The organism is Streptomyces specialis (assembly GCF_001493375.1).
GTDB lineage: Bacteria > Actinomycetota > Actinomycetes > Streptomycetales > Streptomycetaceae > Streptomyces > Streptomyces specialis.
In genome coordinates this window covers 698,637-754,891 of sequence record NZ_LN929896.1, presented here as the reverse complement: position 1 = coordinate 754,891, position 56,255 = coordinate 698,637, and the positions used below count along the sequence as shown (strand labels likewise).

At 72.8% G+C, this 56,255-nt stretch carries 53 protein-coding genes, 1 tRNA gene and 1 pseudogene (1 of these 55 only partly in view); 38 read left to right on the top strand and 17 right to left on the bottom strand.

Annotation, left to right across the window (positions count from 1 at the left end; genetic code table 11):
* Position 1: 1 nt before the first annotated feature.
* Positions 2-856, top strand: coding sequence for a tyrosine-type recombinase/integrase (locus BN2279_RS21580; protein ID WP_324612856.1), 855 nt, complete (start codon positions 2-4; stop codon positions 854-856).
* A 147-nt stretch (positions 857-1,003) separates the two neighbouring features.
* Here the strand turns inward: BN2279_RS21580 and BN2279_RS21575 are convergent.
* Positions 1,004-1,075: transfer RNA gene (locus BN2279_RS21575), tRNA-Arg, on the bottom strand.
* A 158-nt stretch (positions 1,076-1,233) separates the two neighbouring features.
* Here BN2279_RS21575 and BN2279_RS21570 point away from each other — a divergent pair.
* From BN2279_RS21570 to BN2279_RS21455, 24 genes are all read left to right on the top strand, one after another.
* Positions 1,234-1,656 (top strand): response regulator, encoded by a 423-nt coding sequence (locus BN2279_RS21570; protein ID WP_059012079.1) that lies wholly within the window; start codon positions 1,234-1,236, stop codon positions 1,654-1,656.
* On the top strand, positions 1,653-2,402 hold the full coding sequence (locus BN2279_RS21565) for a DALR anticodon-binding domain-containing protein (RefSeq protein WP_059012077.1): 750 nt from the start codon (positions 1,653-1,655) through the stop codon (positions 2,400-2,402). The genes BN2279_RS21570 and BN2279_RS21565 overlap by 4 nt, the downstream gene beginning before the upstream one ends.
* Before the next feature lie 72 nt (positions 2,403-2,474).
* The gene (lysA, locus tag BN2279_RS21560) at positions 2,475-3,866 is read left to right on the top strand and encodes a diaminopimelate decarboxylase (RefSeq protein ID WP_059012075.1); all 1,392 of its coding nucleotides are present in this window, start codon (positions 2,475-2,477) and stop codon (positions 3,864-3,866) included.
* A 93-nt stretch (positions 3,867-3,959) separates the two neighbouring features.
* On the top strand, positions 3,960-5,252 hold the full coding sequence (locus BN2279_RS21555) for a homoserine dehydrogenase (RefSeq protein WP_059012073.1): 1,293 nt from the start codon (positions 3,960-3,962) through the stop codon (positions 5,250-5,252).
* 11 nt (positions 5,253-5,263) lie between these two features.
* Positions 5,264-6,349 carry a threonine synthase gene (thrC, locus tag BN2279_RS21550; RefSeq protein ID WP_059012070.1) on the top strand — a complete coding sequence of 362 codons (1,086 nt, stop codon included), beginning with the start codon at positions 5,264-5,266 and terminating at the stop codon, positions 6,347-6,349.
* A 252-nt stretch (positions 6,350-6,601) separates the two neighbouring features.
* On the top strand, positions 6,602-7,528 hold the full coding sequence (gene thrB, locus BN2279_RS21545; protein ID WP_059012068.1) for a homoserine kinase: 927 nt from the start codon (positions 6,602-6,604) through the stop codon (positions 7,526-7,528).
* A 437-nt stretch (positions 7,529-7,965) separates the two neighbouring features.
* On the top strand, positions 7,966-10,050 hold the full coding sequence (gene rho, locus BN2279_RS21540) for a transcription termination factor Rho (RefSeq protein WP_059012066.1): 2,085 nt from the start codon (positions 7,966-7,968) through the stop codon (positions 10,048-10,050).
* A gap of 108 nt (positions 10,051-10,158) precedes the next feature.
* Complete coding sequence (locus BN2279_RS21535) at positions 10,159-11,247, top strand: LCP family protein (protein WP_059012064.1); 1,089 nt, start codon at positions 10,159-10,161, stop codon at positions 11,245-11,247.
* Positions 11,248-11,369: 122 nt separating this feature from the next.
* On the top strand, positions 11,370-11,594 hold the full coding sequence (rpmE, locus tag BN2279_RS21530; protein ID WP_059012062.1) for a 50S ribosomal protein L31: 225 nt from the start codon (positions 11,370-11,372) through the stop codon (positions 11,592-11,594).
* 103 nt (positions 11,595-11,697) lie between these two features.
* Positions 11,698-12,768, top strand: a complete 1,071-nt coding sequence (gene prfA, locus BN2279_RS21525) for a peptide chain release factor 1 (RefSeq protein ID WP_059012060.1) — start codon at positions 11,698-11,700, stop codon at positions 12,766-12,768.
* Between the two features lie 16 nt (positions 12,769-12,784).
* Complete coding sequence (gene prmC, locus BN2279_RS21520; protein ID WP_059012651.1) at positions 12,785-13,681, top strand: peptide chain release factor N(5)-glutamine methyltransferase; 897 nt, start codon at positions 12,785-12,787, stop codon at positions 13,679-13,681.
* Between the two features lie 17 nt (positions 13,682-13,698).
* A complete protein-coding gene (locus BN2279_RS21515; RefSeq protein ID WP_059012059.1) occupies positions 13,699-14,346 on the top strand; it encodes an L-threonylcarbamoyladenylate synthase in 648 nt (215 codons plus the stop codon).
* 38 nt (positions 14,347-14,384) lie between these two features.
* Positions 14,385-15,038: an arsenate reductase/protein-tyrosine-phosphatase family protein gene (locus BN2279_RS21510; RefSeq protein WP_059012057.1), complete on the top strand. Its 654-nt coding sequence runs from the start codon at positions 14,385-14,387 to the stop codon at positions 15,036-15,038.
* A gap of 92 nt (positions 15,039-15,130) precedes the next feature.
* Complete coding sequence (locus BN2279_RS21505) at positions 15,131-16,486, top strand: MraY family glycosyltransferase (RefSeq protein ID WP_059012055.1); 1,356 nt, start codon at positions 15,131-15,133, stop codon at positions 16,484-16,486.
* A 201-nt stretch (positions 16,487-16,687) separates the two neighbouring features.
* Positions 16,688-17,113: a Cg1360 family ATP-synthase-associated protein gene (locus BN2279_RS21500; protein WP_059012053.1), complete on the top strand. Its 426-nt coding sequence runs from the start codon at positions 16,688-16,690 to the stop codon at positions 17,111-17,113.
* Between the two features lie 225 nt (positions 17,114-17,338).
* Complete coding sequence (atpB, locus tag BN2279_RS21495) at positions 17,339-18,166, top strand: F0F1 ATP synthase subunit A (protein ID WP_059012051.1); 828 nt, start codon at positions 17,339-17,341, stop codon at positions 18,164-18,166.
* 88 nt (positions 18,167-18,254) lie between these two features.
* Positions 18,255-18,479, top strand: a complete 225-nt coding sequence (gene atpE / locus BN2279_RS21490) for an ATP synthase F0 subunit C (RefSeq protein ID WP_059012050.1) — start codon at positions 18,255-18,257, stop codon at positions 18,477-18,479.
* 38 nt (positions 18,480-18,517) lie between these two features.
* Positions 18,518-19,081: a F0F1 ATP synthase subunit B gene (locus BN2279_RS21485; protein ID WP_059012048.1), complete on the top strand. Its 564-nt coding sequence runs from the start codon at positions 18,518-18,520 to the stop codon at positions 19,079-19,081.
* Positions 19,082-19,124: 43 nt separating this feature from the next.
* Positions 19,125-19,949, top strand: coding sequence for a F0F1 ATP synthase subunit delta (locus BN2279_RS21480; protein ID WP_059012046.1), 825 nt, complete (start codon positions 19,125-19,127; stop codon positions 19,947-19,949).
* Between the two features lie 127 nt (positions 19,950-20,076).
* Positions 20,077-21,648, top strand: coding sequence for a F0F1 ATP synthase subunit alpha (atpA, locus tag BN2279_RS21475; RefSeq protein ID WP_059012043.1), 1,572 nt, complete (start codon positions 20,077-20,079; stop codon positions 21,646-21,648).
* Positions 21,649-21,650: 2 nt separating this feature from the next.
* Positions 21,651-22,580 (top strand): F0F1 ATP synthase subunit gamma, encoded by a 930-nt coding sequence (locus BN2279_RS21470; protein WP_059012038.1) that lies wholly within the window; start codon positions 21,651-21,653, stop codon positions 22,578-22,580.
* 2 nt (positions 22,581-22,582) lie between these two features.
* Entirely contained in the window at positions 22,583-24,037 is a 1,455-nt protein-coding gene (gene atpD / locus BN2279_RS21465; protein WP_059012036.1) for a F0F1 ATP synthase subunit beta, read from the top strand.
* Between the two features lie 114 nt (positions 24,038-24,151).
* Positions 24,152-24,541: a F0F1 ATP synthase subunit epsilon gene (locus BN2279_RS21460; protein WP_059012035.1), complete on the top strand. Its 390-nt coding sequence runs from the start codon at positions 24,152-24,154 to the stop codon at positions 24,539-24,541.
* A 70-nt stretch (positions 24,542-24,611) separates the two neighbouring features.
* Complete coding sequence (locus tag BN2279_RS21455; protein ID WP_059012034.1) at positions 24,612-25,061, top strand: DUF2550 domain-containing protein; 450 nt, start codon at positions 24,612-24,614, stop codon at positions 25,059-25,061.
* A 64-nt stretch (positions 25,062-25,125) separates the two neighbouring features.
* On the opposite strand, the gene BN2279_RS21450 is transcribed toward BN2279_RS21455, so the two are convergent.
* A complete protein-coding gene (locus BN2279_RS21450) occupies positions 25,126-25,794 on the bottom strand; it encodes a response regulator (protein WP_059012032.1) in 669 nt (222 codons plus the stop codon).
* Positions 25,791-26,993, bottom strand: a complete 1,203-nt coding sequence (locus BN2279_RS21445; RefSeq protein ID WP_059012030.1) for a sensor histidine kinase — start codon at positions 26,991-26,993, stop codon at positions 25,791-25,793. Before BN2279_RS21445 ends, BN2279_RS21450 begins: the two co-directional genes overlap by 4 nt.
* 255 nt (positions 26,994-27,248) lie before the next feature.
* Here BN2279_RS21445 and BN2279_RS21440 point away from each other — a divergent pair, with 255 nt between their 5' ends.
* Complete coding sequence (locus BN2279_RS21440) at positions 27,249-27,809, top strand: hypothetical protein (RefSeq protein ID WP_059012028.1); 561 nt, start codon at positions 27,249-27,251, stop codon at positions 27,807-27,809.
* 27 nt (positions 27,810-27,836) lie between these two features.
* On the opposite strand, the gene BN2279_RS21435 is transcribed toward BN2279_RS21440, so the two are convergent.
* From BN2279_RS21435 to BN2279_RS21415, 5 genes are all read right to left on the bottom strand, one after another.
* Positions 27,837-28,169 (bottom strand): DUF3140 domain-containing protein, encoded by a 333-nt coding sequence (locus tag BN2279_RS21435; protein WP_059012027.1) that lies wholly within the window; start codon positions 28,167-28,169, stop codon positions 27,837-27,839.
* The gene (locus tag BN2279_RS21430) at positions 28,166-28,396 is read right to left on the bottom strand and encodes a hypervirulence associated TUDOR domain-containing protein (protein ID WP_059012025.1); all 231 of its coding nucleotides are present in this window, start codon (positions 28,394-28,396) and stop codon (positions 28,166-28,168) included. Before BN2279_RS21430 ends, BN2279_RS21435 begins: the two co-directional genes overlap by 4 nt.
* 94 nt (positions 28,397-28,490) lie before the next feature.
* A complete protein-coding gene (locus tag BN2279_RS21425) occupies positions 28,491-29,063 on the bottom strand; it encodes a cob(I)yrinic acid a,c-diamide adenosyltransferase (protein WP_059012023.1) in 573 nt (190 codons plus the stop codon).
* Between the two features lie 23 nt (positions 29,064-29,086).
* On the bottom strand, positions 29,087-29,842 hold the full coding sequence (locus tag BN2279_RS21420; protein ID WP_059012021.1) for an ABC transporter permease: 756 nt from the start codon (positions 29,840-29,842) through the stop codon (positions 29,087-29,089).
* 51 nt (positions 29,843-29,893) lie between these two features.
* Positions 29,894-30,679 carry an ABC transporter ATP-binding protein gene (locus BN2279_RS21415; RefSeq protein WP_059012019.1) on the bottom strand — a complete coding sequence of 262 codons (786 nt, stop codon included), beginning with the start codon at positions 30,677-30,679 and terminating at the stop codon, positions 29,894-29,896.
* A gap of 80 nt (positions 30,680-30,759) precedes the next feature.
* Here BN2279_RS21415 and BN2279_RS21410 point away from each other — a divergent pair, with 80 nt between their 5' ends.
* The 4 genes from BN2279_RS21410 to BN2279_RS29555 all read left to right on the top strand — a co-directional run bounded on the left by BN2279_RS21410 (position 30,760) and on the right by BN2279_RS29555 (position 35,956).
* The gene (locus tag BN2279_RS21410; RefSeq protein ID WP_059012017.1) at positions 30,760-31,398 is read left to right on the top strand and encodes a TetR/AcrR family transcriptional regulator; all 639 of its coding nucleotides are present in this window, start codon (positions 30,760-30,762) and stop codon (positions 31,396-31,398) included.
* Positions 31,399-31,501: 103 nt separating this feature from the next.
* Positions 31,502-32,350: a 3-hydroxyacyl-CoA dehydrogenase family protein gene (locus BN2279_RS21405; RefSeq protein ID WP_059012015.1), complete on the top strand. Its 849-nt coding sequence runs from the start codon at positions 31,502-31,504 to the stop codon at positions 32,348-32,350.
* A gap of 183 nt (positions 32,351-32,533) precedes the next feature.
* Positions 32,534-32,827 (top strand): STAS domain-containing protein, encoded by a 294-nt coding sequence (locus BN2279_RS21400; protein ID WP_059012013.1) that lies wholly within the window; start codon positions 32,534-32,536, stop codon positions 32,825-32,827.
* Between the two features lie 114 nt (positions 32,828-32,941).
* Positions 32,942-35,956 (top strand): ATP-binding protein, encoded by a 3,015-nt coding sequence (locus BN2279_RS29555; RefSeq protein WP_159037302.1) that lies wholly within the window; start codon positions 32,942-32,944, stop codon positions 35,954-35,956.
* Here the strand turns inward: BN2279_RS29555 and nucS are convergent.
* Both nucS and BN2279_RS21375 read right to left on the bottom strand, forming a co-directional pair.
* Positions 35,850-36,521, bottom strand: a complete 672-nt coding sequence (gene nucS, locus BN2279_RS21380; protein ID WP_059012005.1) for an endonuclease NucS — start codon at positions 36,519-36,521, stop codon at positions 35,850-35,852. The genes BN2279_RS29555 and nucS overlap by 107 nt on opposite strands.
* Before the next feature lie 32 nt (positions 36,522-36,553).
* Positions 36,554-37,945, bottom strand: coding sequence for a cation:dicarboxylate symporter family transporter (locus BN2279_RS21375; protein ID WP_079032362.1), 1,392 nt, complete (start codon positions 37,943-37,945; stop codon positions 36,554-36,556).
* Positions 37,946-38,168: 223 nt separating this feature from the next.
* Between BN2279_RS21375 and BN2279_RS21370 the strand changes: the two genes are divergently transcribed.
* The 3 genes from BN2279_RS21370 to BN2279_RS21360 all read left to right on the top strand — a co-directional run bounded on the left by BN2279_RS21370 (position 38,169) and on the right by BN2279_RS21360 (position 41,139).
* Entirely contained in the window at positions 38,169-39,785 is a 1,617-nt protein-coding gene (locus BN2279_RS21370) for an ATP-binding protein (protein ID WP_059012003.1), read from the top strand.
* Entirely contained in the window at positions 39,782-40,510 is a 729-nt protein-coding gene (locus tag BN2279_RS21365) for a response regulator (RefSeq protein ID WP_059012000.1), read from the top strand. The genes BN2279_RS21370 and BN2279_RS21365 overlap by 4 nt, the downstream gene beginning before the upstream one ends.
* Positions 40,511-40,746: 236 nt before the next feature.
* Positions 40,747-41,139 (top strand): SCO5389 family protein, encoded by a 393-nt coding sequence (locus tag BN2279_RS21360; protein ID WP_059011998.1) that lies wholly within the window; start codon positions 40,747-40,749, stop codon positions 41,137-41,139.
* On the opposite strand, the gene BN2279_RS21355 is transcribed toward BN2279_RS21360, so the two are convergent.
* Complete coding sequence (locus BN2279_RS21355; RefSeq protein WP_059011997.1) at positions 41,108-42,220, bottom strand: LLM class flavin-dependent oxidoreductase; 1,113 nt, start codon at positions 42,218-42,220, stop codon at positions 41,108-41,110. The genes BN2279_RS21360 and BN2279_RS21355 overlap by 32 nt on opposite strands.
* A gap of 205 nt (positions 42,221-42,425) precedes the next feature.
* Between BN2279_RS21355 and BN2279_RS21350 the strand changes: the two genes are divergently transcribed.
* Positions 42,426-42,743 carry a hypothetical protein gene (locus BN2279_RS21350; protein ID WP_059011995.1) on the top strand — a complete coding sequence of 106 codons (318 nt, stop codon included), beginning with the start codon at positions 42,426-42,428 and terminating at the stop codon, positions 42,741-42,743.
* Between the two features lie 1,080 nt (positions 42,744-43,823).
* Here BN2279_RS21350 and BN2279_RS21345 read toward each other — a convergent pair.
* The 4 genes and pseudogenes from BN2279_RS21345 to mce all read right to left on the bottom strand — a co-directional run.
* Positions 43,824-44,765, bottom strand: a pseudogene (locus BN2279_RS21345) (ABC transporter ATP-binding protein); the annotation flags it as partial.
* 270 nt (positions 44,766-45,035) lie between these two features.
* On the bottom strand, positions 45,036-45,986 hold the full coding sequence (locus tag BN2279_RS21340; RefSeq protein WP_059011993.1) for a coiled-coil domain-containing protein: 951 nt from the start codon (positions 45,984-45,986) through the stop codon (positions 45,036-45,038).
* A gap of 232 nt (positions 45,987-46,218) precedes the next feature.
* On the bottom strand, positions 46,219-49,527 hold the full coding sequence (locus BN2279_RS21335) for a hypothetical protein (protein ID WP_059011991.1): 3,309 nt from the start codon (positions 49,525-49,527) through the stop codon (positions 46,219-46,221).
* Positions 49,528-49,656: 129 nt separating this feature from the next.
* A complete protein-coding gene (mce, locus tag BN2279_RS21330; RefSeq protein WP_059011989.1) occupies positions 49,657-50,109 on the bottom strand; it encodes a methylmalonyl-CoA epimerase in 453 nt (150 codons plus the stop codon).
* Positions 50,110-50,245: 136 nt separating this feature from the next.
* Between mce and BN2279_RS21325 the strand changes: the two genes are divergently transcribed.
* Entirely contained in the window at positions 50,246-51,448 is a 1,203-nt protein-coding gene (locus BN2279_RS21325; RefSeq protein WP_059011987.1) for an acetyl-CoA C-acetyltransferase, read from the top strand.
* 57 nt (positions 51,449-51,505) lie between these two features.
* Positions 51,506-52,492, top strand: coding sequence for a methylmalonyl Co-A mutase-associated GTPase MeaB (gene meaB / locus BN2279_RS21320; RefSeq protein WP_234348031.1), 987 nt, complete (start codon positions 51,506-51,508; stop codon positions 52,490-52,492).
* A 550-nt stretch (positions 52,493-53,042) separates the two neighbouring features.
* Here meaB and BN2279_RS21315 read toward each other — a convergent pair.
* The gene (locus BN2279_RS21315; RefSeq protein ID WP_059011984.1) at positions 53,043-53,789 is read right to left on the bottom strand and encodes a PepSY domain-containing protein; all 747 of its coding nucleotides are present in this window, start codon (positions 53,787-53,789) and stop codon (positions 53,043-53,045) included.
* 110 nt (positions 53,790-53,899) lie between these two features.
* Here BN2279_RS21315 and BN2279_RS21310 point away from each other — a divergent pair, with 110 nt between their 5' ends.
* Both BN2279_RS21310 and BN2279_RS21305 read left to right on the top strand, forming a co-directional pair.
* Positions 53,900-54,565 carry a response regulator transcription factor gene (locus tag BN2279_RS21310; RefSeq protein WP_059011982.1) on the top strand — a complete coding sequence of 222 codons (666 nt, stop codon included), beginning with the start codon at positions 53,900-53,902 and terminating at the stop codon, positions 54,563-54,565.
* On the top strand, positions 54,558-56,015 hold the full coding sequence (locus BN2279_RS21305; protein ID WP_059011979.1) for a sensor histidine kinase: 1,458 nt from the start codon (positions 54,558-54,560) through the stop codon (positions 56,013-56,015). The genes BN2279_RS21310 and BN2279_RS21305 overlap by 8 nt, the downstream gene beginning before the upstream one ends.
* A 27-nt stretch (positions 56,016-56,042) precedes the next feature.
* On the opposite strand, the gene BN2279_RS21300 is transcribed toward BN2279_RS21305, so the two are convergent.
* Positions 56,043-56,255, bottom strand: the final stretch of a protein-coding gene (locus BN2279_RS21300; protein ID WP_059011978.1) for a MarR family winged helix-turn-helix transcriptional regulator. The gene runs 264 nt beyond the window's last position; the window shows 213 of its 477 coding nt (coding positions 265-477); its start codon lies beyond the right edge, outside the window — the gene reads right to left on this strand; it ends in the stop codon at positions 56,043-56,045.

Sequence of the window (56,255 nt, the reverse complement as noted above, 5' to 3'; positions counted from 1 at the left end):
GTTGTCGTTCAAACTGGATGACGCGCCTGCCGCCGGAGACACATACAAGCGGCGGCGGCGCGGATTCAACACCGCTATGCAGTACGCCATTGAGGCCGGATATATCGAGGAAAACCCGCTCGCCAAGATCAAGCGAAACACAACCCAAGGCGACGACCGGGTGGACCCCCGAGTGCTCGTGAACGCAACGCAGGGCAGCAATCTCCTGACAGCCGTCTCGTACGTCGGGTCGATTCACCGCAACCGTGGGCGCCGTCTCGTCGCGTTCTTCGCGTGCCAGCTCTACGCCGGACTTCGGCCGGCGGAAGCGGTCGGGCTCCGGCGCGCTGACTGCTCCCTTCCCGCCAAGGGATGGGGCACGTTGACGCTGCGCGAGACCCGTCCAGTGTCCGGCCGGAGGTGGACCGACTCCGGGCAGCGGCACGATAAGCGCGGGCTCAAGTCCCGCGAGGTCGGTACCGACCGGCCCGTGCCGATCCCGCCGCTGCTGGTGACCCTGCTCCAAGCGCACATCGAGGAATTCGGAACGGCACCGGACGGCAGGCTTTTCCCCAACGAGCGGGGCGGCGTGCTGGGGACTTCGAGCTACTGGCGCGTGTGGCAGGAAGCGCGGCCGTTCGCCCTGCCGCCCGACAAGGTGGGCTCGCCGCTGGCCCGGCGGCCGTACGACCTGCGGCACACCTGCATAACCAACTGGCTCAACGCGGGCGTCCCCCCGGCCGAGGTTGCCCGCCGGGCCGGTAACTCCCCGGAGGTCATCCACCGGCGCTATGAGGGCTGCATCGACGGACACGAGGAGCTGAACAACAGGAGGATCGAGCAGGCCATGGGGTGGGCTGCCGACGCTCCCGAGTGAGCCCGGAACGGCCCCTGAGGCTCACGCGCCCCTCATGCGTGAGCGGTGAGCAACAGCGATGAAGGGCTGGACTCAGTGAGACTGAGTCCAGCCCTTCCGCACGACACTTGCGCAGGTCAACGGCACTGAGGCGGACGCTGCGGCGAGTGCCCCCGGCAGGATTCGAACCTGCGCACACGGCTCCGGAGGCCGTTGCTCTATCCCCTGAGCTACGGGGGCGGTTGTCGTCAGTGTGGTGGCGACGGGTAGAACCCTACCAGCTCGGGGGAGGTGCCCCGCACCTCGCTTTCCGCACGTGGGTGCGGGTGACGCTACGACCGGGTACTTCTTTGCGAAAGTGCCGGACGGGGGGCCCGGGGCATGCTTACTCTTGGTGGGTGCCAGGCGCTCCCGGCCGGGTCCTTGTCGTTGACGACAGCCAGGTCATCCGGCAGTTGATCAGAGTCAATCTCGAACTCGACGGCTTCGAGGTCGAGACCGCGTCCGATGGCGCCGAGTGTCTGGAGGCCGTGCTCCTCTTCCAGCCCGACGTGATCACGCTCGATCTCACCATGCCCCGCCTCGACGGCCTGCGGACCGTCGCCAGGCTGCGGCACGACGCCCGCACGGCGGACATTCCGCTCGTTCTCGTCAGTGCCAGCGTCCTCGTGCGGGACATGCCGTACGGGAACGGCGGCGTCGACGCCGTGCTCGCCAAGCCCTTCGAGCCGGCCGAGCTGGTCCGGCTCGTGCGGCGGTTCTGCGACGAGGGACGGCCGCCCGCCGCCTGCTGGGCGGAACCTCGTACGCTGGCTCCGTGACTCCCGCCCAGCTCTCCCGCGCCGTGCTGCGTTCCGCGCGTGAGCTGGGCGTGGCCGGCGCGTTGCCCGATCGTGTGCAGTTGCGACCGCGCGGGGACGGGATCTGGGGCACCGCGATCGCCCTGCGGCTGGCCGGGGCGGCGGGGATGCCGGCCGCCGGGCTGGCGCGCGGGCTGGCGGAGCGGCTCGCCGTTCTGCCGGGCGTCCGAGGCGTCGAGACGGACGACGGCGGGTTCCTGCGGATCGCCCTCGGCGACGGGCACCAGGCGGACCTGCTGCGCGAGATCATCGACGCGCCCGAGCCGGAGCGGCTGCCCGAGGACCCCGCCCGCGACGCGGAACGCTGGGCCGCCGCCACCGGCGGAACGCCGTCGCTCGTCCAGCGCGACGAGAACCCGCTCTTCCGCGTCCGCTACGCCCACGCCCGCGCCCGCGCGCTGCTGCGCGGCGGCCGGGCGCTCGGCCTCGCGCCCGAGCCGGGCGCCGCCGAGCTGACCCACCGGGCCGAACGGGCACTCCTGGCCGCCCTCGGCGAGCAGGTCACCGGCGGCGAGCGGACGGCCCGGCGGCTGCTCACCGTCGCCGACGCCTTCCTCGCCGCGGAACGGGAACGGTCCGCGCTGCCCGTCGGGGACGAGGAGCCCACCGAGGACCACCGGGCGCGGCTCGCCCTGGCGCTGGCCACGGCGGTCGTGCTCGCCCGCGGGCTCGCCGGGCTCGGCGTCAGCGCGCCCGACCACCTCTGACCCCTCCGTACGTCCCGCACCACGCGAGAAACGCAAGAAGCGCAAGAAACGCAAGAGAAGAGAAAGCAAGCCATGAGCCGTTCCGCCCACCCGGCCGGGCCCCGGCACGCCGACGTGCTGCCCGAGGGGCACTACGCCGCGCCGCCCGCCGATCCCAACGCGCTCGTGCCGAAGGTCTGGGCCCGCAACGTCGCCCGCGGCGCCGACGGGGCGCTCACCGTCGCCGGGGTCGGCGTGCGGGAGCTGGCCGAGGAGTTCGGGACGCCCGCCTTCGTGCTGGACGAGGACGACTTCCGCGCCCGCTGCCGCGCCTGGCGCGAGGCGTTCGGGGACGACGCCGACGTCTTCTACGCGGGCAAGGCGTTCCTGTCGCGGGCCGTCGTGCGCTGGGTGCGCGAGGAGGGGCTCCACCTCGACGTGTGCACCGGCGGCGAGCTGGCCACGGCCCTGGCGGGCGGCATGCCGGCCGGCCGCGTCGCCCTGCACGGCAACAACAAGTCCGCCGACGAGATCGACCGCGCCGTCCGCGCGGGCGTCGGACGGATCGTCGTCGACTCGTTCCAGGAGATCGACCGCGTCGCCGCCACCGCCCTGCGGCACGGCGTCCGGCAGCGGGTGCAGATCCGCGTCACGGTCGGCGTGGAGGCGCACACCCACGAGTTCATCGCCACCGCCCACGAGGACCAGAAGTTCGGGCTGGCCCTCGCCGACGGCACCGCCGCCGAGGCCGTCCGCCGGGTGCTGGCGCACGGGAGCCTGGACCTGTCGGGGCTGCACTCGCACATCGGCTCGCAGATCTTCGACACGGCCGGGTTCGAGGTCTCGGCCCGGCGCCTGGTGGCGCTGCTGGCGGCGGTCCGCGACGAGCACGGCGTCGAGCTGCCCGAGCTGGACCTCGGCGGCGGCCTCGGCATCGCCTACACGCCCGCCGACGACCCCGCCGAGCCGCGCGACATCGCCGCCTCGCTGCGCGACATCGTCGCCCGCGAGTGCGCCGCCGCCGGGCTCGGCGTGCCCAGGCTCTCCGTCGAGCCGGGCCGGGCCATCGCCGGGCCGACCGCGTTCACGCTGTACGAGGTGGGGACCGTCAAGCCGCTGCCCGGCCTGCGCACCTACGTCAGCGTCGACGGCGGCATGTCGGACAACATCAGGACGGCCCTGTACGACGCCGAGTACTCCGTGGTCCTGGCCTCGCGCGTCTCCGGCGCCGAGCCGATGCTCGTCCGGGTCGTCGGCAAGCACTGCGAGAGCGGCGACATCGTGGTCAAGGACGCCTGGCTGCCGGCCGACGTCGCCCCCGGCGACCTGCTCGCCGTCCCGGCCACCGGCGCCTACTGCCGGTCCATGGCCAGCAACTACAACCACACCCCCCGCCCGCCCGTGCTCGCCGTGGCCGGCGGCACGGCCCGGGTCGTGGTGCGCCGCGAGACCGAGGAGGATTTGCTGCGGCTGGACGTCGGCTGAGGAAGCCCGTCCGCATACTGAACGAGAGGCGGACGTTTCTTCGTATGTGCGTGAGACTGGTAGTCCCCGAGTGAACCGAGAAGGCGAGGTCGAATGGTGCGCACTCGTCCGTTGAAGGTGGCGCTGCTTGGCTGCGGAGTGGTCGGCTCGCAGGTGGCCCGCCTGATGACGACGCACGCCGACGACCTCGCGGCGCGGATCGGGGCGCCCGTCGAGCTGGCCGGGGTGGCCGTGCGGCGCCCGGGGAAGGCGCGCGGCACGGTCGCGGCCGAGCTGATCACCACGGACGCGGCCGGGCTGGTCGCGCGGGGCGACGTGGACGTCGTCGTGGAGCTGATCGGCGGCCTGGAGCCGGCCCGCGCGCTGATCAACTCCGCCTTCGAGAACGGCGCCAGCGTCGTCACGGCGAACAAGGCGCTGCTGGCCGAGGACGGGCCCGCGCTGCACGCCGCCGCCGAGAAGCACGGGGCCGATCTGTACTTCGAGGCGTCCGTCGCCGGCGCGATCCCGCTGCTGCGGCCCCTGCGCGAATCCCTGGCCGGGGACACCGTCAACCGCGTCCTCGGCATCGTCAACGGCACCACCAACTTCATCCTCGACCGCATGGAGAGCAGCGGCGCCGGATACGGCGAGGCGCTGGAGGAGGCCACCGCGCTCGGGTACGCGGAGGCCGATCCGACCGCCGACGTCGAGGGCTTCGACGCCGCCGCGAAGGCCGCGATCCTGGCCGGGATCGCGTTCCACACCCGGGTCCGGCTGGACGACGTGCACCGCGAGGGCATCACCGAGGTCACGGCCGCCGACATCGCCTCCGCCCGGCAGATGGGCTGTACGGTCAAGCTGCTGGCGATCTGCGAGCGCGCCGAGGACGGGCGCTCGGTGACCGCGCGGGTCCACCCGGCGATGATTCCGCTCAGCCATCCGCTGGCGTCGGTGCGCGAGGCGTACAACGCGGTCTTCGTCGAGGCCGACGCCGCCGGCCAGCTCATGTTCTACGGGCCGGGCGCGGGGGGCGCGCCCACCGCGTCCGCGGTGCTGGGCGATCTCGTGGCCGCCTGCCGCAACCGGCTCGGCGGGGGCCGGGGCCCGGGGGAGTCGGCGTACGCGCGGCTCCCGGTGAGCCCGATGGGCGAGGTCGTCACGCGGTACCACATCAGTCTGGACGTCGTGGACAAGCCGGGCGTGCTGGCACAGTGCGCCATGGTGTTCGCCGATCACGGCGTGTCCATCGACACGGTCCGGCAGACCGGGAAGGACGGCGAGGCCCAGCTCGTCGTCGTCACGCACCGGGCGCCCGACGCCGCGCTGAGCGCGACGGTCGACGCCCTGCGCGGACTGGATACCGTGCACGGTGTCGCCAGCACCATGCGGGTCGAAGGGGAATAGGGAGCACTGCCATGGAGGCACCCGTCATGTCCACCACCACCAGCCGACAGTGGCGCGGGATCATCGAGGAGTACCGCGACCGGCTGCCGGTCACGGCCGCGACGCCCGTCGTCTCGCTGCGCGAGGGTGGCACGCCGCTCGTGCCGGCCCAGGTGCTCTCGGAGCGCACGGGGTGTGACGTCCATCTCAAGGTCGAGGGTGCCAACCCGACCGGTTCGTTCAAGGACCGGGGCATGACGATGGCGATCTCGCGCGCCAAGGAGGAGGGGGCCCGCGCGGTGATCTGCGCCTCGACGGGCAACACCTCGGCCTCCGCCGCCGCCTACGCGGTGCGGGCCGGGATGGTCTGCGCCGTGCTCGTGCCGCAGGGCAAGATCGCGCTGGGCAAGATGGGCCAGGCGCTGGTCCACGGCTCGCGCATCCTCCAGGTCGACGGGAACTTCGACGACTGCCTGACGCTGGCCCGCGGCCTGGCCGACACGTACCCGGTGGCGCTGGTCAACTCGGTGAACCCGGTGCGGATCGAGGGCCAGAAGACGGCGGCGTTCGAGATCGTCGACATGCTCGGCGACGCCCCGGACATCCACGTGCTGCCGGTGGGCAACGCGGGGAACATCACGGCGTACTGGAAGGGTTACCGGGAGTACGCGGCCGACGGTCCGGCCTCGCGCGTGCCGCGGATGTGGGGGTACCAGGCGGCGGGTTCGGCGCCGATCGTGCGGGGCGAGCCGGTGAAGGACCCGGCCACGATCGCCACCGCCATCCGCATCGGCAACCCGGCGTCCTGGGCCGCGGCGGAAGCGGCGCGCGACGAGTCGGGCGGGCACATCGAGGCGGTGACCGACCGTCAGATCCTGGCTGCCTACCGTCTGTTGGCGGCCCAGGAGGGCGGGTTCGTGGAGCCGGCGGCGGCGGCGTCGGTGGCCGGCCTGTTGCGGGCGGCCGACGAGGGCAGGGTCGACCCGGGCCAGCGCATCGTGTGCACGGTGACCGGCAACGGCCTGAAGGACCCCGACTGGGCCGTCGCTGGGGCTCCCCGCCCCGAGGTGGTCCCGGTCGACGCGGCGGCGGCCGCGGCCCGGCTCGGCCTGATCTGAGACCCACCGGCCCGGCCCGCCCCCCGATCGCGGGGGCGGGCCGCACGCCGCCGCCCCGGGCACCGGCGCGGAGTGCGGAACGACACCGGTCCGCCCTGTATCGCGTGTGAACCTTCCTTCGATAGGCTGGTATTAGTCCCTCGCCGTGTTCTCCTCGCTGTCACCTCCGCGAGGCAGGGCGCACGCCGCTGTTGTCGCGTCCCGCGTCAGCGGGGACATGCCGCACATCTCACCAAGGAGAGTCATCGAGCGATGGCCCATCCCGCCTTCCGCGCCGCCGCCGTACGGGTGCGTACGCCCGCGACCAGCGCCAATCTCGGGCCCGGTTTCGACGCGCTCGGGCTGGCCCTCGGCCTCTACGACGACGTGGTCGTCCGGGTGGCGGAATCCGGCCTGCACGTGGACATCGCGGGCGAGGGCGCCGACACCCTGCCCCGCGACGAGCGGAACCTGCTGATCCGCACCCTCCGCACCGCCTTCGACGCCCTCGGCGGACAGCCGCGCGGCCTGGAGGTCGTCTGCGCGAACCGCATCCCGCACGGGCGCGGCCTGGGCTCGTCGTCGGCGGCGATCTGCGCCGGGCTGGTCGCGGCCAGGGCCGTCACCACGGGCGCGGAGAGCCGCCTCGACGACGCGGCGCTGCTGGAGCTGGCGGCGGAGATCGAGGGGCACCCGGACAACGTCGCCGCCTGTCTGCTCGGCGGTTTCACGCTGGCCTGGGGAGAGGGCACCGCGGTCCGGGCCCTGCGGATGGAGCCGGCGGCGACGATCGTTCCCGTCGTGTTCGTGCCCGCGCGCCCGCTGGCCACCGAGACCGCCCGCGGGCTGCTGCCGCAGTCGGTGCCGCACGTGGACGCGGCGGCGAACGCCGGCCGCGCCGCCCTGCTGGTCGAGGCGCTGACCCGGCGTCCCGAGCTGCTGTTCCCCGCCACCGAGGACCGTCTGCACCAGGACTACCGGGCGCCCGCGATGCCCGAGTCCATGGACCTCGTCAACCGGCTCCGCGCGGACGGCGTTCCCGCCGTCATCTCCGGCGCGGGCCCCACGGTGCTGGCGCTCGCCGAGGACGGCGAGGCCGACAAGATCGCCCGGCTCGCGGGCGACGGCTGGACGGCCAACCGGCTCGCCCTGGACACGGTGGGGACGTGCGTCCTGCCGTTGACCGGGGCCGGTCGGTGACGCGACCGCGGGAGCGCGACAGGGCGGTCGCGGAAGACGACGGAGAGGGGGAATGAAGGCGGGATCCGGTAGTGTTAACCTCAAGTCTGCACGTACCGCTCCGCTGAGCGCCGTGCGGAATTCCGGGGTCCCACCTCCTGGGACCACCTCTTCTTCCGGGAGCCTCCACTCATCTGCCTGAGCAGCCTGCCTGGTAGCGCCGAGCGCACGCTCCGGAACCGGTGTGACGGTTTCCGATTCCGAGATCCCGATCCCGAGGTCTCCGGGATTTCGGACTCCGAGAACCCTCCGCACCACCACGTTGAAACGATCCTCCGCCGCGCGACGAGCGGGCGGGATTACCGCACCGGCCGGCCCACCGCACGGAGCCGCAGCCGGACAGCACGACCGGTCGCCGAGCCAGACAGGCCGACGTCCGCTCCAGGGAAGGACCCTTCGTGAGCGACACCACCGATCTGATGGGCGTGAGTGCCGACACCGCCGACAAGACTGCCGGTGCTGCCACCGCGTCCGCCACGGACGCTCCTGCCGCCACCGCCGCGCCGCGGCGCCGGCGTTCGGGTACCGGCCTCGACGGCATGGTTCTCGCCGAGTTGCAGCAGGTCGCCGCCAGGCTGGGGATCAGGGGCACCGCGCGGATGCGCAAGAGCCAACTGATCGAGGTCATCAAGGAGAAGCAGGCCGCCGGGGGCGCGGGCGCCGCGCCGTCGGCGAACGGTGACGGCAAGCCGGCCGAGGCCGCGTCCGCCGACAAGCCGAAGCGCCGCGCCACCTCGCGGGCCCGTACCGGCGAGGAAGCCGCTCAGCAGCAGATCGAGATCCCGGTCCAGGCCGCGGAGACCAAGACCGCGGAGACCAAGACCGCGGAGACCAAGACCGCGGAGAGCAAGACGGCGGAGACCAGGACGGCGCCGGCCGAGGCCGGCGAGCGGGACAGGACCGACCGCGGCGAGCGGACCGACTCGGCGCAGGACGCCCAGGGCGGCGGCGACGCCAAGGGCGGCGAGGGCCAGTCCGACCGGCAGGGCAAGCGGGACCGCGACCGCCGGGGCGGCAAGAACGTCGGCGGCCAGGGCCAGAACCAGGGGGGCCAGGCGGGCAAGGGCGAGGGCCGCGGCGGCCGGGAGGGCCGTGACGGCCGTGACACGCGGGACAACCGCGACGGCGGCGGCCGTGAAGGCCGTGAGGGCCGGGGCGGACGCGACAACCGCGACAGCCGGGAATCCCGCGAGGGCCGGGACGGCCGCGACAACCGTGACAACCGCGACGACGGCCCGGACGACGACTTCGACGGTGGCCGCCGGGGCCGTCGCGGGCGCTACCGCGACCGCCGGGGCCGTCGCGGGCGCGACGAGATCAGCGAGCCGCAGGTCGCCGACGACGATGTCCTGATCCCGGTCGCCGGCATCCTCGACATCCTCGACAACTACGCGTTCGTCCGCACCTCCGGCTACCTGCCGGGCCCGAACGACGTGTACGTGTCGCTCGCCCAGGTCCGCAAGAACGGCCTGCGCAAGGGCGACCACGTCACCGGCGCGGTCCGCCAGCCCCGCGAGGGCGAGCGGCGCGAGAAGTTCAACGCGCTGGTCCGCCTCGACTCGGTGAACGGCATGGCCGCCGAATCCGGGCGCGGACGCCCCGAGTTCAACAAGCTGACGCCGCTTTACCCGCAGGAGCGGCTGCGCCTGGAGAACGACCCGGGCGCGCTGACGCCGCGGATCATCGACATGGTGTCGCCGATCGGCAAGGGCCAGCGCGGTCTGATCGTGGCCCCGCCGAAGACCGGCAAGACCATGATCATGCAGGCGGTGGCCAACGCCATCACCCGCAACAACCCCGAGTGCCACCTGATGGTCGTCCTCGTCGACGAGCGTCCGGAAGAGGTCACCGACATGCAGCGCTCGGTGAAGGGCGAGGTCATCTCCTCGACCTTCGACCGGCCGTCGGAGGACCACACCACGGTCGCGGAGCTGGCCATCGAGCGGGCCAAGCGGCTGGTGGAGCTGGGCCACGACGTGGTCGTCCTGCTGGACTCGATCACCCGTCTCGGCCGCGCGTACAACCTGGCCGCGCCGGCGTCGGGCCGCATCCTGTCCGGTGGTGTGGACTCCGCCGCGCTCTACCCGCCGAAGAAGTTCTTCGGCGCCGCCCGCAACATCGAGGACGGCGGCTCGCTGACCATCCTCGCCACCGCGCTGGTCGAGACCGGCTCGCGGATGGACGAGGTGATCTTCGAGGAGTTCAAGGGCACCGGCAACATGGAGCTCAAGCTCGACCGGAAGCTCGCCGACAAGCGGATCTTCCCGGCCGTGGACGTGGACGCCTCCGGCACCCGCAAGGAGGAGATCCTGATGGGCAGCGACGAGCTGGCCATCGTCTGGAAGCTCCGCCGGGTGCTGCACGCGCTGGACCAGCAGCAGGCGATCGAGCTGCTGCTGGACAAGATGAAGCAGACGAAGTCGAACGCCGAGTTCCTGCTCCAGATCCAGAAGTCCACGCCCGCCCCGGGCAACGGCGACTGATCACCCCCGGACGCCCCCTCGGCCCGTCGCTTCCCGCGACGGCCGAGGGGGCGTCCGGCTGAACGGGTAGAACAGGCAGAATCCGGCATACCGGGACACAATGGATGAATGGGCCCTCTGCCGGATGGTGAACGGGCGGCGCGGCCCCGTCGTTCGGGGCGGGCACGTCTGCTGCGGACCGCGGTCATCGCGCTGATCGCGGTGGTGGTGCTGACCGGGGCCGGGGCCGGGGCGCTCTACCTGAAGCTCGACGGCAACATCACCCACATCGACATCGACGCCGCGCTCGGCAGGGACCGCCCGGCCGACACCCCGGGCGACTCCCTCGACATCCTGGTCCTCGGCTCCGACTCCCGCTCCGGCGGGAACGGCGACTACGGCGGCCCCGACGCCGAGGAGGGCGCCCGCGCCGACACCGCGATGGTCGTCCACGTCAACGAGGCCCACGACGCGGCCACCGTCGTCTCCATCCCGCGCGACACCCTCGTGCCCCGCCCCGCGTGCGAGCGCGCCGACGGCTCCACCGCCCCGGCCGAGCGCCGCGCGATGTTCAACGAGTCGTACACCGTCGGCGGCCCGGTCTGCGCCGTCAAGACCGTCGAGAAGCTGACCGGCCTGCGCATGGACCACTACGTCGAGGTCGACTTCCAGGGATTCGCCGAGCTGATCGACACCCTCGGCGGCGTCGAGATCACCACCACCGAGCCCATCGAGGACGAGGACAGCCACCTCAGCCTCCCGGCCGGCACCCACACCCTCGACGGCGAGCAGTCCCTCGCCCTGGTCCGCACCCGCAAGGCGATCGGCGACGGCAGCGACCTCAGCCGGATCGAGGTCCAGCAGGCGTTCGTCAAGGCGCTGGCCGCACAGGTCGGCTCGCTCGGCCTGACGACCAACCCCAAGCGGCTCTACGACCTCGCCGACGCCGCGACCTCCGCCCTCACCACCGACTCCGACCTGGCGTCCGTCTCCGAGCTGACCGGGCTGGCGCGCAGCCTGGGCGGCCTCGGCCCCGGCGACCTCGACATGATCACCCTGCCCGTCGCCCGCGACGGCGCCGACCCCAACCGCGTCGCGCCACGGGAACGCGAGTCCCGGCAGCTCTGGACGGCGCTGCGGAACGACGAGCCCGTCCCGGACTCCGCCGTCCCCGGCGCGGGCGACAAGGACGGCGGCACCCTCGTCGCGGAGGAATAGCGGCGGTCCCGTGCTCGTTTTGGCAGGTGCGCCCAGTCCTGGCAGACTGGAGCGTCGGCCCCGGTTCACGGCCCGCATCCCGCGTGCCGACCCGGTGCCCTCCCGGAATCTAGGAGAAGACCTTGAAGCGCGACATCCACCCGGAGTACGTCGAGACCCAGGTGAGCTGCACCTGCGGTGCCTCGTTCACCACCCGCAGCACCGTCAGCAGCGGCAGCGTCCGCGCCGACATGTGCTCCGAGTGCCACCCCTTCTACACCGGCAAGCAGAAGATCCTCGACACCGGTGGCCGCGTGGCCCGTTTCGAGGCGCGCTTCGGCAAGAGCGCCGGGTCGGCCCGCAAGTAGCGACCCCGTCGGCGCCGGGCCCGGCCGCCTCCCCCGGGAGGCGGCCGGACCGGCGCCTTTCGCGTCCCGAAGCCCTCTTTCTCCCACCCCAGGAGCACACACGATGTTCGAGGCGGTCGAGGATCTCATCGGCGAACACGCCGACCTCGAACGGCGGCTGGCCGACCCCTCGGTCCACGCCGACCAGGCCACCGCGCGCCGGTTCTCCAAGCGCTACGCCGAGCTGACTCCGATCATCACCGCCTACCGCGCCTGGAAGCGCTACGGCGACGACATCGAGACCGCTCGCGAACTCGCGGTCGAGGACCCCGAGTTCGCCGGCGAGGTCAAGGAGCTCCAGGCGCGCCGCGAGGAACTCACCGACGAACTGCGGCTGCTGCTCGTCCCGCGCGACCCGAGCGACGACAAGGACGTCATCCTGGAGATCAAGGCGGGAGAGGGCGGTGACGAGTCCGCGCTCTTCGCCGGCGACCTGCTGCGGATGTACCTGCGCTACGCCGAACGGCACGGCTGGCAGACCGAGATCATCGACGGGAACGAGTCGGACCTCGGCGGCTACAAGGACGTCTCCGTCGCCGTGAAGACCCGCGGCACCCCGGCGCCGGGACAGGGCGTGTGGGCCCGCCTGAAGTACGAGGGCGGCGTGCACCGCGTGCAACGGGTGCCGGCCACCGAGTCCCAGGGCCGCATCCACACCTCGGCGGCCGGCGTGCTGGTGCTCCCGGAGGCCGAGGACGTGGACGTGGAGGTCAACGCGAACGACCTGCGGATCGACGTCTACCGCTCCTCCGGACCCGGCGGCCAGTCGGTCAACACCACCGACTCCGCCGTGCGCATCACCCACCTGCCCACCGGCATCGTGGTCTCCTGCCAGAACGAGAAGAGCCAGCTCCAGAACAAGGAGCAGGCGCTGCGCATCCTGCGCGCCCGGCTGCTGGCCGCCGCGCAGGAGGAGGCGGACAAGGAGGCGTCCGACGCCCGGCGCAGCCAGGTGCGCACGGTGGACCGCTCCGAGCGGGTCCGCACCTACAACTACCCGGAGAACCGCATCTCCGACCACCGCGTCGGGTTCAAGGCGTACAACCTGGACCAGGTGCTGGACGGGGACCTCGACGCGGTCATCCAGGCGTGCGTGGACGCCGATTCGGCCGCCAAGCTCGCCGCGGCCCAGTGAACGTAAGGTGGGCGACGTGACCGCATCATCCGCGTCATCCTCCTCGCCTTCGCCGGGGGGCTCCGCGCGTTCGCTGCTGCTGGCCGAGGTGGCCCGCGCCACCCAGCGGCTCGCCGACGCCGGGGTGCCCTCGCCACGCTTCGACGCCGAGGAGCTGGCGGCCTTCGTGCACGGCACCGAGCGCCCCAAGCTCCACACCGTGCCCGACGGCGACTTCGACGCCCGGTACTGGGAGGCGGTCGCCCGCCGCGAGGCGCGCGAGCCGCTCCAGCACATCACCGGGCGCGCGTTCTTCCGTTACCTGGAACTCCAGGTCGGCCCCGGGGTGTTCGTCCCGCGCCCGGAGACCGAGTCGGTGGTCGGCTGGGCGATAGACGCGGTCCGGGCGATGGACGTGGTCGAGCCGCTGATCGTCGATCTGTGCACCGGCTCGGGCGCCATCGCCCTGGCCCTCGCCCAGGAGGTGCCGCGCTCCCGCGTGCACGCGGTCGAGCTGGACGAGGCCGCCCTGGAGTGGGCCCGCAGGAACGCCGAGGGCAGCCGCGTCGTGCTGCACCACGGGGACGCCCGCACCGCCCTGCCGGAGCTGTCCGGCCAGGTGGACCTGGTGATCTCCAACCCGCCCTACATCCCCCTGACCGAGTGGGAGCACGTGGCGCCCGAGGCGCGCGACTACGATCCCCAACTGGCGCTGTTCTCCGGCGAGGACGGCCTGGAGATGATCCGCGGCCTGGAGCGTGCCGCGCACCGGCTGCTGCGGCCCGGTGGCATGGTGGTCGTGGAGCACGCCGACACCCAGGGCGGCCAGGTGCCGTGGATCTTCACCGAGGACCGCGGCTGGGCCGACGCCGCCGACCACCCGGACCTGAACAACCGGCCCCGATTCGCCACCGCCCGCCGCGTCGCGCGGTAAGAGGAGGACCAGCACACATGGCACGGCGCTACGACTGCTCGGACGTGGTCGATCGTAAGCACGGTCTGCGCGAGGCGGCTTCCGCCGTCCGCCGCGGCGACCTCGTGGTCCTGCCGACCGACACCGTCTACGGCATCGGCGCGGACGCGTTCAGCACCGGGTCCGTGGCCGATCTCCTGGCGGCCAAGGGCCGCGGCCGGGGCATGCCGTCCCCGGTGCTGATCGGCTCGCCCACCACCCTGCACGGCATCGTCACCGACTTCTCCGAGAAGGCGTGGGAGCTGGTCGACGCGTTCTGGCCGGGCGCGCTGACCCTCGTCGCCCGCCACCAGCCGTCCCTGACCTGGGACCTGGGGGAGACCCGGGGCACCGTCGCGGTCCGGATGCCGCTGCACCCGATCGCCCTCGAACTGCTCAAGGACGTCGGCCCGATGGCCGTCACCAGCGCCAACCTCACCGGCCACGCGCCGCCGCAGGACTGCGACGGCGCGCAGCGGATGCTGGGCGACTCGGTCGCCGTCTACCTCGACGGCGGCCCGACGCCCGACACCGTGCCGTCCTCCATCGTCGACGTCACCGGCCGGGTCCCGGTGCTGCTGCGCGCCGGGGCGGTGAGCGAGGAAGAGCTGCGCAAGGTCGTTCCCGATCTGGAGACCTCGCATTGAGGGCGCCCTCCCTGAGCCCGGCGGACCTGCGGATACGGATGCCCGAGCCGCACGGCCGACCACGGCAGGTCTTCCGGATCCTGCACGTCAGCACGGGGAATGTCTGCCGTTCCCCGATCACCGAGCGGCTCACCCGGCAGGCGCTGGCCGACCGCCTCGGTCCCGCCGCGCACGGCCTGGTGGTGGAGAGCGCCGGCACCTGGGGGCACGAGGGCGCGCCGATGGAGGCGCACGCCGCCGAACTGCTCGCCGAGTACGGCGCGGACGCCGACGGGTTCCACGGCCGTGAGCTGCTGGACGAGCACGTCGTCGAGGCCGACCTCGTGCTGACGGCGACCCGCGACCACCGGGCGCAGGTCATCTCCATGGGGCACTCGGCGGGGCTGCGCACGTTCACCCTCAAGGAGTTCACGCGGCTGGTGCGGGCCATCGACACCGCCACGCTGCCCGTCGCGGAGTCGCCCGAGGACCTGGTCGAGCGTGCCCGCGCGCTGGCCCGCGCCGCCGCGGCGCTGCGCGGCTGGCTGCTGGCGCCCAACGCCGAGGCGGACGAGGTGCAGGATCCGTACGGGGCGCCGCTGCCGTACTTCCGCAGCATCGGCGAGGAGATCCGGTCGGCGCTCGACCCGGTCGTCACGGCGCTCACCGGCGTCCCCCCACGCCCCGCCCGCGCGGGCCGCGCCCTGCTGTAACGCCGTGGATGCGGCCGTATCGAGTCCGCACGGGGGGCTCCGGGCATGAGAGGGTGTTGCGCGGTAGTCCTGCGAGACCACTGGGGCATTGTGTGCGCGAGTATCTGCTGACCCTCTGCGTCGCGGCGGCCGTCACCTATCTGCTGACCGGGCCGGTGCGGAAGTTCGCCATCGCGTGGGGAGCCATGCCGCCCATCAGGGCGCGTGACGTGCACCGCGAGCCCACGCCGCGGCTGGGCGGCATCGCCATGTTCGGCGGGCTGTGCGCGGGGCTGCTGGTCGCCTCGCAGCTCACCAACGTGGGCGACGTGTTCCAGACGTCCGACGAGCCGCGGGCGCTGCTCTCGGGGGCCGTGCTGATCTGGGTGATCGGCGTCCTCGACGACAAGTACGGCGTGGACGCGCTGGTGAAGCTGGGCCTGCAGATGATCGCGGCCGGCGTCATGGTCCTCCAGGGCCTGACCATCCTGTGGCTGCCCGTCCCGACGGTCGGCATGGTCGCGCTCACACCGCTCCAGGGCACGCTGCTGACGGTGGCGATCGTGGTGATCACCATCAACGCGGTGAACTTCGTGGACGGCCTCGACGGCCTGGCGGCCGGCATGGTCGGCATCGCCGCGGCGGCGTTCTTCCTGTACGCGTACCGCATCTGGTACGGGTACGGCATCGAGGCCGCCGCGCCCGCCACCCTGTTCGCGGCGGTGCTGATGGGGATGTGCCTCGGGTTCCTGCCCCACAACTCGCACCCGGCCCGGATCTTCATGGGCGACTCCGGATCGATGCTCCTCGGCCTGGTCCTGGCCGGCGGCGCCGTCTCCGTCACCGGGCAGGTGGACCCGGACGCCATGGCGCTGTTCTCCGGCTCCGAGCGCAGCGCGGTCATCGAGATGGTCCCGGTCTACATGCCGCTGCTGCTGCCGCTGACGATCATCGCCGTGCCGTTCGTCGATCTGGTGATGGCGATCGTGCGCCGGACCTGGAACGGGCACTCGCCGTTCACCGCCGACCGCGGCCATCTGCACCACCGGCTGCTGGAGATCGGGCACTCGCAGAGCCGGGCGGTGCTCATCATGTACTTCTGGTCGGCGCTGATCGCCTTCGGCGCCGTGGCGTACTCGGTGCAGTCCGCCAACGCCCTGATCGTGCCCGCCGTGATGTCGCTGAGCGCCGTCGGTCTGGTGGTGCTGCTGATGCCGCGCTTCAGACCGCGGGTGCCCCGGTGGGCGCAGCGGCTGGTGCCGCCCCGCTACCGGGACCGGCGCCGCCCGGCCACGGACACGGCACCGGACGCCCCGGACGGGACGGCCGAGTTCTCGACGGGAACGGGGGAGACCCGTGGGGACGATGTGCCGGCCGCGGGCACTTCTTCGCCGGGTCTGCACGGAGCGACAGCGGTCGGTGACCGACAGCGGTTCGCGCTGCGACGGAAGATCGACACCCGCTCGTAGCACAGTCGTTCCGATGTGTCAGCATTCTGGCGCGCGAATTACCTCTCAAGTGTGAGGTCCTCCACACTAAGTGAGTAAAGACCTCATCAAATACTTTGTGATAGCGTTCACGAGACACCACGGAACGCTCCCCACGTTCCGGGAGTCAGCACCGCTCGTCAAAGACGACAAGTCCCCGAAGCCCGCCGGAGAAGCACTTCGATGCAGTCCAACGACGCCCGGATCATCCGCGGCGCCGCGATCCCCACTGCCGCGGTAGGTGCGGTCGCCATGGCCATCGGCGCCGTGGTCGCAGGGGGGGACGGCGCGAGCGGGGTCGCCCTCGGTGTGCTCGTCGCCGCCGGGTTCTTCGCCATCGGTCTTCTCGCCCTCACGATGGTGGGACAGCGCTGGCCCGACCTGTTCTTCGGTGCCGCCGTCCTGATCTACACCACGCAGATGGGCCTTCTGCTCGGACTGCTCCTGCTGCTGCGCGACGCCTCGTTCCTCAACGGACGGGCCTTCGCCGCCGGGGTGCTGGTCGGTACGGCCACCTGGCTCGCGGCCCAGGTCAGGGTCCATATGACGCTCAAAGTCCTGTATGTGGAGCCCGAGTCGAGCTCCACGTCCGCCGGCGGCCGGCCATGACCCGGGCCCGCGGGCACGGGGGCAGCGAAAAGCACGAACGCGCGGGCTGCTATCGTCCGTCGCCGGAACATCAGGTCGGCGCCCGTCGAGGTGCCGGTGACGCGCAGGCCGTGCGGGACGGCCGCGCGAGCGCGGATCCGGGTTCTTTCTCCCGCCCATCCAGTCCAGTGCCGCTCCGTGGTCCGTCGCCACGCCGACACATCGAGGTAGCCGTATCCATGCGTCATGCCGAGGGAGCTCGCGGTGAGTAACGACCAGGTGCTCGCCTTCGAGACCGACTGCCATCTGTTCAAGGACTGCGGCTTCCACGCGCCGTCCGTCTGGTCGTTCGTCTTCGACCCGATCTTCACCATCGGGTCCTTCGAGTTCAACAAGGCGATGCTGCTGGTGCTCCTCAGCACCGTGCTGGTCGTCGGCTTCTTCTGGACGGCGTTCGCGCGGCCCAAGGTCGTTCCCGGGAAGTTCCAGCTTCTCGCCGAGGTGCTCTACGACTTCGTGCGCCGCGGGATCGCCAGGGAAGTGATCGGCAAGAAGGCGGAGCCCTATGTGCCGCTGCTGGTCTCGCTGTTCTTCTTTATCTGGATGATGAACCTCTGGGCGATCATCCCCTTCGCGCAGTTCCCGGCGACCTCGATCTTCGCCTACCCCGTGGGTCTCGCCCTGATCGTCTGGGTGACGTACATGACCCTGACGTTCAAGACGAACGGCTTCGTCGGCGGCCTGCGGAACCTGTGCGTGCCCAGCGGACTGCCCAAGGGGATCTACGTGATCCTCACCCCGCTGGAATTCCTGTCCAACGTCATCGTGCGGCCGTTCACGCTGGCCGTGCGACTCTTCGCGAACATGTTCGCGGGCCACTTGCTGCTGCTGGTCTTCATCATCGGCACGTGGTACACGCTGGGCACGGTCGTCGGCACCGCCTACTCGGTGACCTCGATGTTCCTGACGATCCTGCTCACCGCCTTCGAGATCTTCATCCAGGCGCTTCAGGCGTACGTCTTCACCGTCCTGACCGCCACCTACATCTCCCAGGCGCTGGAAGAGGCGCACTGAGAGGCGGCCGACCGGCCACCCCCACCGACCGCATCACCTCCGGCGGACTTCCCCCGCCGGTTCACCACAGAGAAGGATGACAACGGACATGTCCGCAACTCTCGCCGCGATTGAAGGAAGCCTCAACACCATCGGTTTCGGCGTCGCCGCCGTGGGCCCGGGTGTTGGCATCGGCATCATCTTCGGTAACGGCGTCCAGGCCATCGCCCGTCAGCCCGAGGCCGCCGGTCTGATCCGGCAGAACATGCTCCTCGGCTTCGCCGTCGTCGAGGCCCTGGCCCTCATGGGCTTCGTGCTCGCGTTCGCGATCTGAGCGTCGCGCGAGCCCCTACCGACGAAAGGTCCGCCATCATGATTTTCCTGGCTGAGGAAGAGCCGCAGAGCCCTCTCCTGCCGGTGGTTCCCGAGATCATCATCGGCCTGATCTGCTTCGGTGTCGTCTTCTTCGTCTTCTACAAGAAGCTCCTCCCCGCCATCAACAAGGCACTGGACGAGCGTCGCGAGGCGATCGAAGGCGGTATGGAGAAGGCCGAGGCGGCGCAGGCCGAGGCGGCGCAGACGCTCGAAAGCTACAAGGAGCAGCTCGCCGAGGCCCGTCACGAGGCGGCCCGGATGCGTCAGGAGGCGCAGGAGCAGGGCGCCGCGCTCATCGCCGAGATGCGCGCGGAGGGTCAGCGGCAGCGCGAGGAGATCATCGCCGCCGGCCACGCCCAGATCGCGGCCGACCGCAAGCAGGCCGCCGAGCTGCTGCGCCAGGACGTCGGCAAGCTCGCCATCGACCTGGCCGGGCGGCTGGTCGGGGAGTCCCTGGAGGACCACGCCCGGCAGAGCCGCACCATCGACCGCTTCCTCGACGACCTGGAGCAGCAGGCCGGCGCCACGGTGCCGTCGCAGTCCGAGGCGGGCGGCCGATGACCACCGGAACGGCGAGCCGTGAGCGAGAAGGGGAACGAGCCTGATGATCGGAGCGAGCCGCGAGGCGCTCGACGCCGCGCGGGAGCGCCTTGAGGCGCTGACGGACAACACCCGGGTGGACGCGGCGGCCCTCGCCACGGACCTCGCCGCCGTCACGCAGCTCCTCCACCGCGAGACCGCGCTGCGCCGGGTCCTCACCGACCCGGCGCAGGAGGGCGAGCGGAAGGCCGAGCTGATCCGGCGGCTGCTGGCCGGCCAGGTCGGCGGCGAGGCCGTGGACCTGGTCTCCGGCACGGTCCGCGCCCGGTGGTCCGCCTCCCGTGACCTGGTCGACGCGATCGAGGAGCTGGCCGACACGGCCGACCTGATCGCCGCCGACCGCGTCGGCGCGCTGGACTCCGTGGAGGACGAGCTGTTCCGGTTCGGTCGCGTGGTCGCCACCTCGCCCGAGCTGCGGTCGGCGCTCACCACCAGGGACGACAGCGCCGCCGCGGTCGCCGCCAAGTCGGCGCTGATCCGCACGCTGCTCGGCGGCCGGGCGCACCCGGTCACCGAGCGGCTCGTCACCCGGCTGGTGGAACGGCCCCGGGGACGTAGCCTGGATGCGGGGCTGGACGCGCTCAGCGTGCTGGCCGCCTCCCGGCGGAACCGCTCCGTCGCCGTCGTCACCTCCGCGGTGCCGCTCAGCGACCAGCAGCGGCGACGGCTGGGCGACGCCCTCGCGCGGCTTCACGGCCGCCCGGTCCAGCTCAACCTCGACGTCGACCCGGCGGTCCTCGGCGGAATCTCGGTCCGCATCGGTGACGAGGTGATCCACGGCACCATCGCGGACCGCCTGGACGAGGTGAACCGCCGGATGGCGGGCTGACGCGCGCGGGCGCGCGACCAACTCAAGACGCGATCACCACACGCACCACGAGAACGAACGAAAGCGGCCCGGGTTGGGCCGTATGTGGACGTACTTACGGGCCCAACAAGGAGAGCAGGGAACCCAGATGGCGGAGCTCACGATCCGGCCGGATGAGATCCGGGACGCGCTGGAGACTTTCGTCCAGTCGTACACGCCGGACGCGGCCTCGCGGGAAGAGGTCGGGACGGTCAGCGTTGCCGGTGACGGCATCGCGAAGGTCGAGGGACTGCCCTCGGCCATGGCGAACGAACTGCTGAAGTTCGAGGACGGCACCCTCGGCCTCGCCCTCAACCTTGAGGAGCGGGAGATCGGCGTCGTCGTTCTCGGTGAGTTCAGCGGCATCGAGGAGGGCCAGCCGGTGCGCCGCACCGGTGAGGTCCTGTCCGTCGGCGTCGGCGAGGGCTACCTCGGCCGGGTCGTGGACCCGCTGGGCAACCCGATCGACGGCCTCGGCGAGATCGAGACCACGGGCCGCCGCGCCCTTGAGCTGCAGGCCCCCACGGTCATGCAGCGCAAGTCGGTGCACGAGCCCATGGAGACCGGCTACAAGGCCGTCGACACCATGACCCCGATCGGCCGCGGCCAGCGCCAGCTCATCATCGGCGACCGGCAGACCGGCAAGACCGCCCTCGCGGTGGACACGATCATCAACCAGCGCGACAACTGGCGTTCCGGCGACCCGAACAAGCAGGTCCGCTGCATCTACGTGGCGATCGGCCAGAAGGGCTCGACCATCGCGTCCGTGCGCGGCGCGCTGGAGGAGGCGGGCGCCCTGGAGTACACCACGATCGTGGCGGCTCCCGCGTCCGACCCGGCCGGCTTCAAGTACATCGCGCCCTACACCGGCTCGGCCATCGGCCAGCACTGGATGTACGACGGCAAGCACGTGCTGATCGTCTTCGACGACCTGTCGAAGCAGGCCGACGCGTACCGCGCCGTCTCGCTGCTGCTGCGCCGCCCGCCGGGCCGCGAGGCGTACCCGGGTGACGTCTTCTACCTGCACTCCCGGCTGCTGGAGCGCTGCGCGAAGCTGTCCGACGACATGGGCGCCGGCTCCATGACCGGCCTGCCGATCGTGGAGACCAAGGCCAACGACGTGTCGGCGTTCATCCCGACCAACGTCATCTCCATCACCGACGGCCAGTGCTTCCTGGAGTCCGACCTGTTCAACGCGGGCCAGCGCCCGGCGCTGAACGTCGGTATCTCGGTCTCCCGCGTCGGTGGCGCCGCCCAGCACAAGGCGATCCGGCAGATCACCGGTTCGCTCCGTGTGGACCTGGCCCAGTACCGCGAGCTGGAGGCGTTCGCCGCCTTCGGCTCCGACCTGGACGCCGCGTCCAAGTCCGCCCTGGCCCGTGGCCAGCGCATGGTGGAGCTGCTGAAGCAGGAGCAGTACAGCCCCTTCTCGACCGAGAACCAGGTGGTCTCCATCTGGTCCGGCACGAGCGGTCTGATGGACGACATCCCGGTGCCGGACATCCGTCGCTTCGAGCGTGAGCTGCTGGACTACCTCGGCCGCGAGCACAAGGACCTGATGACGTCGATCCGCGAGGGCGGCAAGATGTCGGACGACACCGTCCAGGCCGTCGGCGCCGCGGTGAACAAGTTCAAGCAGCAGTTCGAGACCTCGGACGGCAAGCTGCTGGGCGAGGACTGAGCATGGGCTCCCAGCTTCGGGTCTACAAGCGCCGGATCAAGACCGTCAGCGCGACCAAGAAGATCACGCGGGCGATGGAGATGATCGCCGCCTCGCGCATCGTCAAGGCGCAGCGCAAGGTGGCGGCCTCCAAGCCGTACGCGGACGAGCTGACCGCCGCCGTCACGGCGGTGGCGAACAGCTCGAACGTCAAGCACCCCCTCACCACCGAGGCGGAGCGGCCCCGCCGGGCCGCGGTGCTGCTGGTCACCAGCGACCGCGGACTGGCCGGCGGGTACTCCAGCAACGCCCTGAAGGCCGGGGAGCAGCTCACCGGTGAGCTGGTCGCGCGGGGCCTGGAGGTCGACACGTACATCGTCGGCCGCAAGGGCGTGGCGTACTACGCGTTCCGTGAGCGGCCGACGACCAAGTCGTGGACCGGCTTCACCGACAGCCCGACGTACGCCGACGCCAAGGAGGTGGCGGCGCCGCTGATCGAGGCCATGGAGCGGGACACCGACGAGGGCGGCGTGGACGAGTTGCACATCGTCTACACCGAGTTCGTGTCGATGATGACGCAGACCCCGGTGGGGCGCCGGCTGCTGCCGCTGAGCCTCGCCGAGGTCGCGGAGGCGTCGGAGCAGTCCCCGGCCAAATCCACGGACCCGAAGGCGCTCTACGAGTTCGAGCCGTCGGCCGAGGAGGTCCTCGACGCGCTGATGCCGCGCTACGTGGAGAGCCGTATCTACAACGCGCTCCTCCAGGCGGCGGCCTCCAAGCACGCGGCCACCCGGCGGGCCATGAAGTCGGCGACGGACAACGCGGAAGATCTCATCAGGTCGTTCACGCGCCTCGCCAACGCGGCCCGCCAGGCCGAAATCACCCAGGAAATCACCGAGATCGTCGGTGGCGCGAGCGCCTTGGCCGACGCGACCGCGGGAAGTGAACGCTAATCATGACCACTGCTGCTGAGGCGGCCACCGGGCAGGCCACGGCGACGGGCCGTGTGGCGCGAGTCATCGGCCCGGTCGTCGACGTGGAGTTCCCCGTCGACGCCATGCCGGAGATCTACAACGCCCTGACTGTCGAGATCGCCGACCCGGCGAACGCCGGCCAGACCAAGACGCTGACCCTGGAGGTCGCGCAGCACCTCGGCGAGGGCCTGGTGCGCACGATCGCCCTGGAGCCGAACGACGGCCTGGTGCGCCAGTCGCCGGTGACCGACACCGGCTCCGGCATCACGGTGCCGGTCGGCGACGTCACCAAGGGCCGGGTGTTCAACACCCTGGGCCGCATCCTGAACGAGCCCGAGGCCGAGTCGGAGATCACCGACCGGTGGACGATCCACCGCAAGGCCCCGGCGTTCGACCAGCTCGAGTCGAAGACCGAGATGTTCGAGACCGGTCTGAAGGTCATCGACCTGCTGACCCCGTACGTCAAGGGCGGCAAGATCGGCCTGTTCGGCGGCGCGGGCGTGGGCAAGACCGTGCTCATCCAGGAAATGATCATGCGTGTGGCGAAGCTGCACGAGGGCGTTTCCGTGTTCGCCGGCGTCGGCGAGCGCACCCGTGAGGGCAACGACCTGATCGAGGAGATGCGGGACTCCGGCGTGCTGCCGCAGACCGCGCTCGTCTTCGGGCAGATGGACGAGCCGCCGGGCACCCGGCTGCGCGTCGCGCTGGCCGGTCTGACCATGGCGGAGTACTTCCGCGATGTGCAGAAGCAGGACGTGCTGTTCTTCATCGACAACATCTTCCGCTTCACGCAGGCCGGTTCCGAGGTCTCCACGCTGCTGGGCCGTATGCCCTCGGCCGTGGGCTATCAGCCGAACCTGGCGGACGAGATGGGCGTGCTCCAGGAGCGCATCACCTCGACGCGCGGTCACTCGATCACCTCGATGCAGGCGATCTACGTGCCCGCCGACGACCTGACCGACCCGGCGCCCGCCACCACGTTCGCCCACCTGGACGCCACCACGGTGCTCTCCCGGCCCATCTCCGAGAAGGGCATCTACCCGGCGGTGGACCCGCTGGACTCCACCTCGCGGATCCTGGACCCGCGGTACGTCTCGCAGGACCACTACCAGTGCGCCTCGCGCGTCAAGGGGATCCTCCAGAAGTACAAGGACCTCCAGGACATCATCGCGATCCTCGGTATGGACGAGCTGAGCGAGGAGGACAAGCTCCCCGTTCAGCGCGCCCGCCGCATCGAGCGCTTCCTGTCGCAGAACACCCACGCGGCGAAGCAGTTCACCGGCCTCGACGGCTCGGACGTGCCGCTGGACGAGTCGATCGCCGCGTTCAACGCGATCGCCGACGGTGAGTACGACCACTTCCCGGAGCAGGCGTTCTTCATGTGCGGTGGCCTGGACGACCTGAAGGCCAAGGCCAAGAAGCTGGGCGTTTCCTGACGCCGACGCGCGATACCCGATCGGGGGCGGGGTCGATGCTCACCCCGCCCCTCGGGTGACCGCGCGTGCCCATTATTCTTCTGCAAGCCAGACATCCAGGGATGAGGAGCCATCGTGGCTGAGCTGCACGTCGAGTTGGTCGCCGCCGACCGCCAGGTATGGTCCGGCAAGGCCAGTCTGGTCGTCGCGCGCATCACCTCGGGCGACATCGGCATCATGCCCGGACACCAGCCGCTGCTCGGCGTGCTCCAGGAGGGCCCGGTGACCATCCGCACGACGGGTGAGACCGGTGAGGGCACGGTGGTGGCCGCGGTGCACGGCGGTTTCATTTCGTACACGGACGGTAAGCTGTCGCTGCTCGCGGAGATCGCCGAGCTGTCGGAGGAGATCGACGTCGAGCGGGCCGAGCGCGCTCTGGAGCAGGCGCGATCCGAGGCGGACGCGGCGGCCGAGCGGCGCGCGGACGTCCGGCTCCGGGCCGCCGCCGCGGCGGCGGGGCGCTGACGCCCGCTCCGGCACAGGGGATTCGGCACCGGGCACGAGAGCACACGACGAGGCGAGGAGGTCGGTCGAGATGGTCCTCGCCTTGCTTGTGGCGGTCGGCGCGGTGCTCCTGCTCGTCGTCGCGGGCCTGTTCGGCTTCGGGGCCAGGCGGCGGCTGATCCAGCGCTCGGGCGGCACCTTCGACTGCAGCGCCCGCTTCGCCCCGCCCCGGACCGGGCAGTCGCCCGGCAAGGGCTGGCTGTACGGCGTGGCCCGGTACAACGGGGACAACGTCGAGTGGTTCCGCGTCTTCTCCTACGCCCCGCGCCCCCGGCGGACGCTTCAGCGTGACCAGATCCAGGTCCGGGAGCGGCGGGTGCCGCAGGGCGAGGAGGAGCTGGCGCTGCTGCCGGGCGCGGTGGTGCTGAGCTGCCACCACAACGGGACCGACGTGGAGCTGGCGATGAGCGAGGACGCGCTGACCGGATTCCTCGCCTGGCTGGAGGCGGCCCCGCCCGGCCAGCGGGTGAACGTGGCCTGACGCTCTCCCCGCTCTCTTCTTCTCCCTTCTTTCTCTTCTGCCTTTTTCCCATTCGTCTCCTGGCTCAGGAGAAGGGGCCGGTGCCGTCCGTCAGCCGCTGGGCGAGGACGGCCGCCTGGACGCGGCTGCGGAGACCGAGCTTGCCCAGGACGCGGCTGACATGCGTCTTCACCGTCGCCTCGGCCATCCGGAGCCGCTCGGCGATCTCCGCGTTCGACAGGCCCTCGCCGACGTGGACGAGCACCTCGCGCTCGCGCGGGGTGAGCGTGCCGAGCGCCGTCGCGTCCGGCGCCGGGGGGCGCGGGCCCGGCGTGCGGCGCGCGAACTCGGCGATCAGGCGGCGGGTGACGGCCGGGGCGATCATGCCCTCTCCGGCGGCGACCGTGCGGACGGCGGAGACCAGGGTGGCCGCGTCGCTGTCCTTGAGCAGGAATCCGCCCGCTCCGGCCTGGAGCGCGCCGAAGACATACTCGTCGAAGTCGAACGTGGTCAGGACCAGCACCTCCGCCAGGGCCTCGGCGGTGATCGCGCGGGTCGCCGAGACGCCGTCCAGGCGCGGCATCTGCACGTCCATCAGCACCACGTCCGGCCGCAGCTCGCGGGCCAGCCGGACCGCCTGCTCGCCGTCGGCCGCCTCCGCCACCACCTCGACGCCGGACGCGGCGCGCAGGATCAGCACCAGGCCCTGCCGCACCGACGCCTGGTCCTCGGCGACGAGCACCCGGATGGTCATGACGTCAACACCCTTTCCGCGAGGGGGAGACCGGCCGTGACGCGCCAGACGGGCGCGCCGTCCTCCGCCATGGCGGGGCCGGCGGAGAATCCGCCGCTGAGCAGCTCCACGCGCTCCCGCATGCCGATCAGGCCCGCGCCGGAGCCGGGCGCGCGGGAGGGCGTCCGGTCGTGGAACGGGCTGGTGACGGTGACGGTCAGGACGTCCGCCTCCTGCCGGAGGACCACGGTGACCTCGCCGGGTGCGGCGTGCTTCACCGCGTTCGCCAGGGACTCCTGGACGATGCGGTACGCCGCGAGCTCCACGGGGACGGGCAGGGCGGCGCCTGGCGGGCGCTCGTCGCGGCCGGTGAACCGCAGACGCCCGGCCGCGCCGTCGCGGACGGCCCGGCGGAGCAGGGCGTCCAGACCGGCCGGGCCGTCCAGGCCGGGTGTCGCCTCGACGCCGGCGCTGTCGCCCTGCTGGCGCAGCAGCCCGATGAGACCGCGCATCTCGGCCAGGCCGCGCGTGCTGTTCTCCCTGATGACCTTCAGGGCCTCGCGGGCGGCGGCGGGCTCCTCGACGGAGAGCGCGGCGGTGGAGTGGATGGCTATGGCGGACAGGTGGTTGGCCACGCGGTCGTGCAGCTCGCGCGCCATCCGGGCGCGCTCGGCGGTGACCGCCTGGACGCGGTCCATTTCGGCCAGCAGCGCGGTCTGCTCGGCGCGCAACCGCTCGGCCGCCACCGTCGCCCGGTGGTCGCGGATGATCACCCCGGTCCAGGCGGGGGCGGTGGTGATGCCCCCGCACAGCGCCCCGAACAGCAGGCCCTCGCCGCCGCCCACCCAGGCCACGGCGGCGAGGGTGAGCGCCACGGTGACCACGCCGCTGCCCCGGACCACCGCCCGGGAGAGGCGGGTGGAGCCGTAGACCACCGCGGCGTACACCACGTCGGTAAACATGATCATGACGGCGAGGAGGCCACCGGTGACGGCGTCGACGATCAGCGCGGCGACCGCGAGGGCCATCGCCGTCGCGGGAGCGGTGCGGCGCAGCAGCTCGGCGCCGCACATCGCCGCGAGTCCCACGAGGACGGCGGGACCGTGCGGGCGGTCGGGCACCACGGTGTAGAGGCCGAAGACGACGCACAGCAGCCCGCCGGCCAGGCCGGCCGCGGCGATCCACACATCGTGGCGGTGGGGGCGGAGCGAGCTGAGCATGGCTCCATGAGAGCACGCCGGGCCGGGGCGGCGGGGGCGGCGGGCCCCCCCCCCCCGCCCCCCCCCCCCCGCCCCCGCCCCGCCGAAAACATGGAAGCCGGCTTCCGCGCCGAAAATAGCTCGTCGGCAAGGTCTTATGGTCATAAGTGACCTTGTGTTAGTGACGCACACGGAAGCGCGGAGTGAAGACACTATCCTGATCTTCGTCAGCGTCAGAGGTGTATAAGAGTCAGGTCCGACCGGAAGGAGACCGCTGTGCTCGTCGCTCTGATCGGCGCCGCCGAGGTGGGGTTCTGGCTGTTGCTGGGGGCCGGCCTGGTGGCGCGTTATCCGCTGCGGATGCCCCGGCTCGGTGGCGCGCTGCTGCTGTGCGTCCCGTTGATCGACGTGCTGCTGCCGACCGCCACGGCCCTGGATCTGCGGCGGGGCGCGGAGCCGTCGGCGGCCCCCGGGCTGGCGGCGCTCTACCTCGGCTTCACCGTGGCGTACGGCCACTATCTGATCCGCTGGGCGGACGGGCACGCGGCCCACCGCTGGGCCGGGGCCCCGCCTCCGGCGAAGCCCCCGCGGTACGGTGCGGCGCGGGCGCGCCACGAGTGGCGCCTGTGGACCATGACGCTGGTCGCGGTGCTGATAGCCCTGGCGGTGCTCCAGGCGATGATCTGGGCGATCGGCGACCCGGGGCGGACCGATCCGCTGCGCGGCTGGCAGTTCACGGCGCTGCGGGTTCTCGGCATCCACGGGCTGATCGCCGTGTGCTACACGGTCTGGCCCCGGCGGGAGTCCCGGCCGCGGGAGGCGGCCGGGCGCCGCTGAGCCGCCCGGGGGCGGCGGCGCCCGGGGTCAGCGCAGGGGATCGTGGCCCCAGTTCATGAGGGAGTGCCGCCACCGGGTGTCGCGGACGTCGCCGTCCGGACGCTGCTTGGTGTGGCGGCTGACGTAGCCGACGACCTTGCGCATGTGGGCGATGTCGTCGTCCGACAGGTCGGCCTTCTTCATGCGCTGGAGGTGCACGATCCGCCGGCCCGAGGCGTGTCCGACGCTCTCGCCGCCGTCCTTGTGCTGGCCGGCGGCGCGTGACGGCTCGGTGCGCAGCCACCGTTCCAGCGCTGAGGGCGGCAGGTTCACCGCCTGGTGGAACTCCCTGATCGTCTCGTCGCGGTCGGGACGGCTCATGATCCGCCGCCCTTCCGCTTCCGCAGGGCGTCCGGCCGGTGGACCGCCCTGCCGCCCGACTTCTCGCTCTCCACCTCGTACTGGGGAGCGTCGGGGGAGGCGGCGACCGTCCGGCCGGCCGCGCGCGTCCGCTTGTCGATCTTCCGTTTCACGGTGCCTTCGGCGGTGCTGCCGTGGCTCTTCCACGACACCCGGTCACCCGGGTGGAACTCGGAATCCTTGGCCATGACTCTGCCCCTTGTCTGGGTCTTCGTCCGGGAATCCTCCGAATCGCGAGGTGCGGGACGGGTTCCCCGAGGGGCGGGCGGTGATTCCTCCGCGTCAGCGGTTTTCGCCGGGCACCCACAGGACGTCGCCGATCTCCTTGTTCGCCGTCCTGGCCAGGATGAACAGAAGGTCGGAGAGCCGGTTGAGGTAGGTGGCGGTGAGCTGGTTCATGACATCGCCGTGGACCTCCAGCGCGGCCCAGGTGGACCGCTCGGCGCGGCGGACCACGGTGCACGCCTGGTGCAGCAGGGCCGCGCCGGGGGTGCCGCCGGGGAGGATGAAGCTGCGCAGCTTCTCCAGGTCGGCCAGGAAGCGGTCGCAGTCGGCTTCGAGCCGGTCGATGTAGCTCTGCTCGACCCGCAGCGGCGGGGATTCGGGGTTCTCGACGACCGGGGGGGCGAGGGCCGCGCCGACGTCGAACAGGTCGTTCTGGACCCGGACGAGCACGGTCTTGACGTCCTCGGGCAGGCCGCCGAGGGCCAACGCCGTCCCGATGACGGCGTTGGCCTCGTTGGCGTCGGCGTAGGCGGCGATCCGCAGGTCCGTCTTGGCCGTGCGGCTCATGTCGCCCAGGGCGGTGGTGCCGGAGTCTCCGGTACGGGTGTAGATCCGCGTGAGGTTGACCATGCGGGGAGCGTACCGCGCGGCTCTCAGGCGCCCGCCTTGCGGAAGAGCCGCGTACCGAGGGTGAGGGAGACGGCGGTGAACGCGGCGGTGACCGCCGCGCCGAGTGCCAGCGAGCCGTCGCCGTAGTCCCCGACGAACGCCGCCCGCACGCCCTCCACCAGATACCGGAAGGGGACGAAGTGAGATATGACGTCGAGCCAGGCCGGGGCCAGGGCCATCGGGAGGAGGATGCCGGAGAGCAGCATCGCGGGCAGGTTGATGGAGTTGATGACCGGGGCGAACTCCTGGATGGTGTTCACCCGCATCGCGAAGGCGTAGGACAGCGAGGCCAGGGAGATGGCCAGCGCCGCGACGAAGACGAACCCGATCGCGACACCCAGCACCGGCGCCCGGAGGCCGAAGGCGACGCCGACGGTGACCAGGATCAGCGACTGGACGAGGAGCAGGGTCGCGTCGCGCAGCACCCGGCCCAGCAGCAGGGCGAGGCGGCTGACGGGGGTCACCCGCATCCGCTCGACCACGCCGAGCTGCTTCTCGACGATGATGCCGAAGCCGGCGAAGGCGGCGCTGAACAGGCCGAGCTGGACCAGGAGTCCGGGCACGAGGGTCTGCCAGGAGTCGCCCTCGCCGCCCAGCGGCACGTCCTCCAGGAGAGGGCCGAAGAAGGCGAGGAAGAGCATCGGCTGGAGCATCCCGAAGATCAGGCTGATCCGGGAGCGGAGCGTCTGCCGCAGATAGCGGTCGTAGATCAGGGCGGTGTCGGACAGGACGGTGGACATGGCGGGCGGGACCCCTCGGTCTGTGGGCGTCGGGCAGCGGGTGGCGGGCGGTCAGAGCGCGACCGGGGCGAGGTCGTCCTTCTTGGGACCGCGGCCCGTGATGGCGATGAAGGTGTCCTGGAGGGTGGCGTCGGGCGACCCGCCGTGGCGGGTCTTCAGCTCCTCCGGGGGGCCCTCCGCCACGACACGCCCGTCGTCGACGATGATCAGCCGGTCGGACAGGGCGTCCGCCTCGTCGAGGTAGTGCGTGGTGAGGAAGACGGTCGTGCCGTGCTCGGACCTGACGCGGCGGATCAGGTCCCACAGGTCGGCGCGGCTGCCCGGGTCCAGGCCCGTGGTCGGCTCGTCGAGGAAGACGATCTCGGGCCGGTGGGTGAGCGCCAAGGCGATGTCCAGCCGCCGCTTCTGGCCTCCCGACAGCTCGGCGCACTTGCGCTCCAGCAGCTCCGTCAGGTCCAGATCGGCGGCGAGGGCCTCGATGCGGGTGGCGGCCTCGGCCTTGGACAGGCGGTAGAGGCGGCCCTGGAGCATCAGCTCGTTCCGCACCGTCTCGCTGGGGTCGACGCCGCTGGACTGGGCGACATACCCGATGCGCTGCCGGACGAGCGCGGGCTCCCGGGCCAGGTCGTGCCCGGCCACGGTGGCGGTGCCGCGGGTGGGCGGCAGCAGGGTGGTCAGCATGCGGAGCGTCGTGCTCTTCCCCGCGCCGTTGGGCCCGAGGAAGCCGAGGATCTCGCCGGGCTCGACGGTCATGTCGATGCCGCGCACGGCCTCCACCGTGCCCCGCTTGGTCTCGAAGGTGCGCGCGAGGTCGTGAGTGGTGAGGATCGGAGCCATGTCATCAGAAAACCAGACCAGATCTAAATTTGCAATGTCACCAAGTTTTCAGGTTGGCCAAAAATGGTTACCATGGCGGCATGGCCGGGCTCAGAGAACGCAAAAAGCAGCAGACGAGACTCCACATCTCGGATGTGGCGACCGGGCTGTTCCTGGAGCGCGGCTTCGACGCGGTGACCGTCGCGGAGGTCGCGGAGGCGGCGGACGTCTCCGTCAACACCGTCTACAACTACTTCCCCACCAAGGAGGACCTGTTCCTGGACCGGGGCGCCGAGTTCGTCGACCGCCCCTCCCGCCGGGTGCGGGAGCGCCTCCCCGGTGAGTCCGCCGCCGACGCCGTGCTGCGCGGCCTGCGCGAGGACATCGCCGACCGGCAGCCGTGGATGGGCCTGACCGAGGGGTACGGCCGCTTCATGCGGATCGCCTTCGGCTCCTCGGCGCTGATGGCCCGCCTGATGCGGATGCAGCAGGAGACCACGCAGCGGCTGTCCGAGACGCTGGCCGAGGAGGTCGGCGCCGAGGACGGCGACCACACGCCCAGCCTGATCGCCCTCCAGCTCATGTCCCTCCAGGGCGACATCTACCGCACGGCCGGCATGTGCGCGATGGAGCGGCGGACCGTCGACCGGACCGCGCGGGTGATGCTGGAGAGGCTGGAGGTGGCGGAGTCACTCATGAGCGAACAAGTGCGCGGCTACGCGCGCCGTCCCCCCGCCTGAACCGCCCGGCGCGCCGTGATGCGCGTCTCTTCTCGTCCCACGGACTGCCAACGCTCGCTAGGGTCTGGGATTCTCGGCTGGCACGCATCAAGGGAGATCACACGTGGCCAGGAAGCTCGCCGTCATCGGGGCCGGACTCATGGGTTCCGGCATCGCCCAGGTCGCCGCGCAGGCCGGCTGGGACGTCGTCCTGCGGGACGTCACCGAGGACGCCCTGACCCGTGGTGTGCGCGGTATCGAGGCCTCGGTCGCCAAGTTCACCGCCAAGGGCCGGCTGACGGACGCCGACGCCGAGGCGGCCCTCGCCCGGATCACCACCACCACCGATCTCGACGCCGCGGGCGACGCGGACGTCGTGGTCGAGGCAGTGTTCGAGAACGCCGAGGTCAAGCAGGAGCTGTTCCGGGCCCTCGACGGCCTCGTCAAGGACACCGCGCTCCTGGCCTCCAACACCTCCGCCATCCCCATCACCAAGCTCGCCGCCGTCACCTCGGCTCCCGAGCGGGTGGTAGGGACCCACTTCTTCTCGCCGGTGCCGATGATGGCGCTGTGCGAGCTGGTCCGCGGCCACAAGACGAGCGACGAAACCCTCGCCGCCGCCCGGGAGTTCGCCGAGTCCCTCGGCAAGACCTGCGTCGTCGTCAACCGCGACGTCGCCGGTTTCGTCACCACCCGCCTGATCTCCGCCCTGGTGGTCGAGGCGATCAAGCTCTACGAATCCGGCGTCGCCAGCGCCGAGGACATCGACACCGCCTGCCGGCTGGGCTTCGGGCACGCCATGGGCCCGCTCGCCACCGCCGACCTCACCGGCGTCGACATCATCCGGAACGCCACGGAGAACATCTACGCCGAGTCCCGCGACGGGAAGTTCGCCGCACCGGAGCTGCTCCGGCGCATGGTGGACGCCGGGGACCTCGGCAGGAAGAGCGGGCAGGGCTTCTACCGCTACTGAGCCCTCCCGGCATCGGGGACCCCGCACCGACCGGGTCCACCGCTACCGGACCCCGCACGGCTTGGGGATCACCCTTGCGGGTGATTTCGGTACCGGTTCGAGCGCGCACGGCAACTGAGCGGCACCTCGGACCGTCAGGTTTAGCAGTCGTTGACCATCGTTCCAGCGGAACGGGAGCGCATCATGCACATCACGGGCGACCACGCCAGGCTGGTCGTCGGCGGGCGCCTGGACGTGCGCAGCGCGGCGGACGCCAAGACGGCGCTGCACCGGGCCGTCGACTCGGGCCAGGGCGACCTCGTCCTCGACCTCAAGCACCTCGACTCCTGGGACGCCACGGGCCTCGGGGTCATCATGGGCGCCCACCGCCGGGCCGGCCGGTGCGGGCGGCGGCTGGTGCTGCACGACGTCCCGCCGCAGATGCAGCGCGTGCTGGTCGCCACCAGGCTGCACCGCATCCTCACGATTGCCCCTTAACCGGCGGGCGTTTTCTGCGTATCGTGCGGCTCCGGCCGCCGTGCGTACGAAAAGCGGCGGTAGCGTTCGCTCCGGCGGGCAGCTCGTCCGCACCACATTCGAGAGACATCGACCATGGACGTGAACCACTCCGCCCCCGAGGGGGAGCAGCCCCCCGAGCCGACGACCGGCGGCGCCGGCCCCGCGCGGGCCGTCGAGCTGGTCGCCGGGGACTTCCTGGTCACCGTCAACGCCGTCGACGGCAGCGAGATCGTGTCCTGCCCGCCCGGGCGCCGCCCGATCGTTCCGCGCCGCGTCCCCGCCGCCCCCGCCGGAGCCGGGCCCGACGGGCCGGGCGGATCCGGCGGACCGGACGAAGGGCCCGCGCCCGGAGGGCAGGACGGCGAGGCGCCGCTGCTGGAGCGCGACGAGATACGGCACCGGCTCGGCCGGCTGCTGGCCCAGGGCCGCTCGGTCCGCCTCACCGGCGCGCCCGGCACCGGCCGCACCGCCCTCCTCGACGCCGTCGCCCGCGACTGCGCCGGGCTCGCCCCGGCCGGGGTGATCTGTCTCAGCGGTCACCGCCGGACCCCCTCGGACGTGCTCCACGAGCTGTACGCCGCCGCGTACCACACCCCGGCCCACCGGCCGGGCCCCACCGAACTCACCGCCGGGCTGCGGGACATCGGCGCGGTGGTCGTGATCGACGACCTGGAGTTCGGCGGCGCCGGGCTCGACGAGGTCCTCGACGCCACGCTCGAGTGCGCGTTCCTGATCGCGGGCCCGCCGGGCGTCCCCGACGCCACCGGCGCCTCCCGGGTGGAGGAGCTCCTCCTCCCCGGCCTCAGCCGCTCCGCCGCGCTGGAACTGCTGGAATCCCGCGCCGGCCGCCCCCTGGACCAGGACGAGACCGACTGGGCGGCCGAGCTGTGGTCCGACACCGAGGGGCTGCCGCAACGTTTCGTCCAGGCCGCCGCCGTGCTCCGCCACCGCGGTGGGCCGGACGTGCCGCTGCCCGGCTCCGTCACCCTGACCGTGACCCTCGCCGCCGCGCTCTCCGGCGCGGCCCGCGAGGTGCTGCGGCTCGCCGTCGCCCTCGGCGGCGACATGCCGGAGCCGGCCAGGCTGCCCTCGCTCACCGGTGAGGAGGGGGCCGCCGAGGCGTACACCGAGCTGCTGGAGTCCGGTCTCCTGACCCGGCGCGGGCGGCGCCACGGGCTCGCGACCGGCGTCGTCGCGGACCTGCTCGCGGCCGGTTACGGCGAGGGCTCGGCCGACCGGACCCTCAGCACCGCCTGGCGCTACACCTGGTGGCTGTCCGAGGCCGGGGTCACCCCCGCCACGGTCGAGCCCGAGGCCGAGGTGCTGCTCTCCGTGCTCCGCGCGGCGCACCGCGCGGGCCACGCCACCGCTGTCGCCACGCTCGCCCGCGCGGCGGCCCCGATGCTCGCCGCCACCCTGCGCTGGGGGCTGTGGGAACGGGTCCTGCGCAGTGGCCAGGAGGCGGCCCGCACGGCCGGAGAGGTCGCCCAACAGGCGTACTTCCACCACGAGCTGGGCGTGCTCGCCATCTGCGCGGGCCGCCTCGACGGCGCCCGCTCCGAGCTGGAGGCGGCCACCGCCCTGCGCGGCGCCGTCGCCGACGCGGCCGGCGCGGTCGCGGGCCGCCGGGCGCTGGCCCTGGTCGCCGACCTGACCAGCCCCCGCGTACCGGAACGCGCACCCGAACCCGCGTCCGGTCCCGACGTCACCACGACCGCGCCCATTCCGTTGCCGCTTCCGGCCCCCGCGTCGGAGGACGTCACCCGCGTGATCCTCCGCGCGCCGGTGGGCGGGCGCGGCCAGGGGCTCGTACTCCTCCTCCTCGTCCACCGGCGCGCGGAGGATCACGCGGGTGACGTCCTCGGCCCTGGTCGCCGACCTGACCAGCCCCCGCGTACCGGAACGCGCACCCGAACCCGCGCCCCCGCCCGGACCGGCACCCACGCCCGCGCCCGCGCCGGACGGCGCTCCCGAACCCGCGTCCGGTCCCGACGTCACCACGACCGCGCCCATTCCGTTGCCGCTTCCGGCCCCCGCGTCGGAGGACGTCCCCCGCGTGATCCTCCGCGCGCCGGTGGACGAGGAGGAGGAGTACGAGCCCCTGGCCGCGCCCGCCCACCGGCGCGGCGTGGTCGCCGCGGCGGCGGGCGGTCTGCTGCTCGCGGTGCTCGGCACGGTCCTGGTGCTCGGCATGGGCTCGGACCAGGACGACGCCCCGGGGAACGTCCAGCACCGCGACCCGGCGGTCACCGACGACATCCCCGTGGCGGAGGACAGCGGAACGCCCTCCGAGTCGCCGACGAGCAGCTCCCCGGACCCGTCCGACAGCCCGTCGCCCACGGAGAGCGCCTCCCCGGACGACCCGGAGACCCCCTTCGTCCCGGCCGACCCGACGACCCGCGAGCCGGGCGCGTCCGACGACCCCACCACCGGCGAGCCGAGCACGTCCGGCACCACCGGTGGCGGCTCCACGACCGCCGGGGGCGGCCAGGAGGCCGGCGGCTCCGACGCGGGCGGTACGGAGGACGGCGGCACCGACGCCGGTGGCGCCGACCCGGGCGGTTCGGACGACGGCGGCACCGAAGAGGGCGGTGCCGACCAGGGCGGTGCGGGCAACGGCGGGACCGACGAGGGCGGCGCGGCGGAGGGCGGGACCGACGAGGGCGGCGCGGCGGAGGGCGGCACCGAAGAAGGCGGTGCCGCCCCTGTCTCTTTCTCCTCTATACCCCTCTCCCCCTCTTCGCCTGTGTGGGGGGCGGGGAGGGGGGTGAAGGGGGCGGGGGCCGGGGGGGGCCGGGGGGGGGGGGGCCCCCCGGCGGGGGGGGGGGCCCCCCCCCCGCCCCCCCCCCCCCCCCCCCCCCCCCCCTCGGCACCGCCCGTCACACCGGACGGGGCAGCGGCGGTCGGCGCCGCCTGAACGACCGTCTGAACGACCGCCGAAGACACGGCGGACACGACGAGCCGGCCGCGCCCCGGGGAAGCGGGCACGGCCGGCGGTCCGTCAGAAGAGGCGCAGCTTGTCGTCGTCGATGCCGCGCAGCGCCTCGTAGTCGAGCGTCACGCACCGGATGCCCCGGTCCGTGGCCAGGGTCCTGGCCTGCGGCTTGATCTCCTGCGCCGCGAACACGCCCCGCACCGGGGCCAGCAGCGGATCGCGGTTGAGCAGCTCCAGGTAACGCGTGAGCTGCTCCACCCCGTCGATCTCGCCGCGCCGCTTGATCTCCACGGCGATCGTGCCGCCCTCGGCGTCCCGGCCCAGGATGTCCACCGGGCCGATCGCCGTGGGGTATTCGCGGCGGATCAGCGTGCAGCCCTCGCCCAGCGTGTCCATCCGGTCCGCGAGCAGCTCCTGGAGGTGCGCCTCCACGCCGTCCTTGATCAGCCCGGGATCGACGCCCAGTTCGTGCGACGAGTCGTGCAGGATCTCGGCCATCGTGATGATGAGCTTCTCACCCGCCTTGTTCTCCACCGTCCACACGGCGGTGCCGTCCGGGGCGCTCTCCTTCAGCGTGCATGGCGGGGACATCCAGTTGAGCGGCTTGTACGCCCGGTCGTCCGCGTGGATCGACACGGAGTTGTCCGCCTTGACGAGGATCAGCCGTGGCGCGAGGGGGAGATGGGCGGTGAGCCGGCCGGCGTAGTCGACCGAGCAGCGGGCGATGACGAGACGCATGGGGTCAGCCTAGAGGTCCGCCGGACGGCGGATCACACCCCGACCGGCTCCCGCTCGGAGGCGGGCGACTCGCCCCGGCCGACGCCCTCGCCGTGGCCGCCGCCGTGGCCGTCGTCGATCAGCGTCGCCTCGTCGAACGGCGCCGAGCCCGTGAGGACGTCCCGCATCCGGCCCTTGTCGATCTCCTTGGTCCACGTCCCGATGACGACCGTCGCCACCGCGTTGCCCGCGAAGTTCGTCAGGGCCCTGGCCTCGCTCATGAAACGGTCGATGCCGACGATCAGCCCGACGCCGTCGAGGAGTTCGGGGCGGTGCGACTGGAGGCCGCCGGCCAGGGTGGCCATGCCGGCGCCGGTCACGCCCGCCGCGCCCTTGGACGCGATGATCATGAACCCGAGCAGCGAGATCTGCTCGCCGATCGACAGCGGGTCGCCCATCGCCTCGGCGATGAACAGCGACGCCATGGTCAGGTAGATCGCGGTGCCGTCGAGGTTGAACGAGTACCCCGTCGGGACGGTGATGCCGACGACCGGGCGGCTGACGCCCGCGTGCTCCATCTTCGCGATCAGGCGCGGCAGCGCCGACTCCGACGACGACGTGGACAGGATCAGCAGGAATTCACGGCCGAGGTAGCGCAGCAGGCTGAAGATGTTCACCCCGGAGACCACCCGCAGCACCAGCCCGAGGATGCCGAACACGAAGAGCAGACACGTCGCGTAGAAGCCGAACATGATGACGGCCAGCGACCGCAGCGCGTCCGTGCCGGTCTCGCCGACCACGGCCGCGATCGCGCCGAACGCGCCCACCGGCGCCAGCCACATGATCATGGCCAGAACGCGGAACACCACCCGCTGGATGAGCCCGATGCCGCGCAGCACCGGCTCGCCCGCCGGGCCGAGCGCCTGGAGCGCGAAGCCGACGAGCAGCGCGATCAGCAGGGTCTGGAGGACCTCGCCCTCGGTGAGGGCGGAGACCATCGTGGTCGGGATGATTCCGAGCAGGAAGTCCGTGGTCGACTCGTGCGCGCCCTCGGCCTGGGCCACGCCCGCGTCCCGGGTCGCCTCGGTGAGGTGCAGCCCGGAGCCCGGCTCCAGGATGTTGCCGACGAGCAGGCCGATGGCCAGGGCGAACGTCGACATCACGAGGAAGTAGCCGAGTGCCAGGCCGCCGACCGCGCCCACCTTGGCCGCCTTGCGGACGGAACCGATGCCCAGCACGATCGTGCAGAAGATCACCGGCGAGATCATCATCTTGATCAGGTTGACGAACCCGGTGCCGAGCGGCTTCAGCTCGACCCCGGCGTCCGGGGCGGCCAGCCCGACCGCGATACCGGCGGCGACCGCCAGGATCACGGCGATGTACAGATAGTGCGACCGGTCACGTTTCTTGACCGGCGTCGCGGTGGTGCTCACCGTCTCGGACACGGTGGCTGCCTCCTCGTCGTCGTGGAGCGCGGGTGGGGAGTGGGGAAGTGCGGTGCGGAAACGGGGTGCGCGAGCACACGTTCCGGCGCGACGTCTCCGCGACTATTCACCCGCGTGAGACGCCCGTCACGTTTCCGTTCATAGCGTTCGCACTGCCGCGACCTGCTCCTTTGCCCCGGACGACGGGTTTCGGCCATCGTCGGCACCCGGGCACACTGGCGGCATGCGACTGCCTCGCCTCTCCCGTCCGCGCAGCCTGGCCGGCCAGCTCTTCGCCATGCAGATCGTGCTGGTCACCGTCGTGGTGGCGGTCTGCGCGCTGTTCGCCTACCTCTCCGGCCGGGCCCAGGCGGAGGAGGCCGCGCGGGATCTGGTGACTGCCGCCGCGCAGGGCGTCGCGGGCTCGCCGTCGGTGCGGGCGGCCGTCGCGTCGGACGACCCGACGGCGCTGCTCCAGCCGTTCGCCGAGCAGGTCCGCCGGGACACCGGGATCACCTTCGTGACGATCATGGACCCCTCCGGCATCCGCTGGACCCACCCCGATCCGGAGCGGATCGGCGAGAAGTTCGTGGGCCATATCGGCCCGGCCCTGGAGGGCGAGACCTTCACCGAGACGTACACCGGCACGCTGGGCCGGTCGGTCCGCGCGGTGACCCCGGTCCGCGGCGAGGACGGCACGATCGTGGCCCTGGTCAGCGCCGGTCTGGCCGTCGAGGAGATCGGGGATCAGGTCGCCCGGCAGGTGACCGCCCTGATCGTGGTCGCCGCCGGGGCGCTCGCCCTCGGCGGCGTCGGCACGTACGCCGTCAACGCCCGGCTGCGCCGCCACACCCACGGGATGAACGCCCGGGAGCTGAGCCGCCTCCACGACTACCACCAGGCCACCCTGCACGCGGTCCGCGAGGGACTGCTGCTGCTCGACGGCGACGGCCGCATCGCGCTGATCAACGACGCCGGCCGGGAGCTGCTGGGCCTGACCGGCGATCAGGTCGGCCGCCCCGTCACCGCCCTGGGCCTGACCGGGCCGCTGACCGAGGCGCTGCTGGCGGACGGGCCCCGCGTGGACGAGGTGCACGTGACCCACGACCGCATCCTCGTCGTCAACACCTCCCCGGTCTCCGGCGGCGAGCGGCACGGCACGGTGGTGACCCTGCGCGACCACACGGAGATCCAGGCGCTGGCCGGGGAGCTGGACTCGGTGCGCGGCTTCGCGGAGGCGCTGCGCTCGCAGGCGCACGAGGCCGCCAACCGCCTGCACGCCGTCGTATCCCTGATCGAGCTGGGCCGGGCGGAGGAGGCCGTGGAGTTCGCCACGGCGGAGCTGGAGCTCGCGCAGGCGCTGACCGATCAGGTGGTCGGCGCGGTCGGCGAGCCGGTGCTCGCCGCGCTGCTGCTGGGCAAGGCGGCGCAGGCCAACGAGCGGGGCGTGGCGCTGGAGCTGGACGGCGACAGCCGGATGGACGACGGCGTGCTGCCCGCGACGCTCCCGGCCCGCGATCTGGTGACGATACTGGGCAACCTCATCGACAACGCCGTGGACGCGGCGCTGGAGGGCGCGGACGCCAGGACCCCGCAGGTCGCGGTGACGGCGCGGGCCACCGGGGACGAGCTGCTGCTGTCCGTGCGCGACACCGGTGGCGGCCTCGATCCGGAGCGGGCCGCCGACGCCTTCCGCCGGGGCTGGTCCACCCGGGGCGAGGGCCGCGGCCTCGGCCTGGCCCTCGTCGGCCAGGCCGTCCGGCGCAACCGCGGGACCGTCGCCGTCTCGCGCGCCCCGGGCGGCGGGGCGCAGTTCACCGTGCGGCTGCCGCTGCGCGCGGACACGGCGGTGCCCACATGAGCGGGGCCGACATGAGCGGGGCCGGTGTGAGCGGCGCCGGGCCGCCCGCCATCCGGGTCGCCGTCGTCGAGGACGACCCGCTGGCCGCCGAGGCCCACCGCCGGTACGTGGAGCGGGTCCCCGGCTTCACGGTGTGCGGCACCGCACACACCGCCGCCGGGGCGCGGCGGCTGCTGGAGACCACGCCCGTCGATCTGCTGCTGCTCGACCTCCACCTGCCCGACGGCCACGGCCTGCGGCTGGTCCGTTCGCTGCGCGCCGCCGGGCACCACGCCGACGTGATCGCGGTGACCTCGGCCCGCGATCTCGCCGTGGTGCGGGAGGGCGTCTCGCTCGGCGTCGTGCAGTACGTGCTGAAGCCGTTCGCGTTCGCCACGCTGCGGGACCGCCTCCTGCGCTACGCCGAGTTCCGCGCGGCGGTCGGCGAGGCGGGCGGCCAGGAGGAGGTCGACCGGGCCCTGTCGGCGCTGCGCTCGCCCCGGCCCGCCGTGCTGCCCAAGGGGATGAGCGAGCCCACGCTGGCCGCGATCACCCGGGTGCTGCGCGACGCCGCGCGGGAGGGTCTCACGGCCGCCGCGGCGGGCGAGGCGGCGGGTGTCTCGCGGATCACCGCCCGCCGCTGCCTGGAGCATCTGGTCGACGCGGGCCGTGCCGAGCGCCACCCCCGCTACGGACACGTCGGCCGCCCCGAGCTGTGCTACCGCTGGGTCGCCGAGCACCGTTAAGACACGTCGCGTTCGACGCTGGTGGGGCGGGGCCGGGCCTGCGATATGGGTGGGATTCATGGGAATCGGTCGGTGGCCAGTTATGTGCTCAATCCACTGACATGCACGGGCCACGCGGCCTACCGTTGAGCTGGAGTTCGTCGCCGCCGCAAGCGTCCGTGGACAGGGCGTTCACATGGTGGCGGAGTCCGGCCGTCCGCAAGACCCCCTGGCCAGGGGTCGCGAGAGGAGAATCCATGTCGCTCGACGTCTCACCGGCCCTCCTGGAGCAGGCCGAGCGAGGCGAGGTCGACGAAGCCGCATTCGTCGACTGCGTCCGAACTTCCCTGCCGTTCGCCTGGGACATGATCAGCACGCTGGTCGCCCGGCTCCAGGTCGACGGCGGCGAATTCGCCGACAACACCACACCCCCACCCGACGAGCAGGCCCGCGGCCAGCTCCTGCGCGCCCTCGCCAGCGACGCGATCAGGGGCTCGCTGGAACGTCACTTCGGAGTCAGGCTCGCCTTCCAGAACTGCCACCGCGTGGCGGTCTTCCCGCTCGGAGCCGCGTCCGAGACCTCCCACAACCGGTTCACGTCCATACGGGGCCAGATCCTCAACCAGTCGCCGGAGCTGCGGGACTGCTGACGGCATGGGCCTCGGCCACCGCCGTCGTTCCCCGTGCTGCCGCCCCCCTCGGCTCCGCGTGAACCGGGAGGAGCGGCAGCACCTCGTCGGCCAGCCGCCGCACGTTCGTCTCCGTCGTCGCGGTGTCGCCCGATCCCTCGACGAGCAGGGCGAAGCGGGTGATCCCCGTGCGCTCCGCCGTCGCCGCGAGCCGGTCCGCGCACAGCCGCGGCGGTCCCACCGGGTGCAGCTCGCACAGCAACTCCGTGTAGGCCATGGCGTCGCGCATCCGGCGCGGGCGCCCGTCCACGGTCCGGTGCGCGGCCAGTCCCTGGCGCAGCCAGCCGGGCAGCGCCCTGTGCAGCGTCGCGGCGGCCTCCGTCCGGCTGTCCGCGACCTGCGCCACCCCGACCGACACGTGGCCGGCGGCGGCGATGGCGTCGTCGCCCAGCCCGGTGGCGGCGGCCTCGGCGCGCCATAGCGCCACCATGTGCGCCTTCTCCTCGTCGCCGATGTGCATCCCCAGCAGCATCGGCAGCCCTCGCCGCGCCGCCTCCCTGACCGTGCCGGGAGAGGTGCAGGCCACCAGCACCGGCGGGCCGTCGTGCGTCCTGGGCACCACCGCGACCTCGCGGAACCGGTAGCGGTTCCCGTCCGCGCCGACGCTCGTCCCGCGCAGCCAGCGCAGCAGCAGGTCCAGCGACTCGGGGAAGCCCTTCTCCAGCGCCTCCACGCCGCCGCCGAAGACCTCCAGATCGATCCACGGTCCGCCGCGCCCGACACCCAGCGCGAACCGGCCCTCCGAGGTGATGTGCAGCAGCGCCGCCTGTTCCCCCAGCGACACCGGGTGCGTGGTCGTCAGCACGCTGATCGCCGTCCCGACCCGGATCCGCCGGGTCCTGCCCAGCAGCAGGGCCGCCAGGGTGGCCGCCGAGGGGCAGACCCCGTACGGCACGAAGTGGTGCTCCGCGAGCCACACCGAGTCGAGGCCCACCTCGTCGGCGGTCACCGCCGCGCGCACCGTCCGGTGCAGCGCCTCCGCGTCGCTCTGGCCGGGAAACCGGCCGGCCAGCGCGAATGTCCCGATCCGTAACGTCTTCATCGAGGTCGCCTCTCGCTCATGCGTTCGTCCACACGCATCACGCTTCCCCCATGGGCCCTAACGCATGACACGTGCCGTGGGCACGGGCCCAGGGCAGTTTTTTGATGATGGTCAGTCAGGATCGGGGTGCGCCGCCGATGCGTAGACTCGGGGTGCCGGGCCCTCGGGACCGGCCCGGCCCGCCGAACGACTTCGAGGTGTTCCCTTGTCTCCGCGTCGCAACCGCCCGCCCGGCGGTCAGCCCCGACCCCACGACAGCGGCCCGCGCGAGAGCGGCCTGGAGCAGACGGATCAGTGGCGGGGCGAGGAGTGGCTGGTGCGCCGGGTCGCGGGTGCCTCGGCGGCCAAGCCGTACCGCTGCCCGGGGTGCGACCAGGAGACCCCGCCGGGGGTGCCGCCCGTGGGGGCGGGGCCCCGGCTCGGCGCCGTCGACGCCCGCCGCCACTGGCACGGGGCGTGCTGGAACGCGCGGGACCGCCGCGGGGCGAGGATCCAGCGCTCGCGGAACGCGCCGCGCTACTGAGCGCGCGGCGCGTTCCGCGAGCCGGCCGGGTCAGGCGTCGGTGGAGGTCAGCCGGATGTGGGCGCCGACCAGGGCGGCGGCGGTCACCGCGGCCAGCAGCCCGAGCAGCGGCCAGCCCGTGGCGCCGTCGTCGCCCTCCATCGGGATGCGGTAGAGGGAGGCCAGGCCGTTGAGCGGTGAGTACTCGATCAGCGCCTCGCGGGTCGACTGGAGGCTCTCGCCGACCATGAACAGCGCGGTCAGCAGCGGCAGCAGCACGACGCCGAGCATGGTGGTGATGGCGCCGGCCGAGTGCCGCAGCAGCCCGCCCACGGCCAGCCCGAGCAGCCCGAGCAGCGACACGTAGAGCGCGGCGCCGACGGTCGCCCCCAGCCAGTGGCTGCCGGTCGCCACCAGCTCACCGTTCTCGATGGAGCCCTCCATCAGCGGGTCGTCGACCGCGTAGGACGGCAGCACCTGATCGGCGAGCATGGACGAGTGGATCAGCCCGGTCAGCGCGCAGGCGACCAGCGTCATCGTGAAGGCGAGGGCGAAGAACACCAGCGCCTTCGCCAGCAGCACCCGGCCGCGCTGCGGGCAGGCGGTGAGCGTGGTCCGCATCATGCCGGTGCCGTACTCGGAGGTGATCACCAGGACGCCGAGGGTGATGACGCAGATCTGCCCCAGCATCAGCCCGAAGAAGCCGCCCGCGAGCAGCGGCGCGCCCACGTACTCCTCGCCGCTGAGCGCGATCGCGTAGAGCAGGCCCACGCCGACCGTCAGCAGGAACATGATGATCAGCGTCCAGACCGTGGAACGGACCGTCCGGATCTTGGTCCACTCCGACGCGATGGCGTGCCCGAGGTGGGTCGCCCGCACGGGGATGGGCGAGGCGTAGCCCGGCGCGGCTCCCTGCGCGGGCGGCGTGAACGGCGGGGGCGGGGGAGGAAGGGAAGGGCGGGGGGGGGAGGGGGGGCCGCGGGGGGGGGGGGGGTCGGCGCGTTCAAGAGGAGGAGGGCATAGGAGATTTCTGCCCGGCTCGTGGGCGCGGAGATGTATATAGGAGACCGGGTGGGCCGGCGCGGGTGCCGGGGCGGCGAACTGGTGGAGACCCGCGCGCTGGTCGGCCGTCGAACGGTAGTCGACCGCGCCCTGCGTCATCCGCATGTACGCCTCCTCCAGCGACGCCTGGTGCGGCGACAGCTCCCACAACCGCGTCCCCGCCTCGTGGGCGAGGTCGCTGATCCGGGGGAGTTCGAGCCCGACGACCTTCAGCGCGCCGTCCTGCTCCGGCGTGACCTGGCCGCCCGCCGCGGACAGGGCGCGGACCAGGGCCTCGTGCTGCTCCGGTTCGCCCTCGGGGGTGCGGACCCGGGCGTAGCCGGTGGAGTTCTGCCGGATGAAGTCCTGCACCGGCATGTCGGCCATCAACTGTCCGCGCCCGATCACGATCAGGTGGTCGGCGGTCTGCGCCATCTCGCTCATCAGGTGGCTGGAGACGAACACCGTCCGGCCCTCGGCCGCCAGCCGCCGCATCAGGTTGCGGACCCAGAGGATGCCCTCCGGGTCGAGCCCGTTGACCGGCTCGTCGAACAGCAGCACCTGCGGGTCGCCGAGCAGCGCCGCCGCGATGCCGAGCCGCTGCCCCATGCCGAGCGAGAAGCCCTTGGACCGCTTCCGCGCCACGTCCTGGAGCCCGACCACGCCCAGCACCTCGTCCACGCGCCGGGCCGGGATGCCCGAGAGCTGCGCCAGGCACAGCAGGTGGGCCCGCGCGCTGCGCCCGCCGTGCTTGGCGTTCGCGTCGAGCAGCGCGCCGACCTGGCGCGGCGCGTTCGGGAGCTGCCGGTACGGGTAGCCGCCGATGGTGACGCCGCCCCCGGTCGGCTGGTCCAGGCCGAGGATCATGCGCATGGTGGTGCTCTTGCCGGCGCCGTTCGGGCCGAGAAAGCCCGTCACCTTGCCGGGCTGCACCCGGAACGTCAGGTTGTACACGGCCGTTTTCGAGCCGTAGCTCTTCGTCAGGCCGACTGCCTCGATCATCCTGCCTGCCTCACCCGCCCCAGCGGACTCGTCCCCTTGAGGTGATGACCATATCGGCTGAATGGGGGGTCGGCGCCACGCGTCGCGTTTTCCGGAGCACCGGGCAGCCGGCGAGCAGCACCGCCGCGACCGCGCCGGCATGATCGCCGTCGTCCGGGAGCCGGCCCGGTCGCGGCACCGACGCCGGAACGGCGCGGGGGCCGCCGCCCGGTGGAGGCAGCGGCCCCAGCGCCGTCGGAGTGACGAGACGTCGTGTCGCGCCGTGCCGCGTCAGCGGGACTGCTGCGCGGGGACGCCCTTCGACAGGCCCTCGTCCGCGTCGTCGTCGCCCAGCGTGGCGGCGGCGACCTGAGCGCCGGTCAGGGTGGCCAGCATCTCGCGCACGTTGGTGAGCTGCGCGTTGATGCTGTCCCGACGGTTGGTCAGAGCGGCCAGCTCACGCTCGGACTCGCTGCGGATGCGGTCGGCCTTGGCGTTGGCGTCGGCCACGATGTCCTCGGCCTGGCGCTGCGCGGTCTCGACGGTCTGGCGGGCGCGGCGCTCGGCGTCCGTGCGCAGCTTCTCCGCCTCCAGGCGGAGCTGCTCGGCGCGGTGCTCGATCTCCGCGAGCCGCTTCTCGGCCTTGGCCTGACGGGACGCCAGGTCCCGCTCGGACTGCTCGCGGCGCTTGGCCAGGTTGGTCTCGAAGTCGGCCGCGGCCTGGGCCGCCTTGGCGCGGGTGTCCTCGAAGAGGGCCTCCGCCTCCTCGCGCTTGGCCTGGGCGTCCTTGTCGGCCTCGGCACGAGTGGCCGCGGCGTCGCCCTGGGCCTTCTCGACGATCCGCGAGCCCTCTTCCTCGGCCTTGGCCTTGCGCTCCGCCGCGTACGCCTCGGCGTCGTTGCGCACCTGCTGCGCGGCGCCCTCGGCCAGCTCGCGGTGCTGCTCGGCGGCCCGACGGGCCTCCTCGCGCAGGTCCTTCGCCTCTTCCTCGGCGAGGCGGAGGATCTTCTCGACCCGGGCGCCGAGGCCCGCGTACGAGGGCTCGGCGTCGGTGATCTGGGCCTGGGCGTTCTGCGTTTCGAGGTGGAGCTCCTCGATCCGCTTCTCCAGCGAGGTGATACGGGCCAGGGCGCTGTCCCGGTCGGCGACGAGCTTCGCGATGCGGTCGTCGACCTGGCTGCGCTCGTAACCGCGCCGCACGAGCTCGAAGCCGAAGGGGGAGGATGTTTCGCTGCTGCTCATGGAGTTCCTGTCGATTTCCAGACGGTGAGTCGGTTGGTGATCTGGGGGGCCTGGGCGTTCAGCGCTTCGCGGTCGAGCTCCTCAGCCTTCGCTTCGGACGGGTCCATGCCCTCGGGGCCATCATCCTAGGGTGCGAACCGGCGTGGCTTCGAGCGGATCGCGTTTCTGTGTGGAGAATGTACGCCCCCTCCGCTCGCCGCGCCCATCCGCACCGGGTCAGCCGTCGCACGGGTCAGCCGCCGGACCGCTGCCCGCCCGACCGGGGCGCTCCGGCGCCCGCGCCCGCGGCGACCGTACCGGCGCCCTTGCCGCCCGGCTTCGGCGCCTCGAAGGATTCGAGAGCCTCCAACACATCCTGCACACGCGAGATTTCGGCGTTGATGTCCTCGCGCCTGCGGGCAAGCTTCTCCAGCTCGCGCTTGCCCTCCTCGACCATCCGCTTGGCGTCCCGCTCGGCCTCGGCGCGCATCTGCTGAACCTCGCGCAGCACTCCCGACCGCTGCCGCTCGGCGTCCTTGAGCAGCGCCTCCGCCTTCTTCACCGCGGCGATACGAACCTTACTCGCTTCGGCGTTGGCCTCCGCGACCATCTTCTCGGCCGCGGCCCTGGCCTCCGCGCGCTGCTCCTCGGCGGCCTTCATCAGCTTGTCCACGCGCTCGCCCGCGGCCCGCGCCTGCTCGGCGGACTCCCGGCGGGCCCGGTCGTGCAGCTCCTCGACCTCCGCGTCGACCCGCCCGCGCAGCTCCTCCGCCCGCTCCCTTATGGCGGCGGCGTCCCGACGGGCCTCCTCCAGCAGGCGGTTGGCGTCCGCGCGGGACGTCTCCACCAGCTCGCTGCCCGCCTCCTGGGCGTCGCCGATGACGCGGGCGGCCTCCTTGCGGGCCGCCGCCACCATCGCGTCCGACGACTTCTCGGCCGCCGACGCGATCCGCAGCGCCTCCTCCTGCGCCTTCGCCATCAACTCGTCGGCCTGTGCCGCCGCTTCGCCGCGCTTGCGGGACGCCTCCCGGCGGGCGCGGTCGGCGAGCGCGTCGGCCTCGGCACGCGTCCGCTCGGCCGCCGCGGTCGCGTCCGCGCGCAGCCGTTCCGCCTCGGCGATGGCCTCCTTGACGGTCCGTTCGGCCAGCGCGGAGGCCGCCTCCTTCTCCTCGGCGGACTCCCGGAGCACCCGGGCCGCCTCCCGCTCCGCCTCCGCGCGGTGGGTCGCGATCTCCGCCTCGGCCGCCTCGCGCAGCCCCGACACCGAGTCCCGCACCTGCTGGGCCTTGTGCTCGGCGGCCGACACCAGGGTCTCCGCCCGGCGCTCGGCCTCGTCCATCCGGGCGCGGGCCGTCGCCAGCAACTCCTCGCTCTGCTCGTGCGCCTGCGCCCGCTCGCGGTGCGCGGCCTCGCGGGCGTCCGCCAGCAGCGCGTCCGCCTCGGACCGCAGCCGGGCCGCCTCCTCACGGGCGGCGGCCAGCGCCTCGGCCGCCTCCGCCGCCGTCCGCTCGGCCGCGCTCGCCGCGTCGGCCCGCAGCCGGTCGGCCGCGCGCCGCGCCTCGTCGCGCAGCCGGTCCGCCTCGGCGATGGCGTCGCCGCGCAGCCGCACGGCCAGCTCCTCGCCCTCGGCACGGGACCTGGCGGCGTCGGTGGCCGCCTCGTCGCGCATCTGCTGGGCGGCCAGCTCCGCGTGCTCGGTCAGCGCGCGGATCCGCTCGGCGGCCTCGCCCCGCAGCCGCTCGACCTCGGCGCCCGCCTCCGCCCGCAGCCGCTCGCCCTCCGCACGGGCCGCGACCAGCGCGTCCTCGGCCGCCGCGACCCGCTGCTCCGCCTCGCCGCGCAGCCGCTCGATCTCGGCCGCCGCCGCGTCCCGCTCGGCCTCCGCGGCCTCCCGGGCCTCCTCGCGGACGCGCCGCGCGGCTTCCTCGGCCTCCCGCGCCATCCGCTCGGCCTGCTGCCCGGCGTCGGCGAGCTGCTGCTCCGCCTCCGCGCGGGCCCTCTTCAACGCCTGCTCGGCCTGGGTGCGCAGCGTGGTGGCCCGCTCGATCGCCTCCGTGCGCACCCGCTCGCTGTCCGCCGTCGCGGCCGAACGCAGCTCCTCCACGTCGGCCTTGGCCTGCGCGAGCAGCTCCTCGGCGCCGGCCGCGGCCTGTTCGATCTGCGACACGGCGTCCCGGCGGGCCTCGGCCCGCAGCCGCTCGCCCTCCTCCGCCGCCTCCGCCCGCAACTGCTCGGCCTCGCCGCGCAGTCGGCGCGCCTCCTCCTGCAACTCGACGGTCTTGGCGCGGTACTCCTCGGTGTCGCTCTGGGCCGCGCCCTTGAGCTGCTCCGCCACGTCGTACGCCTCGGCGCGCAGCCGGTCCGCCTCGGCCTCCGCCTCGGCGCGCAGCCGTTCGGCCTCCTCGGCGGCGGCCCGGGTCGTGGCCTGCGCCTCGCGGGCGGCCTTGTTCATGACCTCTTCGGCGGAACGGGCCGCCTCGGCCAACTGGGCCGCGTACTCCTCGGCCGACTTGGACCTGGCCTCCTCGGCCGCCTCCGCGAACACCTGCTCGGCGCGCGCCCTGGCGTCGTCCAGCGCCTGCTGGGCCTCGGCGCGGCGGTTGTCCGCGTCGCGCGTGGCCTCGCTGACCATCCGGGCGACCTCGGCCTTGGCGGTCGCCGTCCGCTGCTCGTACTCCGACTCGGCGGCGGCCCGGCGCTTGTCCGCCTCGGCGGTGGCCTCGGTCAGCAGCCGCTCGGCCTCCTCGCGGGCCGAACGCAGCGCGTTCTCCGCCTCGGTCGCCCGCTCCTCCGCCTTCCGCACCAGCGAGGCGGCCTCGCGGCGCCCGGCGTCGGCGTCCTGCGCGGTGGAACTGCGCAGCCGCTCGGCGTGCTCGCTCGCCTCCTGCGCCTGTGCCGACGCGGCCGACAGCATCCGTTCGGCGTCGGCGCGGGCCCGGCGCAGCAGCTCGTCGGCCTCGGCGCGGGCCGCCTCGGCCTCGGCGGCGAAACGCTCCCTGGCCTCCTCCGTCAGCCGCAGCGCCTCGGCCCTGGCCTGCGCGACGGCCTGCTCGGCCTCGGCGCGGGTCTCCTCCAGCAGCCGGCGGGCCTGCGCCTCGCTGCGGGCGCGCAACTGCTCGGCCCAGGCCACGTTCTCGCTGACGTGGGACTCGACCGTGGAACGGCGCTGCGCCAGCTCCTCGTCCAGCCGCTGCCGCCGGCCGACGGCCTCGGCGTGCAACTCGGCCTCCATCCGGGCACGCTGCTCGGCGTGCTCCTGGAGGACGCGCTGCGTCCGGGCGCGGGCCTCGCGCAACTCGCGCTCCGCGTCCGCGCGCATCTGGTCGGCCTGGTGCTGGGCGGTGCGCAGGAGCTGTTCGGCGTGGGCGGAGACGTCGCCGTAGACCGGCCGCAGGGAGAGCGCGCGGCGCGCCTCGTGCAGTTTGGCGCGCAGGACCTCGACCTGATAGCCGAGGTCGTCGGCGTGGTCGACCGCCTTGTCCCGCTCTTTCTTCAGCCGGTCCATCTCGGCTTCGAGCTGCGAGAGGTGGTCCTCAGCCTGGTAGGCGTCGTAGCCCCGCACTGCGCGGTCCCATCCGTCCCCTGGTCGTGGTGAAGCAGATCCGGTCATCCGGTCATCGGCCGAACACGGGACGGAGGAGAGAAACCCACAGCCCCGGCTGGGCCACTCTACCGGCCGGGGCAGCCCACGTCAGTGGCCGGAGGGGTCTGCCGAGGGTTCCTGTGCGGCGGAAGTGACGAGTTCCGTGAGCACTCCGTGACAGTCCTTCGGGTGCAGGAAGGTGATGCGGGAGTTCATCGAACCCCGGCGCGGCTCGTCGTACAGAACCCGCACTCCCTTCCCCCGGATGGCGTCCGCGTCCGCGTCCACGTCGGCGGTGCCGAAGGCGATGTGGTGCACGCCCTCGCCGTTCTTCGCCAGCCACTTGCCCACGGCCGAGTCCTCGCGGGTCGGCTCCAGAAGCTGGAGGTACGAGGCGCCGCCGTCGTCGGTCCCGTTGATGCGCAGCATGGCCTCGCGGACTCCCTGCTCCTCGTTCACCTCGGAGTGGAAGACCTCGAACCCGTAAGTGGCCCGGTAGAACTCGACGGTGGCGTCCAGATCGAAACAGGCGATCCCGATGTGATCGATTCGCGTCAGCATCTCCCCAGTGCATCGCCTGCCGGGGGAGGTGCGCAACGTGCGCACTGTCACACGCATGTGCCGGTGACCCCCCGCGTCACGCTCTGTAGATTGGCGTAAACCCTCGTTTACTCCCGATTCTTCCGAGGAGTGCACCATGACAACCGCCAACGACAACACCTCCGTGATCGTCGCGGGTGCCAGGACGCCGATGGGCCGGCTGCTCGGCTCTCTGAAGACGTTCTCCGGCGCCGACTTGGGCGGCTTCGCCATCAAGGCCGCCCTGGAGCGCGCCGGCATCTCGGGCGAGCAGGTCCAGTACGTGATCATGGGGCAGGTGCTGCAGGCCGGGGCAGGGCAGATCCCGGCGCGGCAGGCCGCCGTCAAGGGCGGTATCCCCCTGAACGTGCCGGCCCTGACCGTCAACAAGGTGTGTCTTTCCGGCCTGGACGCCATCGCGCTCGCCGATCAGCTCATCCGCGCCGGTGAGTTCGACGTGATCGTCGCCGGTGGCCAGGAGTCCATGACCAACGCCCCGCACCTGCTGCCGAAGTCGCGCGACGGCTACAAGTACGGCTCGGTCGAGGTGCTCGACTCCATGGCGCTGGACGGCCTCACCGACTTCAGCGAGAACGTCCCGATGGGCGCCTCGACGGAGAACTACAACACCCGCCTCGGCCTCACCCGCGCCGAGCAGGACGCCATCGCCGCCCTGTCCCACCAGCGGGCCGCCGCCGCGCAGAAGAACGGCCTGTTCGAGGCCGAGATCACGCCGGTCGAGATCCCGCAGCGCAAGGGCGACCCGGTGGTGTTCTCGCAGGACGAGGGCATCCGCGCGGAGACCACCGAGGAGTCGCTGGGCAAGCTGCGCCCGGCGTTCAGCAAGGACGGCACCATCACCGCCGGTTCCGCCTCGCAGATCTCCGACGGCGCCGCCGCCGTGGTCGTGATGTCCAAGGCCAAGGCCGAGGAGCTGGGCCTGGAGTGGCTCGCCGAGATCGGTCCGCACGGCAACGTGTCCGGTCCGGACAACTCGCTGCACTCGCAGCCCGCCAACGCGATCCTCCGCGCCCTGGACCGGGCCGGGCTCACCGTCGACGACCTCGACCTGATCGAGATCAACGAGGCGTTCGCCGCCGTCGCCGTCCAGTCGATGAAGGACCTGGGCGTCGGCACCGACAAGGTGAACGTCAACGGTGGCGCCATCGCGCTCGGTCACCCCATCGGCATGTCCGGCGCCCGTCTGGTGCTGCACCTGGCGCTGGAGCTGAAGCGGCGCGGCGGCGGTGTCGGCGCGGCCGGCCTGTGCGGCGGCGGCGGCCAGGGCGACGCCCTGATCGTGCGCGTGCCCCGGGCGTAGCCGGGTAACGATCACCGGGTGACGGGCGGCAGTGTCGGTGCGAAGAGGAAAGCGGCGGTGACGGAAACGGTGGCGGCGACGGGTGCGGTCGACGTGGCGGAGCTCGTGTCCCAGGCCAGGGAGGGGCGGCCGAGAGCGGTGGCCCGGCTGATCTCCCTGGTGGAAGGGGCCTCGCCGCTGCTGCGCGAGGTGATGGCCGCGCTGGCGCCGCACACCGGCCACGCCTACGTCGTCGGCCTCACCGGCTCGCCCGGGGTCGGCAAGTCGACCTCCACCTCGGCGCTGGTCAGCGCCTACCGCCGGACGGGGAAACGGGTCGGTGTGCTCGCCGTCGACCCCTCCTCGCCGTTCTCCGGCGGCGCGCTGCTCGGTGACCGGGTGCGGATGGGCGAGCACGCCTCCGACCCTGGTGTCTACATCCGCTCGATGGCGACGCGCGGCCACCTCGGCGGCCTCGCCTGGGCGGCGCCGCAGGCGGTCCGGGTCCTGGACGCGGCCGGCTGCGACGTCGTCCTGGTCGAGACGGTCGGTGTCGGGCAGTCGGAGGTGGAGATCGCCTCCCAGGCCGACACCACGGTGGTGCTCCTCGCGCCGGGCATGGGCGACGGCATCCAGGCGGCCAAGGCCGGGATCCTGGAGGTCGGCGACGTCTTCGTGGTGAACAAGGCCGACCGGGACGGCGCGGACGCGACGGTCCGCGAGCTGAACCACATGCTGGGCCTGGGCGAGGCCCGCGCCCCCGGCGACTGGCGCCCGTCGGTCGTGAAGACGGTCGCGGCGCGGGGCGAGGGCGTGGACGACGTGGTGGCGGCGCTGGAGAAGCACCACGTGTGGATGGACGAGCACGGCGAGCTGGCCGCCCGCCGCACGCGCCGGGCGGCCCACGAGGTGGAGACGATCGCCTTGACAGCCCTCCGCGAGCGCATCGGCGACCTGCGCGGCGACCGCCGCCTCGACACGCTGGCCGAGCGGATCGTCTCCGGCGAGCTGGACCCCTACCGGGCGGCGGACGAACTGATCGCGGGCGTGAAGGAATCGGCCTGACGGCCGCCCCCGGGCCGGGGGCCCGTCGCCTCGGCCCGCTCCGGCGGGTGCGAGCCTCCCGGCCGGAGCGATCACGGGTCCGCGGCGCCCGGCCCGACGACCGGACGCCGCCACCGGCGGACCCGCCCGGGAACCGGGGGCGACCACCCCGCCCACGGCCCCGCTGAGCAGCCGGCGAACGACGAGGCGGCCCGCCCCTCCGAGCGGAGCCGCCCGAGGCGGGCCCGATCCGCCGGACCCCGGCCCGATCGGTCCGGCCGTCGCCGTGACCGGGGCCGTTCTGGCCGATTCGCTCCCGCCGGAGTCGTCCGGGAGGCCCGACCGTCGCCATGGCCCGGGGCCGTTCCGACCGGTGCCGTCCGCCGGGTCCTGGCGGCCGTCCTGACCGGCCCCGCCCATCACGCCCCGATGCGAGGCGTGACGTCCGGAGTTGTCCCGTTCGGAGTCGCTCGCCGGTCTCGGCCGTGGTTCCGGCCGGTGTCGTCCGCCACGCTCCGGCCGAGTCGGCCCGGCCGGAGTCGTGCGGCGCGCGTCCCGGTCGCGCCGGTCGTCAGTCGTCCGTCGCGTCGTCCTGGTCGTCGGCCGAGTCGTCGTTCGTGTCGTCGGTCGTGTCCCCGGCGTCGTCCTGGTCGTCGGTGGTGTCGTCCGCCGCGTCCTGGTCGTCGTTCTGGCCGGTGTCGTCCGTCGCGTCCTCGGGCGAGTCGTCCGTCTCGTCCTGGTCGTCGTCGGCGGAGGCGCTCTCCTGCTCCCGTGAGGTGATCTCGCCCGAGGCCGGGTCGATCGTCAGCTCGTGCTCCGTGCCGTCGTCGCCGCGCAGTTCGACGTCCCAGTGGCCGTCGTCCAGGGACGCCTCGCGGAAGGTCGCGGAGGTGTCCTCCTCGGCCAGGGCGATGGCCTCCGCCGCGTCGATCCCGGGCGTCTCGGCCGGGGCGCGGTCGTCGTCATCGCCGTCGTCGTCGGTCGCCACCCGGTTGTCCAGGACCTCCGCGCCGTCGTCGCCGATCCGCAGGTCGTGCCACTTCCCGTCGTCGCCGTAGATCTCCACCTCCCAGCCGTCGCCGTGCTCGATCTCCGTGACAACGCCCGGCGTCGCGGCCAGCGCGGTCGCCAGGACCTCGCCGGCTCCCGTGCCCGTCCCGGCGTCGTCGTCCGCCGCCGGTGCGGCTGCCGCCTCGGCCCGGGGGGCGGACGCGACCGTCTCCGGCTCGTCGTCCGCGCCGATCGCCGTGCCGGCCACCGCTCCGCCGGTGACGACGGCGGCGGTCGCGGCGATGGCGATGATGACCTTGCGCTTCATGAGGGGTCCTCCCGTTCGTGTGCCGATGACACGACCCTCGCGGATCGATGCTGAAGGGGACCTGAAGCGACCTGAAGACCTCTTCAGCAACGGTTTGCCAAGCTGGCCCCATGCGCGTGCTGATCGTGGAGGACGAGACCCGGCTCGCCCGGTCGCTGGCCCGGGGGCTGACGGCCGAGGGCTTCGCCGTGGACGTGGTGCACACCGGCACCGACGGGCTGCACCGGGCCTCCGAGGGGAGCTACGACCTGATCATCCTCGACATCATGCTCCCCGGCATGAACGGCTACCGGGTCTGCGCCGCCCTGCGGGCCGCCGGGATCGAGACGCCGATCCTGATGCTGACGGCCAAGGACGGCGAGTACGACGAGGCCGAAGGGCTGGACACCGGCGCCGACGACTACCTCACCAAGCCCTTCTCCTATGTCGTCCTCGTCGCCCGCGTCCGCGCGCTGCTGCGGCGGCGCGGCAGCGGTGCCGCGCCCGAGCTGCGGGTCGGGGATCTGGTCGTGGACCGGACCGCCCGGCGGGTCAGCCGGGCCGGGGCGGAGGTCGGGCTGACCGCCAAGGAGTTCGCCGTGCTGGAGCACCTCGCCGTCCGGGCCGGTGAGATCGTCTCCAAGGCCGAGATCCTGGAGCACAGTTGGGACTTCGCCTACGACGGCGATCCCAACATCGTGGAGGTCTACGTCAGCGCGCTGCGCCGCAAGCTCGGGCCCGGCCTGATCGTGACCGTCCGTGGCGCCGGTTACCGGCTGGTGGCCGCGCATGGGTAGCGTGCGCGCCCGCGCCGCGCTGGGCGCCACCGCCGTCGTGGCCGTGGCCCTGGTGGCGGCGGGGCTGGTGATGCTGGCGATGCTCCGCGACAGCCTGGAGGATCAGGTGAGGCTCCAGGCCGAGGTCGCGGCCCGCGACGTGGCCGCCCAGTTGGCCACCGGCACCGGCTTCGCCGAGCTGGACTTCGCCACCAGCCACCCCGTGCAGATCGTGGACGGCGACGGCGTGGTGCGGGCGGTCAGCGACGGCCTGGAGGCCGTCTCCGGCACCGGCAACCCCGACGTCACCCCCGAGAGTCCGGCCCCGCCGTCACCGCAGCCCGGCGGCGAGGACGACGACGCCGACGACGCCGATGACGACGCAGACGACGACGGCGACGACGGGAGCACGGAGAGCCCGGAGCCCGGCGAGATCGACGACCGGATCGACATCGCCTCCGGCAGCGCCGTCGTGGACGGCCAGGAGGCCGAGTACCTCTTCGCCGCGCTGGAGGTGACCACCCCCGGCGGCGGGAAGGCCGTCGTCCACGCCGGGGCGCCGCTGGGGGTGGAGGAGGCCGCGCTGAACAGCGTCCGCGCCTCGATGGTCGTCGGCGTGCCGCTGCTGCTGGCCGTCGTCGCCTTCGTCACCTGGCTGGTGACCGGCCGCGCGCTCGGCCCGGTGGAGGGCATCCGGCGCGAGATGGCGGCCATCACCCAGTCCCAGGACCTCACCCGCCGGGTGCCCCAGCCCGGGTCCCTGGACGAGATCGGCCGGCTGGCCAGGACCACGAACGAGACGCTCGCCGCCCTGGAGTCCTCCGTCGAACGGCAGCGGCGTTTCGTCGCCGACGCCTCCCACGAGCTGCGCAGCCCGATCGCCAGCCTCCGCACCCAACTGGAGGTCGGGGCCGCCCATCCCGGGCTGCTCGACGTGCCGGGGGCGGTCGCGGACACCGTCCGGCTCCAGGCCCTCGCCGCCGATCTGCTGCTGCTGGCCCGCCTCGACGCGGGGGAGCGCCCGCAGGCCGCCGCCGTCGATCTGACGGCGCTCGTCGCGGAGGAGCTGGCGCAGCGGACGGGTGACCGCCACCCGGTGCGGGCGCCGGAGCGTCCCTGGCCCGTGCTGGGCGTGACCGGCTCCCGTTCCCAACTCGCCCGCGTGCTGGGCAATCTGCTCGACAACGCGCAGCGTCACGCCACCGGCGCGGTGCGGGTCTCGCTGCGGCGGGAGGGGAGCGAGGCGGTCCTGGAGGTCGCGGACGACGGCGGAGGCGTGCCGGAGGCGGACCGGGAGCGGGTCTTCGAGCGGTTCGTGCGGCTGGACGACGCGCGCGGCAGGGACGAGGGCGGCGCCGGACTCGGCCTGGCCATCGCCCGTGACGTCGCCGCACGGCACGGCGGAACGCTCACCGTGCGCGAGGCGCCCGAGGGGGGCGCTCTGTTCGTCCTGCGCCTGCCGTCGGCGTGATCCGGCGGGGCCGCGGGAGGCCGGTCGTCAGGGGCGTCCGCGTCTGACCCGCAGATGCTCCGCGACCGGCGCCAGCGACCGCCGCAGCCCGTCGAGGTCGTCGGGCGACAGCAGGTCCACGAAGTGCCGGCGCACCGACTCCACGTGGTGGGGCGCCACTTCCCGCATCGTGGCCCACCCGTGGTCGGTGAGCACGGCGTACAGGCCCCGCTTGTCGGAGTCGCAGTTCTCCCGCCGCAC

Coding starts and splice junctions, on each gene's coding strand:
- BN2279_RS21480 (WP_059012046.1), top strand. CDS start 19,125: ATGATCGGAGCGAGCCGCGAGGCGCTCGACGCCGCGCGGGAGCGCCTT.
- BN2279_RS21535 (WP_059012064.1), top strand. CDS start 10,159: ATGGGCCCTCTGCCGGATGGTGAACGGGCGGCGCGGCCCCGTCGTTCG.
- BN2279_RS21420 (WP_059012021.1), bottom strand. CDS start 29,842: ATGTCCACCGTCCTGTCCGACACCGCCCTGATCTACGACCGCTATCTG.
- BN2279_RS21500 (WP_059012053.1), top strand. CDS start 16,688: ATGCAGTCCAACGACGCCCGGATCATCCGCGGCGCCGCGATCCCCACT.
- BN2279_RS21355 (WP_059011997.1), bottom strand. CDS start 42,220: ATGAAGACGTTACGGATCGGGACATTCGCGCTGGCCGGCCGGTTTCCC.
- BN2279_RS21430 (WP_059012025.1), bottom strand. CDS start 28,396: ATGGCCAAGGATTCCGAGTTCCACCCGGGTGACCGGGTGTCGTGGAAG.
- BN2279_RS21450 (WP_059012032.1), bottom strand. CDS start 25,794: ATGACCATCCGGGTGCTCGTCGCCGAGGACCAGGCGTCGGTGCGGCAG.
- BN2279_RS21365 (WP_059012000.1), top strand. CDS start 39,782: ATGAGCGGGGCCGACATGAGCGGGGCCGGTGTGAGCGGCGCCGGGCCG.
- BN2279_RS21400 (WP_059012013.1), top strand. CDS start 32,534: ATGCACATCACGGGCGACCACGCCAGGCTGGTCGTCGGCGGGCGCCTG.
- BN2279_RS21485 (WP_059012048.1), top strand. CDS start 18,518: ATGATTTTCCTGGCTGAGGAAGAGCCGCAGAGCCCTCTCCTGCCGGTG.
- BN2279_RS21410 (WP_059012017.1), top strand. CDS start 30,760: ATGGCCGGGCTCAGAGAACGCAAAAAGCAGCAGACGAGACTCCACATC.
- thrC (WP_059012070.1), top strand. CDS start 5,264: ATGGAGGCACCCGTCATGTCCACCACCACCAGCCGACAGTGGCGCGGG.
- BN2279_RS21510 (WP_059012057.1), top strand. CDS start 14,385: ATGCCCGAGCCGCACGGCCGACCACGGCAGGTCTTCCGGATCCTGCAC.
- nucS (WP_059012005.1), bottom strand. CDS start 36,521: ATGCGTCTCGTCATCGCCCGCTGCTCGGTCGACTACGCCGGCCGGCTC.
- mce (WP_059011989.1), bottom strand. CDS start 50,109: ATGCTGACGCGAATCGATCACATCGGGATCGCCTGTTTCGATCTGGAC.
- atpD (WP_059012036.1), top strand. CDS start 22,583: ATGACCACTGCTGCTGAGGCGGCCACCGGGCAGGCCACGGCGACGGGC.
- BN2279_RS21315 (WP_059011984.1), bottom strand. CDS start 53,789: ATGAAGCGCAAGGTCATCATCGCCATCGCCGCGACCGCCGCCGTCGTC.
- BN2279_RS21470 (WP_059012038.1), top strand. CDS start 21,651: ATGGGCTCCCAGCTTCGGGTCTACAAGCGCCGGATCAAGACCGTCAGC.
- BN2279_RS21425 (WP_059012023.1), bottom strand. CDS start 29,063: ATGGTCAACCTCACGCGGATCTACACCCGTACCGGAGACTCCGGCACC.
- BN2279_RS21310 (WP_059011982.1), top strand. CDS start 53,900: ATGCGCGTGCTGATCGTGGAGGACGAGACCCGGCTCGCCCGGTCGCTG.
- atpA (WP_059012043.1), top strand. CDS start 20,077: ATGGCGGAGCTCACGATCCGGCCGGATGAGATCCGGGACGCGCTGGAG.
- thrB (WP_059012068.1), top strand. CDS start 6,602: ATGGCCCATCCCGCCTTCCGCGCCGCCGCCGTACGGGTGCGTACGCCC.
- BN2279_RS21305 (WP_059011979.1), top strand. CDS start 54,558: ATGGGTAGCGTGCGCGCCCGCGCCGCGCTGGGCGCCACCGCCGTCGTG.
- prfA (WP_059012060.1), top strand. CDS start 11,698: ATGTTCGAGGCGGTCGAGGATCTCATCGGCGAACACGCCGACCTCGAA.
- BN2279_RS21555 (WP_059012073.1), top strand. CDS start 3,960: ATGGTGCGCACTCGTCCGTTGAAGGTGGCGCTGCTTGGCTGCGGAGTG.
- BN2279_RS21445 (WP_059012030.1), bottom strand. CDS start 26,993: ATGCTCAGCTCGCTCCGCCCCCACCGCCACGATGTGTGGATCGCCGCG.
- BN2279_RS21435 (WP_059012027.1), bottom strand. CDS start 28,169: ATGAGCCGTCCCGACCGCGACGAGACGATCAGGGAGTTCCACCAGGCG.
- BN2279_RS21455 (WP_059012034.1), top strand. CDS start 24,612: ATGGTCCTCGCCTTGCTTGTGGCGGTCGGCGCGGTGCTCCTGCTCGTC.
- BN2279_RS21415 (WP_059012019.1), bottom strand. CDS start 30,679: ATGGCTCCGATCCTCACCACTCACGACCTCGCGCGCACCTTCGAGACC.
- BN2279_RS21340 (WP_059011993.1), bottom strand. CDS start 45,986: ATGAGCAGCAGCGAAACATCCTCCCCCTTCGGCTTCGAGCTCGTGCGG.
- BN2279_RS21370 (WP_059012003.1), top strand. CDS start 38,169: ATGCGACTGCCTCGCCTCTCCCGTCCGCGCAGCCTGGCCGGCCAGCTC.
- BN2279_RS21325 (WP_059011987.1), top strand. CDS start 50,246: ATGACAACCGCCAACGACAACACCTCCGTGATCGTCGCGGGTGCCAGG.
- lysA (WP_059012075.1), top strand. CDS start 2,475: ATGAGCCGTTCCGCCCACCCGGCCGGGCCCCGGCACGCCGACGTGCTG.
- BN2279_RS21515 (WP_059012059.1), top strand. CDS start 13,699: ATGGCACGGCGCTACGACTGCTCGGACGTGGTCGATCGTAAGCACGGT.
- atpB (WP_059012051.1), top strand. CDS start 17,339: ATGCCGAGGGAGCTCGCGGTGAGTAACGACCAGGTGCTCGCCTTCGAG.
- atpE (WP_059012050.1), top strand. CDS start 18,255: ATGTCCGCAACTCTCGCCGCGATTGAAGGAAGCCTCAACACCATCGGT.
- BN2279_RS29555 (WP_159037302.1), top strand. CDS start 32,942: ATGGACGTGAACCACTCCGCCCCCGAGGGGGAGCAGCCCCCCGAGCCG.
- BN2279_RS21360 (WP_059011998.1), top strand. CDS start 40,747: ATGTCGCTCGACGTCTCACCGGCCCTCCTGGAGCAGGCCGAGCGAGGC.